The organism is Pseudomonas sp. CFII68, assembly GCF_000416195.1.
Classification (GTDB): domain Bacteria; phylum Pseudomonadota; class Gammaproteobacteria; order Pseudomonadales; family Pseudomonadaceae; genus Aquipseudomonas; species Aquipseudomonas kilonensis.
In genome coordinates this window covers 1-57671 of record NZ_ATLN01000032.1, presented here as the reverse complement: position 1 = coordinate 57671, position 57671 = coordinate 1, and the positions used below count along the sequence as shown (strand labels likewise).

Genomic DNA, 57671 nt, shown 5'->3' with positions numbered 1-57671 from the left:
AGGCTGAGCCACCAGTAATTGAAGATGATGGAGCGTGGGACCACGTTGGTGTGATTGCTGTACCAATACACGACAAGCGCCAGTAACAAGGCCGAAAGGCTGACCGCCTTACAGATGGTAATCAGCGCATCGTTACCGAAATAACGCATGACAGCACGATACATCCCGAAGCGGATGAAGATCGGAATTGCGATCATCGGAGCGGATGAAAAAAGCCAAAGGTGCGTCTCGATCGGGGCAGTCAATGCGTCGACGCCCAGCCGAACAACAAACGCCAGCCACAAAGCGAGCCATACGAGAAGGATGTCCATAGCCACCTGGATCGCGCGCTTGTGGCGTCGTGGCAGTCCCAGCAACGCTGTTCTTAATTTATCCATAAACCCTTCACGCACCTCGGTCAACTCCTAAACCCAATCCATTCCTGATAAACGCGGCTCCATCATCGACCGTTGGACAACCGATTAAACAAAAACGCGACTTTTTACCTTTAAACCAGGCCTTCTCAAGCTCGCCAGCATGAAATCAATCTGACGGCTAGCAGTACAAAGGCACGTAGGCAATGATTAAAGCTAACATTCCATTCACATTCCACAATACGACACATGCCGCCAGCGGCAACAACCAGAACATATTAATCGCCACCACCGCCAACGTCACTGGCAAATGCCGACCATATTGGCGGGAGGCAAACTGATAAGCATGGCTACGATGAGCCTCGTAGATTTTTCCGCCTCGCAGCAGGCGTCGTAATAAAGTAACGATTGCATCGACAATAAAGACACCCAGCGGATCAACCAGACCCAAAGCCACCTGGATGACACCCAAGCCGCCTGTAGCGACAACAAGCCCAGGACAATGCCGAGAAAACACTATTTCGACGCTGGTGTTGGGTCACATCATGATGATGGGCTCCTGATGGTAGGCAAGGCGCAGGATAGGCGGAGGGCGAACCCCTGAGGTTCGCCCAGGATTTTTTAGACCTAAACCACCCGAGCGATGCCCTACGCTACGCCAGGGGCATAATGAAAAGCTCTGAAGAGAAGCGCCGAGTCGTCTCTATGGACGGATTTTTCAGCGCGGAAATCATGGGCTTTCCTTGCAACGTGAAAATCCATGGCGATGAGAAGCTTCCCCGCTCGATAATAGCTCGCGAACTCCCGTTACGAATGTCCTGTATGACCAGGCCACCACCAGGAGGCGAGCTGATTGCGAACGAGCCGCTCCCATCAAGTGCGGCACCGCCTGCGTACGTGTGGACAGCTGCCTCAGTCAGCGTGACGACTGACTTAACTGATCGATTCTCGACGTCGATAAAAGCAATCTTGCCGACTCCGCGCGTGCCGTCTTGGCTCATTTGACTATATGACACTGCGACATTGTTATCTTCTACCCACCTCGTTTCATAAGGGATGGTGTCGTAAATTTGATCATCACCCAAGTTTATGGGAATCTCAATCCTCGAAAGGAAGGCATCTTCCGAAATGACTACCGACAGTCCTTCGTGACGCTTATGTTCCGACCTGTAAATGGCATATGACATCGCGCAGCGCCCATCAGACGATGATGCCAAAGGGGTCGAATATGGGAAGGTTCCTGCACCGTAGCCTGCAATCTGCAAAGGCGTAGACCAAGTCTCCCCGCCATCATCACTGGATCTTGCAACCGTCCTGCGCCACTCACCCGCGCTGCTATTCCCGATGCGCTCTTGTAGTGTATGCATGAGGATTATTCGCCCATCGGGTAGCCCCGCTACAGACGCATAAGTTGATCGTCCGGTATCCAATACACGGATATCTTCCCACTCACCAATGTCTTCAGGACGCTTAGTTCGCATACAATACAATGGAGAAGCGTGATTACTGAAGCAAGCTAGTATATGCCCCTCAAATTGTCCACTCGGAATTCTGATCAAGGCAGGCGATCCATGATCACTCGCGCCTTCGAAACGGGCCATTACATTGACTCTACGAACCAATAGGTCATCCGTTATTTCTGCGACAGAGACCTCCCCACCTGAGGTAATATAGCCGAAACAAAATCCGCCAGTAAGCTCTGCTACTGCAGGTCGGTTGTACCACAAGCTATACGCGTTCTGAATCGTAAGTGGTGCTGGTGGGTTTAATCTACGAATGAAAGGAATCGCCGAAAAAGCGGCGACCACTCCTGCAGAAATAAGAAAGTCTCTACGATTCATCGGTCGCCCATGCCCTGTTCATCAGCCCTTCTATGCCATTGGCACTTGGTATAGATGCACTTGCGAAACTGAAAATTCATTCTATTAGGATCTCGCCTTTAACGAAAATAGCTGCCGCAAGGACCGCAGGTAGCATACCATCGCGACATAGCTTTTCGATGGTTTAACTGGCATGCTCTCTGCGGTAATCACAAGAGCTATTTTCGTACAGAGTCTAGACTCGCTTGATCACGAAGATTCACAGGTTTAGAGGATGCGTAGATAGCCAACGCCGCAGGAAGCATCAAATATGTAAAATATTTCCCTACAATCAAAAGCAGTATTGATGTTGCGAGCAATGAAATAGCAATATTTGATTGGTGCGTTGAGCTTCTAAAACTATAATTCACACACCCTTGAATGAACGGAAGGAAAGCCAACAGAGCGAAGAATACCCCACCAACGATACCTGTTTCTTGCCATACCGACATTACATTATGGATGTATCCGCCCTCTTCGTATTCGCCGTACGCGCCAACTATAGGGCTATTAAATATTTTCTCCATGCCTTCGCGAGCCATTCTATCTCGCTCATTATTCGAATTATCTTCCTGCAAGTTAACCAAGGTTGCGACTCTGCTTTCTGGAATGCTAATACCACCAGTAGTCAGCATAATAGAAGACAAACCTATAACCATTGCGCCAATAATGATCGGCGTGAACTTCTTCCTACAAGAAAGAAACTCCAACAACAAGGCAAAAAAAACGTATCCGGCAAACTCACTTCTGGCGGAGTTGATGTATAGACAGGCTAACGCAACAATATGAACACCCATGCGTAGCTGTCGACTTGTTGCGGACCTAACAATAAATACTGTTGCAATGAAATAGCAAAGCGCAAACGTCTGATAGCTAGGGATCTGACCAACGTCATCGGCCATTCCACGGAGTATGAATCGGCCATCCAGGGTAAATGTAAGTATACATATAGAAGCTGCCAACCAACAAAGAAAAATAACGCGAGAGCCTTCTACCGAATGCGAGAATACTCTTTTACACAATGTAAACACCGCCAAACTTTGCAGAACTGAAACCAAATGCCAAGTCATAACACTAGAACCACCAAACACCCCATTCCAGATGACAATTGCGGTGAAAAAAAATAAAAATAGTGTATATGAAAACTCTACGAGCTCCATTCTACCCCTTCGCAGCACGTCCCAAACGCTTAACGGAAACAGTATGAGCAATGACAAAACGCAAATCACACCGAAGTATCCACCCGCAAGAGGAGGTATAATATGACTTGTAACAGCAACATAATAAAGAATGGTACCTGGAAACAACAAGGCAAACAAATATTGTGAAATCTTTAAAAGGGGCAGCTTAATAATCATTAGTTATACATGCCTGTTCGTATCCAACATATCCTGGCGAATGATACCTGTGCGCGAAGTCTAAGTCATGGCCAAGCGCCCGAACCATCCTCACACAACGCTTGCGTCAAAGTTGTTCTCTATACCCTTAGCTAACGGCCGCTCCAGCATCATAAATTGCGACCTTTGGCAAGGTCACGATTGGTAAACGGTACATGCAGACTGGCTGCAAACCAGTCGCCCAGAAAGTACTGACGCTCTATCAGACGTAGCCCGCCGATCAACATCAGGCTTAACCACCAGTAATTAAATACAATTGAACGAGGAAAAAACGCAGTATGATTGCTATGCCAATAGACGACCAATGCCAATATAAGTGATGACAGTGACACCGCTTTACAGATAGCAATAAGCGCATCATTTCCAAAATAGCGCATGACAGCGCGGTACATGCCGAAACGAATAAAAATGGGTATAGCGATGATGGGGGCTGCCAAGAATAACCAGTAGTGAGTAGACAATGGCCCATAGATTTCATCTACACCAAGACGTACGATGAACGCAAGCCAGAGGGCAAGCCAGACCAGCACCCCGTCCGTCACTACTTGGAGTGGGAGCCGCAGCATTCCCGTACGAAGCCTATCCGGCATCCACTTACTCTCCTGACTCCGCCCCAAACCAGCCCCCTTCCAATTGCATTTCATGCATTCGTCCTGCCTGGCCGGTGTAATCTGACCAAAGAAGTCGAACTTGGGTGGTATCACATGTTTTCATGCGTTAGTTATCACCCAGGATTTCATTTCCCAGCGGCGTCGTGCATGACCCTTGCCAACACTTCGCAAGTCTTGGCCATTTCGGCGTCCGTCAGCGTTGGATGAACCAAGAACATCAGACTTGTTTCTCCGAGTCGCGCTGCCACTGACAAGCTCTCCTCGGGTCGCCACGGGGTATTGTCGAAAGCCTTCTCCAGATAGACCTCTGAGCATGAACCCGAAAAGCAAGGCACGCCGCAGGCGCCGATCTCGCTAAGAATCCGGTCCCGATCCCACCCTTCTGCGAGTTGATCTAATTCTACGAAGACATAACACTTATACGCTGCATGCACGATATCGTTGGGAGTCTCAGGAACACGCAACCCCGGCAAAGCCTTGGCGCAATCCCAGATACGGCGAGCGTTAGCCAACCGCGACTGGTGCCACTGAGGCATCCGTTTCAGCTGAATCCTGCCAATCCCGCCTTGTACCTCTAGCATTCTCCAGTTGGTGCCGAAGCTCTCGTGCAGCCAACGGAATCCTGGGGCATGCTGTCGCTCATACACGGCTTCCCAGCTCTTTCCATGATCCTTGAACGACCACATCTTGAGCCAAAGTTCACGATCATTCGTCGTAACCATGCCACCTTCACCGGCAGTGGTCATTATCTTGTCCTGACAGAACGACCAAGCACCGATATGACCTATCGACCCGATCGCCTTGCCCTTGTATCGGGCCCCATGCGCCTGTGCACAGTCTTCAATTACTCGGATCCCGTGCTCGGTCGCCAGGGCCATGATGGGGTCCATATCACAAGGCCATCCGGCAAGATGAACACAGATGATGGCTTTGGTACGAGGAGACAGAACTGACTTGACGGTTGACGCATCAATATTCTGTGAGTCCGCATTTACATCCGCGAACACAGGGATGGCGCCAGCGTTAATGATGCTGGAAACAGAGGCCAAAAAGGTTCGGGAAGTCACAATCACTTCATCACCAGCGCCAATACCCAGTGCCAGAAGCGCCAAGTCGAGCGCTACCGTACCATTGGCCACTGCGACCGCATAATCAGTCTCAGCCCAATCGGCGAACTCTCGCTCAAATTGGCGGCACTCCTGCCCGGTCCAATAGTTTACCTTGTTGGACAGAATGATGTCGCGAGCGCAGTTTGCCTCCTCTTCGGAGAAAGATGGCCACGGAGAAAAGGGGGTATTCAGCATTGAACTAATCCTGATTCGTCAAACTGGCAAGAATGCAAACGGGCTTAAAACAGGGTCTACCGCCGCATCACCAAATGGATGGAATTCTATAAGACCCGCGCAGGAACGCCTACCACTATGCAGCCTCCTACAACATCAGCCACGACTGCCGCCCCCGCACCAACCAATACATCAGCGCCGAGTACTACCAGCTGCTTTACGCAAGCGCCTATTCCTACCCATGCGCGATCACCCACCTCGACCCCACCGGCAAGCCGAGCACCTGGGCTGATATGAACGGCTTCTGCCAGAACGCAATCGTGATCGACACTGCATCCGGTGTTTAAAATCCCGCCCAACCCCACGCTGGAGCCGGCATTCACTACAGCCCCTGCAAAAATCACTGTACCCGCAGCCACACTGGCGTGGCGGCTAACATGAGCTGCAGGATGAATGAGCGTCACCACAACAGCTCCTCGCTGAATGAGTGCGATAAGCTTCTGTTGGCGAATATTGTTATTGCCAATAGCGACAACAACACCCTCGAACTCACCGATACGCTCAAACAACTCGCTGCCTGTGCCCACCACCTCCCAGGGACCATTGGTGGTTCGTGAAGGCCATGCATCATCAAAGAAAACAATATCTGACCAGCCACAACACTCAGCAGTATCGGCGACTACTTTGCCATGACCACTTGCGCCAAGTATTGCAAGCTTTTTCATTCCTGGTTGCCCGTAAATTTGGACATAGTGGCTTCTCCACTAGCGCTGATACCGTCTTTTTTTACGACTTTCTTGATCGTCAGAGCGATAATTTTCAAATCTAGCCATAGGGAGCGATTCTCGACATACCACACATCTAGTTCGAATTTTTCTGGCCAGCCCAGTGTGTTACGCCCATTGATTTGGGCCCAACCCGTAACGCCTGGCCGGACCTGGTGTCGAAGGTACTGGCGCGTGTTATAGAGCGGCAGATACTCCATTAACAACGGCCTAGGCCCTACTAGACTCATCTCGCCTTTAAGCACATTCCAAAGCTCCGGTAATTCATCCAGGCTGCTGGAGCGTAGGAAGCTGCCAAATGGAGTCATCCGTAGCACATCAGGCAATGGTGCGCCATCGCGACTATATGCATCACGCATGGTACGGAATTTGACCATTTCAAAAGGCTTTCCACCACGCCCGGGACGAACCTGTCGGAATAACACTGGTCCCCCTAACCGGTGCTTGATCAGGATTGCCACGATAACTATTACCGGGGACAGAACGATCAAGCCCACCAGGGCACCGACGAAGTCAATTACTCTCTTCATCTGGTGGGCTCACATGCTTCGTCGAGGCACTGTGCCAGGTTTCTGGCAAGCTTATCGAAACCATGCTCGATTTCGACGTAGTGGCGCCCCGCACGCCCCATCTTTACCCGCTCGGCGCTTGAAAGCCTAGACACTCTGACAATCGCCTCAGCCAGCGCCTTGGGATTACCTGGCTCAACCGTATATCCGGCACCAGAATCTTCTATGGGGTTATTACCTGCATCGCAGCAAAAAAGAACTGGACGCTGGCCCGCCATGAAATCGAACAATTTGTTCGAGCTGATCCCATACTTGAACACTGGTGCATTGATTAGATTGAAAACAAAGGCATCCGCTTCCGCGGCCAGTGCCGGAATTTGCCGTTTAGGAACAGGGTCTTCGAAACTTACACGCCTAAGGCCCAACTCACTGGACAGGTTAAGCAAGTCTACCTTGCACGGCCCGTTGCCAATAATTCGCAGTTTAACATGCGACATTTCAGGATCGGCTTCGATGATTTTTTGCGCGCGCAACACATTATCGAGCCCATTGGCTGAGCCATGAGCCCCAAAGTACATCAGCGTGAACTCATCACCAACGGCCTTTTCCTCAGGGCGAGGAAAATCTTCAAGATCGACCCCGTTTGGAATCCAAACAATCTTCTTTGGATCGATTCCCATAGGGACGATGTATTCATGCGCCTTAGGCAGCAATACGACAATCCGCTTGGCACGTTTGTAGAGCCACTTTTCCAATACGCGAAGCGAACGAGCAATTATACTTTTGCGCTCTAACCGCCCCATATCGATCAGCGTTTCCGGCCATAGGTCCCGCACTTCGAATACGAAAGGCACTTTATATCGCCAAGCAAGCATGGCTCCAGCGGCTGCCGCAAAGGGATGAACGCTAGATCCAATGATGACATCAGGTTTGTTCAGTGCGGAAAGCCTGCCAGGCCTAACAACCTGCCAAGAGTATTCGAGCATGTTGCGCATCCGCGCGGTACCATTGCCCTTGTACTCAGACGTTTTTAGCCATAGAAACGGAATGCCGGCATATTCATCAAGTCTCGAGGCTTGAGAAACTTCAAGACGCTGTCGGCCAGACTGATGCTCTACACTGGCCGCAATAATCGAAGCCCTCCAACCATGAGCAGGTAAGTTCTTCGCCAGTTGATAGTGACGCGTGCCACCTGCACCACCTGGCTCTTGCGCGTAGTGGTTAAGAATCCAGACATTCTTCATGCCGAAAGATCCTCTACAAGGCGTCGTACGATCAGTTCTGCCGCATTGCCGTCACCGTAAGGCTGGACAGCTTGACCCTTAGTGCCCACCGCTGCACGAATAGCTGCTGCAACTTCTTGCGACGACTTCGGTGATACCAGGCGATTCCATCCGGATTCGACCAATTCTATCCACTCAGTTTCATCCCGTAACGTGACGCAGGGGACGCCATAGAAGAACGCCTCTTTCTGAACTCCGCCGGAGTCAGTGGCAATGAGTGCGGCATGCTTCTCGAGCTGAACCATATCCAAATAACCAACTGGGTCGATCAGGTGCAGATTCTGAGGTATATCATCCAATTGCCCACGTTTCTCCAAAACTGCTCTGGTACGTGGATGCACTGGCCACACGATCGGCAAATCGGTAGACAGGTCACGGAATGCTTCGACGATCGAGGTAAGCCGAGCCGGATCATCGGTATTTTCTGCCCGATGAACTGTCGCCAGTACAAAGCCAGCTTCTTTGAGGCCGAGTTTAGACATTACGCGCCCGCTGGCGTCAACACGTCTGCCATGGAACTTCGCGACGTCATACATGACGTCTCCGACTGGAATTATGTTGGCTCTACTTACACCTTCTTTTGTTAGATGCTCTGCCGCCGTCACGGTAGGGGTAAACATCCAACGAGAAACCCTATCGGTCAGGATACGGTTCACTTCCTCAGGCATAGCAATATTGAAAGACCGCAGCCCGGCTTCCACATGCGCGACGGGAATATGCAACTTCACGGCGGCCAACGCTCCCGCTAATGTGGAGTTGGTGTCGCCGTACACAAGTACAATATCAGGGCGCTCGAGAAGCAAAACCTTTTCAACTTCAATCAGCATCCGCCCAGTCATATCACCGTGACTACCACCATGAACATCTAGATGATAGGTCGGCGCACTCATACCCAGTTCATGGAAGAATACATCAGACATATTAAAGTCAAAATGTTGACCCGTATGAACGACAATTTCTTCGATTCCCGGCAGCGTGGAAATAAAATGAGAAACGACACTTGCCTTGATAAACTGGGGGCGCGCTCCAATTATTGTCAAAATCTTCATTTACTGCTTAACCTCTAACAAATCGGAGTAAAATAGGCAAAGCTTTTTTGCCTCGACGCCCCAGTTATATTTTTCAAGAACAGCTCGCTGGCCATTCTGACCCATCTCTTCCGCTTCCGCAGGGTGCGCGACCAGATAGTCGATTGTCCTGGCTATTTCCTGAGCGTTTAATGGGTCAACACAAACGCCACACTTACTGGAGTTAATGATATTTCGCCAGAGAGTGAAGTTAGAGGCAATCACTGGTAATCCAACAGCCATATACTCGAACATCTTTACTGGCAATGCATCCAAATAGTTCGGGGTAGGATGAAGTGTCACGAGGCCCGCCACTGAACCATCGAGTATCTCTTTAACACCTTGACGATCCAGCCATCCGAGATGGATAACCTTGCGCCATCCTGGCTCAGTCTTAACTGCCGACTCAAAGGCAGACTCAGTGAAAACGCCGCCGATTGAAAGGGATACACTGGGCGAGGCTAACCCTATCGCTTGGACGATCTCCCGAATACCGCGAATCTCTCCAAGCCCGCCAATATAAACGACTTGCGCTTTTTTATTTGACCAGTCCACCTTACCACCAGACAGCTCCCCTATAATAGGATAGTTATTGATGTCAAGTGCACGAACACCGATAGCCGAAAATTTATCGCGTATGTAGGGGGTCGCCGCCAAAACTGCATCAAGCTTTCGACATGCCCATGTTTCGTAAGCAGAGAAGACTTTCGATATAAGGACCCTTGAAACCTTATTTAAATAAGGCTTACCCAATATTTGCTTGGGAACATCTTCATGCGCGTCGAAAATCACCTTCTTTCCAAGCGCTTTCAATTTCAGCCCGGCGGGGATGAGCTCAGGATCGTGCAAATGATAGACATCAGCATTAAGTTCCGCTGCTCTTTTGCGAATGATTTTGGTCGTCTTAAATATTCTATTTAGGCGCCCCTGCAACTTCCCAACATCGATAAAAGTAACGCCTTCCTTGACCTCATCACCTTTGCCGTCCGCAACAAGAAAATATACCTCATACCCTTCTTCGACAAGAGTTCTGCATTGCTTTTGAAAGATACGAACATCGTAACGAGAGTGGACGGATGACACATGAGCAATTCTAGCCATGTTATTTATCCTTCAACTCAAGAGTAAACATTTATGCGCCGCCCCAGAATCCGCTGAACTATATTCTGAAGCTTCTTCATGCAGTTCTTGCGCGAATCCCAATTATTAAAATCAGAATAATCATGTATGGGTGCACCCATCAGCGCTTCAAATTCCGAAGTAGAGATTCGCATCTTTTTGCAAAAATACTCAATGTCATACTGCAGCTCATCAAGGTCATACAATGGTTGCGCCAATCTCTCAAGGGCCTCTTTACGAGTCAGCTGACCAGAGAGAATCATGCTGGAGTAATGCAACTTTCGCTTATCATAACCAAATTTTTTGGGGAGATAATAATTTTGGAACAGCTTCGTAAAAATAGACTCTCCATGTTTATGGGCATAGGAGCGATAGCCAATCGTATCCTGCAAATACAGTTCCGCCTTGGACTTGTCATAATTCATGTAGTTAAGCGGACGCACAGTCCGCATACCTTTGACAAACGGATACCAGAAGTAATACTCCAAGAAGCTGATGGTTTTATAATCTTGCAACGGCCGCTCACCATACTTCTTATGAATTGCCTTGAGATTGATCGCATCCATCGCACTGCCATGCCAGGTATCAGGAAACACCGCTTCAGTCGCGAGATTCCCACCACTCAAAATATATTTGATATTATTCTGCACAGCAAAACGGTACATACTGGAAAAATATGCGTGATCTTGCGGCACGTCTTGATTGGCAACGGCGGCCTTCATATAAGACAATTGCAGCTCGCGAACTTCTTCCCAGTTCATCACATGGGTATGCAGGTCATACCCGCAATACTTAATGATTTTTTCGATATTGCTGACAGCCAGCTCACTATTCCAGCCTGCATCCACATGCACCACGAGTGGGCGTAACCCGAAGTCCTTGACCTTCAGGGCTAAGTAGGAGCTGTCCACTCCGCCACTAAGGCCAATGATGCAGTCATACTCTTTGCCGGCGCCCTCTTTCTTGATCTGATCGACGATCTTCTGGAGACGCTGTTCACCACTAGCATCGGTAAACAGTTGCTTGGATTGGACATTGTCGAACTTGTGGCAGTGATTGCACACTCCCGCATCATCGAACACGATTTCAGCGTCAGATGTATCCATGACACAGCGCGAACAGACCTTCACCACTACCCACCTCCAAAACGTTTTCATCGGCCTGCCTGATTGGACAACCCAGCAGCAGACCCGATTTGTATGGCAATCAAGGCAGCGAAGAGCCTGTAAAGCCGAAGGGCTTCCAAGAGACGCTGCCTTTGAGAAAATTCATTTTTGCTTATCCAGCACTCAACTTGTTGATGTCTGGATAACTGATCAGTACGGCGCGATGCTTGCCGTGGAACACAAAAAGGCTGCCTGCCGCCACGGCAGAAATGCCAGTACGGTCAAAAAGCTCAATCAGGTCTGCCGTGGAAGCAGCGCCACCGCAAGCGATGACAGGTACGTGCACCTCAGAAACAACGCTTTCTACCAGCGCAGTATCGAAACCCTTCTGTGTGCCGTCACGGTCGACTGAGTTCAGGAAGATTTCGCCAATCCCTGCCGCCTCAAGCGTTTGGGCCCATTCGACCGGGGAGCGTTTGGTATCTTTTGTGCCGTTTTCCGAGTATACAGAATACCCGCCCCAGAAGCCCTTCCGGCAATCCATGGCCCCCACGACGCTTTGCGACCCGAACTTGTCGGCGATTTGACGGATCAGCGAAAGGTTGGCGAGCGCAGCCGTATTGATGGAAATTTTCTCGATACCGAGGGCAAACACCTTCTCGGCATGCTCCAGGGTTTTGATCCCCCCCCCATAACAAATGGGCATGAAACACTCACCCGCCACCTCGGCGATCAATTCGTAGTTGGGCTCACGGTTGAGTTTTGAAGCCTCAATGTCGAGCAACACCAGCTCATCGACTTCCTTCTCGTTGAAGATCCGGATGGCATTGATGGGATCGCCGACGTACTTAGGCTCTTTGAATTTCACGGTCTTGACCAGGCCGCGATCCTTAAGCAACAAGCAGGGAATTACGCGCCTCCTGACCATCAGACCAACTCCACGAAATTCTTGAATAGTTGCATACCAAATTTGTGACTTTTTTCCGGATGGAATTGGAAGCCCAAAATATTGTCCCTGACCACTGCGGCGGTAAACTGTTGATCGTAGTTAGCGGTCAGCAAGGTGTTCTCCGCATGTCGCGGCAACATGTAATAACTGTGGACAAAATAAAAACGGCTCAGCTGATTGAGCCCCGTCAGAATTGGGTGCTGCAACCGAGGAGTAACTTCATTCCAACCCATGTGTGGCACCTTGCGCCCCTCACGCTTCTCGAAACGGACAATGTCCATGTCGATCCAGCCAAGACCAGGCTCGATGCCCTCCTCAGAGCCATTGCCAAGCATCTGGCTGCCGAGGCATACACCCATTACCGGCTTTTGCTTGCCCAGCACCTGCTCATTCAACACCTCGATCAGGCCGCTTTTTCGCAGTGTCTGCATCCCAGCGTCGAAAGCGCCCACCCCTGGCAGAATGAGTTTGTCCGCCTGCTCGATATCCTCACGACTGTTCGATGCCTTGGCTTTGGCGCCCACTCGCTTCAGCATGTTCAAGACCGAGGCGATGTTCCCTACACCATAATCAACAACAACGATCACTTGGCATCTCCCTTGGTGCAGTAGAAGGACATCCAGAAATAAATGAAATACATGATTGCATAGCCCATGGAGTAGAACCACAACACCGAATCCACGGTATCCGGCAGGGTGAAGCAGGCAAACGTCAAGGCCAGCAGGGTTAGCTGCCACACCAAGTCCAGATTCTGCCGCTGCGCGATATAGATCGTGTAACTCAGGGGGCTGACGACGAACCGCATGTAGAACAGCGGAATCATCAACACGGCATAGCGCCCTGATTCAGCCCAGGCGTCGCCAAATATGAAACTGAACGCCCATTCACCTACGAACCAGAAGGCTACGAAGGGGGGGAGCGCTAGTACTGCGAGTAGCTTGAAGGTCTTGATGAAGATGCCGCGGCAGCTTCCCGTCTCCCGATAGTCACGGGCAGCTTGCTCCTTGAAAACATCAAGTACCGAGGCGGCTAGCAGGGAGATAGGAGCGCCCATGATCTTCAGTGTCAAAGCGAACCAGCCCGCACTCTCTCCGCCGAACTTCGCTGCCAACAGCACGATCGGAATCTGGCTGGCGACCGTGTTGATCAGGTCTGCGGGCAAGGAAAACTTGGGGAAGTTTATGTACTTCACCGCGCTTTGCCTCACCGCGCGCCAAGGCGTCGCGGCACAGGCAACGATCAACGGTTTACCAACCCAGATAGCCGCCAGCGCCGTGGCAACGATGACGCCGAACAATTGGCCATAAATAAGACCCGAGACACCGCCTAATAAATAAGCGGCGGACACTTGGGCGACTGCGATGCAGGCAGCAAGGCTGATGCGCGCGCCTCCCAGCCTGTTGAAGGACTGTTGGAAGGTAAGGAGGGACAAGACCAGTTTGTTTGCACCTAAACCCAACGAAACGATTGCCAAGGCCAACCAATAATCACCCACTACAGCAGGCAGTGCCTCCATAAAAGGCGTCGCCAATACAAGACCGCCAGCTACTAAAATGGTAATTGATAGGATGAGTAGCAATATGAGCTTGATCACGGCATGAAAATCGTTTTCCGCCTTAGTGGCGAAGATTGCCAACTCATAGCGCCCGGTGACCATCACCGCAAAAATGGTAGCGAACGAAAGCCAGGCACTAAAATCACCCATTTCGGCAGGGGAATACAGACGAACCAGCAGCAGGGTGACGCCGATGGTAATCAGCTGAGCGCCAAGTGCTCCCAGCAATACTCGCGCCACGCGCTTGATGAAGATTGCGCTCATCGCTTCACACTCCAAGATATCTTGAACGGGAAGGAGATAAGCACAAAGAATGGTCTAGCCTGCGAATCCCTCCGCCACACAGCCCCGCACTGGCAAACGCCAGAATCAACAGATACAGCCCGACATCGACAGACTTGTTGGCCGCGCCCATATACTCATGGAGAAGAACCATGGAATAAGTGTTCACCCACAGAACAGCGGCAAAGCAGGCGAAAACCAAAACGGTATCCACCGGGACAGACCTGTCGGCCCGAGCAAGTATGTACATCCGTCAGCTCGTCAACGCAGCACAAATGGTATCGATGGAAACTTTGTCCAGATAGGGATGCATAGGCAGACTCATCACGCGAGTGGCAACCTTGTCACCAACTGGCAACGACGATGCTTCGTCCGCCACTGCAGGTTGCTTGTTCAGTGGGATAGGATAATGCACGGCAGTCGGAACGCCGGCGGCCTGCAATCGTTTCTGGACAGCATCCCGATCGTCCACTTGCACGGTATATTGCGCGTAGGCGCTGATATTGCCTGCCTCGATGAAAGGGGTAGTGTCGACGCCCGCCTGCTTGAGGGCCTCGTCGTACCAACCCGCCACTTGCTGACGCAGCGCAATCTCCTCTTCGAAAATTTCAAGCTTGGGCAACAGAATGGCCGCTTGCAGGGTATCCAGTCGACTGTTCACCCCAACCCGGATGTGGTGATAACGGCGATCCTGGCCATGCCGGGCAATTTGGCGAATGACAGTAGCCAGCGCTTCGTCATTGGTAAAGATCGCACCGCCATCGCCATAGCAGCCCAACGGCTTGCTAGGGAAGAAGCTGGTGCAGGAAACGGTCGTGAGGTTGCACGAACGCTTGCCTTTGTACGAAGCACCAAAGCTCTGAGCCGCGTCCTCGATCACTGGGATGCCATGTTTGGCCGCAATGGCGTTGATCGCATCGTAATCAGCACACTGGCCGTACAGCGAGACCGGGATAATCGCCTTTGTGCGCGGAGTAATCGCCGCCTCCAACAATTGTGGATCAAGGTTGTAGGTACGTGGGTCGATGTCTACGTAGACAGGCTTGGCACCCAGCAACGCAACTGTTTCGGCAGTGGCTATATAGGTGAAGCCCGGTGTGATCACCTCGTCGCCAGGGCCAATGCCCAGGGCCATCTGCACGATCTGCAGAGCATCGGTGCCGTTTGCGCAACTGATGCAGAACTTGGCGCCGGCAAAGGCGGCCAGGCGCTCCTCCAGTTCCTGCACTTCTGGGCCGAGAATGTACTGGCCGTGGCTCAAGACACGCTGGATGCCGGCATCGATCTTGTCCTTGATACGTGCTTGCTGACTTTTCAGGTCAATGAATTCAATCATGCTCAGGCATCCGTCTTGTTCAAAAGTTTTCCGTTCAGCACGTAGCGCGCCCCCGTATGCGAGCAGAAGGCCTCGCCCTGCCCGTTCAACTGCAATTGCTCGCCAAATTCGCTCATCCAGCCAATCTGCCGTGCGGGCACACCCACCATCAATGCATAGGCCGGTACATCCTTGTTGATGACCGCACCGGCACCGACGAAGGCATATTCACCAATGGTAACGCCGCAGACGATGGTGCAATTGGCGCCAAGCGTCGCGCCCTTTTTTACCAGCGTATCGAGGTACTGGTCCTTGCGCTCGATCAGCGAACGCGGATTATAGACATTGGTGAAGACCATGCTGGGGCCACAGAACACGCCCTCTTCCAGCGTGACATTGTCGTAGACCGACACATTGTTCTGGACCTTGCAGCGGTCGCCGATCACGACTTTGTTGCCCACAAACACATTCTGACCGAGCGAAACGCCGACACCGATGCGGGCGCCCCCGCAAACATGGACAAAGTGCCAGACACGGGAGTTTTCACCGATCTGCGCGCCCTCATCGATGATCGCGCTTGGGTGCTGATAGTAATTCATGGCGTCAGACTCACATTGGACTGAGGTTGATCGAAAGCTCGCTGCAGTTGCTCGGCAGCATAGTGCCCATAACGACTTGCACCCACCTCGTTGAGGTGGTGGCTGTCACGGTAGATGAGCAAGCCTTGCTGATAAGGCGCAGAGGCAAAGAAGCTGCTATTGGAAAAGTCCAGGAAACGCACACCAGGCGTGCGGTCGACAATGGCCTGAACTTGCTGGTTAGCAACCTGCCACTCGTGATTGAATGTCAATGGCGCCGGCAGGCCAAGCTCGGTAAAACGCCTTAGCCGCTGTACGTCTGTTTCAAACATTGGTATCTGAGCAAGCACCACGATGTGTTTATGGGCTCCTGCAGTATCGACGAGAAATTCAGCAAACGCCTTGGCGAATGCTTGGCTCTGCATCTGGTACTGCCACATGCCTGCGACGATCACCCGCTCCACCTTCGGCAACTCACGAGCCACGGCCTCGATCTGCGCGCGGCAAGGCTTTTGCGCCCACGCTGGCAGGCGTTCAAAGTCGAAGCCGGGGATAGGCACGCAACTGCTGGCAGTGAGCACACGGTAAGCGACGCCCTGCTCTTCGCCCACCTGGTCGAAGAAGTAGTTCAATTGGGCAGCATGGCTATCGCCAATGACCAGGACGGACACTTCGGCATCCGCCTTGCCTCGCTTGCACGCGCCCACTTGGGTGCCATGGCAGATAAGCTCTGGAGCAGCATAACGGGTGAGTTCCACAGGCAACGGAGCGACCAGCGAGGCGTTGACACGTTGCCCCCCCCACGCCACCAGCACGACCACAGCACCGGTTACAGCCCACTTGGGCACCTGGCGCATGCCGGAAGCGTTTCTGGCGGGTGTTTCGACCAAGCGATAGGAAAGCCATGCCAGCAGTACAGAGCTGGCCACGAAAATCGGCAACCATGCAGCCGTCAGCTCGTACTGCCCCGTGTAATAGCGAATAAACGCCAGCACCGGCCAATGCCACAGGTACAACGAATAGGAAATGCCGCCGATCCAGACCATCGGCCGAGTGCCCAGAAACGCGCTGACCGGACCACGCCGGGCGACGATGAGCAGCCCTGCCGCGACACAGGGCAGGATGGACCAGAAGCCTGGGAAGTGTTGCTTATCGATAGCCAGCACCGCCCAAGCCAGCAGGATTGCGCCCAGCCCACCGAACACGCTTGCCAGTAACATGGGTAGCTCGCGCTGGCGCATCAGCAAGGCAACGATGGCACCGACCATAAACTCGGGAATCCGTGCCGACAGGGCAAAGTACATCCCATCTTGCGATTCGCCCAGTCCACGGTAGCCGCTCCAGGCAAACAGACTGGCGGCTAACAAGGCAAACGCCATGAGACGCCACTGCTTTGGCAAGCAAATGACCAGCACTGGGAAGAACAGATAGAACTGCATCTCGATGGCCAAGGACCAGGTATGCAGAAGCGGCAACTCATCGGCCCGCGGCGCGAAATAACTGCCGAAGCCAGAGAAGTACTGGTTGCTGGTAAACAGCGCCGAGGACTTCAGGCTGTTGAGAAAAAATGCAAAGTCATCAGGCAGAAACAGAAGAGCGGACAGCGCGCACACCACCACCAGCATGACGAAATACGCCGGCAGAATACGCTTGATGCGGCTGGCATAGAATGAAACAAGATCGACCTTGTCGCTTCGCTCGGTCAACAATGCCGTTATGATGAAGCCAGAGATGACAAAAAAGATGTCGACGCCAACATAGCCGGCTTTCAGCCAGCCACTATTGGCGTGATAAAGCATGACCGCCAGCACCGCGATTGCACGCAAGCCCTGAATATCGAGACGAATACTGCGCGCGTGGCGCATCGCACCCGCTTCATTTGACTTGTTGAAATTATCGTTCGACACGCTGGTTTGCGATCCTGCTTGGGAAATTTGAAAACGGGTGGCGCAAAGCCACCCGTGTTGTCTCACCGGTCAGCGAGAAAGGGCTTGGACGAACGGATGCGCTTCGTTGTCCGCTGCCACGACGATGGCCGCACTGCGAATGGTATTGACCGTCTCCACGCAGTGGCGAGCATCCTCGATGCCATAACCACGACCAGCCAGGATTTCCTCGTAGCTGGTGGTGTGCAGGTCAGTGAAGCCTTCGGAGAACTCCATTTCCTCACCGTTGACGGTAATCGAACGGTAAGTCGGCTTCTTGCCCTTCACCGATTCAGGCAGGTCGTTGGCGTCGACCGACAGGAACCAGCGTACGCGTGCTTTCTCGTACTCCAGGTAACCGGCCGCCTTGTGTTCGGAAGTGAAGTGCACAACGTTACGCTGCAGCTTGCCGAAGATGAAATGCAGCATGTCGTAGAAGTGCACGCCGATGTTGGTGGCTACGCCGAACGACTTGCGTGGGTCACCTTTCCAGCTTTGCAGGTACCACTTGCCGCGGGAAGTAATGTAGGTCAGGTCGACTTCGTACTTGTGCGGGTTGTTCTCGCGGGCAACCTTGTCCTTCAAAGCAATAATTGCCTGGTGATGGCGCAGTTGCAGGATGTTGAGCAGGCGCTTGCCGGTTTCCTGCTCGATCAGGGCCAACTGGTCCAGCTGCTGCGGGGTCGGCACCAGCGGTTTTTCGCAGATCACGTCACAGCCCAGGCGCAGACCGGCGGCAATGTGCGGTTGGTGCAAGTAGTTAGGCGAGCAGATCGACACGTAATCCAAGGCGGTCGCTGGGTCGCGCTTGAGGCTGTGAGCGTGATCAAGGAAGAACTCGAACTCGGTAAAGAATTCGCTTTGCGGTGAAATGCTGTCGATGATGCCTACCGAGTCATTGATGTCATAAGCGGACACCAATGTATTGCCGGTATCCTTAATGGCGCGCATATGGCGTGGGGCGATATATCCGGCGGCACCAATTAGAGCAAAACGTTTCATCCAGAACTCTCCTGTCATCAAGCTTTGATAATATTCGATTGAGGGGCGCGATACTTACCACGACTATCGATGATCAGTTGAGCCTGTTGACTGATAAGCTCATAGTCGAACTTATCGTGGTCGGTGGCCAGGATGACAGCATCATAAGCCTTTAGGACTTCAGCGGTCAGAGGCTCACTGGAAAGGTCGAAGTGGTGCTCGCGCATCTTCGGGAACTTCAAGACGTGCGGATCGGAATACCCTACGATGCCTCCTTTGGCCTCGATCAGTTCCATGATTTCAACCGAAGGCGACTCACGCATATCGTCTACGTTCTTCTTGTAGGCGATACCAAGCACCAGAATTTTGCTGCCTTTCAAAGGCTTGCCACGCTCATTCAGGCCGTCCATCAACTTGCTCAGAACGTACTCTGGCATGGCTTGGTTGACTTCACCCGAAAGTTCGATAAACCGTGTGTGCAAACCATACTCACGGGCTTTCCAAGTCAGATAGAACGGGTCGATTGGAATGCAGTGACCACCAAGACCGGGGCCCGGATAGTAGGCAGTAAAGCCGAAGGGCTTGGTTGCAGCGGCGTCGACTACTTCGAAAATATCAATGCCCATGCGGTCCGCGACCACTTTCATCTCATTCACCAAGCCGATATTGACCGCGCGGTGGATATTTTCCAGCAATTTGGTCATTTCAGCTGCTTTGGTGGAGCTAACCTGTACAACCTGGTCAATCGCGTGCTCATAGAGAGCGACACCGACCTCGAGGCACGCGGGCGTGTGCCCACCGATTACCTTTGGAATGGTACGGGTTTCAAAGTTTGGATTGCCCGGATCTTCGCGTTCCGGAGAATAAACCAGGAAGATATTCTCGCCAACACGTAATCCTTTCTCCTGGACACGCGGTAGCAGTTCTTCTTCTGTAGTGCCCGGGTAAGTTGTACTTTCAAGAGAGACGACCTGACCAGCCCTTAAATAAGGCTTTATCGCATCAGTCGTATTTATCACGAAACTCATATCGGGTTCGCGATATTTATTTAATGGGGTCGGCACGCAGAGAATCAGCGCATCACATTCCGGCACACGAGTAAAATCGGTAGTGGCCTCAAATCCACTCCGGCAAGCGGCTTCGATTTTTTCGCCAGGAATGTGCTCAATGTAGCTTTTGCCTGAGTTCAGCAGATCAACTTTTGAACTATCAATATCAAGCCCAATGACTTTGAACCCAATCGCATTATAACGCAGCATCAAAGGCAGGCCGACGTACCCAAGACCGACGATACCGATGACGGCCTCTTTTGCTTTAAATTTGGCGACGCTCGCCTGCTTTATGCTCGACATCCAACTCTCCATTTAACTTGTCAAAATCATCTAATTCATCAGAGCTATGGATCAGGCCTGAATCTGCCTGCCCCCTACCATTGCACAACAGGTAAACCTCCGTCTCAGCCCGCCGGACGGATGCTGGACGCTTTCACCTCAGCTCCTGCCGAAAACTCATTATAGGGCAGCACCTCCGGCACCTACCGCCGGCCCTCCAGATGTCTCACCATGGGCTGATTTCAATACACCACAGGCCTGTTGCTACCGGCTTCTGAGCGGCACGTTCATCCCGCACCACCACAAACCGCCATTATGCCTGTTGTGTAGCAAAATGGCTTTCCTGGATTGCACTTTACTGAGTTCTGGTTAGCTTGGCTTGCTTCAGTTAGCCGGCTTGCTTTTGACATCATTATGATATCTAACCACTGAAGACGGCCCCGCTGGCGTACCTCATGACGACAACAGACGAGGTTTCACCGCCTATTCAAACCATGCACCTCTATCTCGCTGTCAACCTCCAGCCCAATTTAAAACCACCACCCATTTCTAATTTATTCAGAACCAATAAAAAACCCGTCTTTACGAAGAGGATCCTCATAAAGACGGGCTTAAACAATCACTCGGCGCTATCTCTAAGGAGCCACAAAAATACTTTAGAATCGAGAAATTGATCATCTCAACTCTTCAGTTTCTGCTCCTTACTCCGAATAACCGAAAATCGAATTAACGCGATGAAGCTACCCAGCATTCCGCCAGCAATAATACCCAGCAGCAAAATAAAAGCCTTTCTTGGCTTGATTGGGCTTTGCGGCACCTCAACGCTACCGTCTTGCCGATAAACCGAAATGCTTTCCGGATCAATATTCAACTTACGGTAAAAACTGTAGCGCATTTGGAGCGAACGTAAATCCGATATAAACGCGTCGTCAGAAGCTCTCGACTCCAGCGCTTTCACTTCCGCAGCCAAGGCTTTGCTACCTCGCTGGTAATCCATTTTATTGCCAGTTTCTACCGTTATATCAACAGCCGCCGTAGAGTTTATGCTCGGGCCGGTGAGACCAATTGCTTCGGCGATCTTCAATGCTTCGCGCAATTGCTGAATTCGATCCTCACGTATTCGCTGTGCAGTTTCGCGCAAACCGACAATACGCTGCTCCAGATTACGCGCTCTTACCGCGGCTTCAGCCGTAACGTTCTTGATCAGCTCTGACTCAGCCGCTTCACTGGCGCGCGCCACATAAGCCTTCGCCCACTCCGTAGCTCGAACGGGATCCCCCCCCTGGACCGTTACCGAATAGCGGTCCGGCGTATCTTTACCAGGCCCTTTTATCACGAGCTCTCGAGAGAAACGCTCATACAAGCGATCAAGTGCACCCTTTCGCTCGGACTCATCAAGTGAAGGAAGATAAACCTCATTGAAAAATGTCTGACGAAGAGACTCCCCCTGTAGATTTCGGGCAAATACGTCATAGACATGCTTGATGGAATAAGGCTCCAGCTCAGTACTTTTCCCTCGACCATAGTTCAACTCAGCAATGCCGTTCTGAGTGGGTGGCATGATAAAAAGCTGGGCTTGATAAACCGGCTTACTGAGATATGCATAAGCTGCCGCACCCACGGCAACCAACAAGGTGACCGCAAGGATCAACAACTTTTGCCCCCATAGCCCACGCGCAAGAGCAATCAAATCGATCTCATCGGTGCCTTGGGTTTCAACACGATTATTTGGCATGGGTGATCCCGCCCCCCTCTTTTGGCATTGCGTCTACAGACACATCGAACTCACTAAAAGGCAAGACAGGCACAGCGATAAACTGAATCAAGTTAAATTTGAACAAAACGCACCCAAAGTCAGAAAAAATTGTTGGCCGTGATCCTTACACCAAGACTACTGGGCTCACACATCCATTATTTCGGCCTTCTACGCATCCCTAGAAACCACGCAAGCGACGGCCCGACTACCATACCAGCGAGAAGCGCCAGGATCACGAACACCGAGACAGGAAGCTGCGGAGCTGACCAGCCCAGAAACAGCAGTGCCACTGGCTGGTTGTTTTCAAGCACGAACAGGACGATAGCTGAAGCCACGAGCAGCGCAAGTACGACAAGGGCCAGGCGTTTAAAGTTCCGCATGAGAATTCCTCTGTTTTGGCGCTCCGTCAGAGCTCATCCCCCTCCTCCTCATTCACCCGATCCCTAAGCTCTTTACCCGGCTTGAAATGAGGAACGAACTTCCCATCAAGACTGACGGACTGACCCGTTTTGGGATTGCGCCCAACCCGCGGAGCGCGGTAATGCAGGGAAAAGCTGCCGAAACCACGGATTTCGATACGATCTCCCGTAGCCAGGCATTGGGACATTTGTTCAAGCATGGTCTTGATGGCCAGCTCCACATCCTTGGATGAGAGTAGCCCTTGATGGGTGACAATTCGTTCGATCAACTCCGACTTCGTCATATTTTTCCCTTCTTTTTCAAGCAGCTAGGAAAATCGCTTGAAAAGGTTTTAGCATGACCGGAGGGATTTGAACAGCCCAAGTATTGACATTCTTCTTGACTCCCCTACCGCCTCTTTCCGCGCAAGCAGGGAGATGCTACCGACAGATGACCAGCATCGTTCGAGTCACATAGCCTGCCGGATTGAAACCAAAGGGATACCAATCTTCATCCTTCGCGTCGTCGGATCGGGTAATCACCTTGTAGCCAGCACCTTTACACTCCCTTGCAGCTCTCTTATGGCACTTCTCCCAGCCGGAACCCAATCCCGAGCAGTCGACCTCGATACCGCTGACACCACGCACTGCGTGGGTCTTGGCGCTTGTAGAGCAACCCGCCAGCATCAGGACGACCAACACCAGAAAGAACTTGTTCATTCAGATCCTTTAGGTAGAGAGCCTGGCCCCATTACGCACACAAGCCGGAACCCCCTTGGATAGATTATTGATCTGCTTCATAAAAGAGACACTCCGGTTGAGGGGTTGGTTTCGTAGCATCTCGAATGGTCGCAGTTTGGCAGCGCTTATGGGAGTCGGAAAAATCTGAAAATATCGCAGGCACAAAAAAGGGCGACCGAAGTCGCCCTTTTTCTATGGTCTGACAGAACTCAGTTCTGTTTTTCCATTTGTGCACGCAGCAGGTCGCCCAGAGTGGTAGGACCAGCAGCAATGTCAGAGGTAGCTGGCTTGTCGCGCAGGCTCTGGATTGCTTCTTTCTCTTCAGCATCGTCTTTCGACTTGATGGAGAGCTGGATTACGCGGCTCTTGCGGTCAACGCTGATGATCTTGGCTTCTACTTCTTCGCCTTCTTTCAGAACGTTGCGCGCGTCTTCAACGCGGTCACGGCTGATTTCGGAGGCTTTCAGAGTCGCTTCGATATCGTCGGCCAGAGTGATGATGGCGCCTTTGGCGTCAACTTCTTTCACGATGCCCTTAACGATTGCGCCTTTGTCGTTCTCTTGAACGTACTCGGAGAACGGATCGCTTTCCAGTTGCTTGATACCCAGGGAGATACGCTCGCGCTCTGGGTCAACCGACAGGATAACGGTGTCCAGCTCGTCGCCCTTCTTGAAACGACGTACGGCTTCTTCGCCCACTTCGTTCCAGGAGATGTCGGACAGGTGAACCAGGCCGTCGATGCCGCCGTCCAGACCAATGAAGATACCGAAATCGGTGATCGACTTGATGGTGCCGGAGATTTTATCGCCCTTGTTGAACTGGCCAGAGAAGTCTTCCCATGGGTTGGACTTGCACTGCTTGATGCCGAGGGAGATACGACGACGCTCTTCGTCGATGTCCAGAACCATGACTTCCACTTCGTCGCCGACTTGTACGACTTTCGAAGGGTGGATGTTCTTGTTGGTCCAGTCCATTTCGGAAACGTGTACCAGGCCTTCAACGCCTTCTTCCAGCTCAGCGAAGCAGCCGTAGTCGGTGAGGTTGGTAACACGAGCGGTGACGCGGGTGCTTTCTGGGTAACGGGCTTTGATAGCGACCCATGGATCTTCACCCAGTTGCTTGAGACCCAGGGAAACACGATTGCGCTCGCGATCGTACTTCAGAACCTTGACATCGATCTCGTCGCCAACGTTGACGATTTCCGAAGGATGCTTGATACGCTTCCAGGCCATGTCGGTGATGTGCAGCAGGCCATCGACGCCACCCAGATCGACGAATGCGCCGTAATCGGTGAGGTTTTTGACAATACCCTTGACCTGCTGGCCTTCCTGCAGCGATTCCAGCAGAGCTTCACGCTCGGCGGAGTTCTCGGCTTCCAGGACACTGCGACGGGAAACGACAACGTTGTTGCGCTTCTGGTCCAGCTTGATGACCTTGAATTCCAGCTCTTTGCCTTCCAGGTGCGTGGTATCGCGCACTGGACGGACGTCAACCAGGGAACCTGGCAGGAACGCACGGATGCCGTTAACGTCGACAGTGAAGCCGCCTTTAACCTTACCGTTGATAACGCCCTTGACCACTTCCTCAGCTGCGAAAGCCGCTTCCAGAACGATCCAGCATTCAGCGCGCTTGGCTTTTTCACGGGACAGCTTGGTTTCACCAAAGCCATCTTCAACCGAGTCCAGCGCAACGTGAACTTCGTCACCGACGTTGATGTTCAGTTCGCCAGCGTCGTTGTAGAACTGCTCAAGCGGGATGAGTGCTTCAGACTTCAGACCAGCGTGAACGGTTACCCAGCGAGCTTGGTAATCGATATCAACGATAACACCGGTGATGATGGAGCCTGCCTGAAGGTTCAGGGTTTTCAGGCTTTCTTCAAAGAGTTCCGCAAAGCTTTCGCTCATTTTAATTCCTGTTGATTAGGGCGAAGAATACGCCCGCCTCCACATCCCAGACGATGTGGGTTAGTTTCATATAAAAGAAGCATCGCAGGACTATGACTGGTCCCCTGCGAAGCTTCCTGGTCACCCGGCGATATCGCGAATGGCGATCTCGCTCATGATGCGTTGCAGCACCTGATCGATGGACAACTCCGTGGAATCCAGCTGTATCGCGTCGGCCGCCGGCTTGAGCGGGGCTACTGCGCGCTGGGTGTCACGCTCATCGCGTGCACGGATCTCATCTAGCAGACTCGACAGACTAACATCCTCGCCCTTGCCCTTCAACTGCAAATATCGGCGACGCGCCCTCTCCTCCGCACTGGCGGTGAGGAAAATCTTCAACGGTGCATCGGGGAAAACCACTGTGCCCATGTCTCGACCGTCAGCCACCAGCCCCGGCGGCTCCTGGAAGGCGCGCTGGCGCTGCAGCAAGGCTTCGCGCACCGCCGGCAGCGCGGCGACCTGGGAGGCCCCGGCACCCACGCTTTCGGTACGAATGACGTCGCTGACCTCATCGCCTTCCAGAATGATGCGCTGGAGCTGACCGTCGGTCGCGGCAATGAATTGCACGTCCAGATGAGCGGCCAGCGCCTTGAGCAACTCTTCGTTGGTCAGGTCGACGCCATGGTTCGCGGCAGCGAACGCCAATAGACGATACAAGGCACCCGAATCAAGCAGGTTCCAGCCCAATTGCCTGGCCAGGATCCCGGCGACGGTGCCCTTGCCCGAACCGCTTGGGCCATCGATGGTGATGACCGGTGCCTTGATATTCACGACTGTGCCTCTTGCGCTACTCGGATACCGACCTGTGCACACAGCGCCAGGAAGTTCGGGAACGACGTCGCGACGTTGGCGCAATCATGGATGCGAATCGGCGCGCTGGCGCGCAAAGACGCCACACTGAAGGCCATGGCGATACGGTGATCACCGTGGCCATGGACTTCGCCGCCGCCGATCTGGCCGCCGTCGATGATGATGCCGTCTGGCGTCGGCTGGCACTTGCCGCCAAGGGCGAGCAAGCCATCTGCCATCACCTGGATGCGATCCGATTCCTTGACCCGCAGTTCTTCGGCGCCCGTCAGTACGGTGCGCCCTTCTGCACAGGCGGCCGCCACGAACAGCACCGGGAACTCGTCGATGGCCAGCGGAACCAGCGCCTCCGGAATCTCGATACCCTTGAGTTTAGCTGCTCGTACGCGCAGGTCCGCCACGGGTTCGCCGCCGACTTCACGCTGGTTTTCCAGGGTGATGTCAGCGCCCATCAAGCGCAGGATGTCGATCACGCCGGTACGGGTCGGGTTGATGCCGACGTGCTCGAGCACCAGGTCGGAACCTTCGGCGATCGAGGCGGCCACCAGGAAGAATGCCGACGAGGAGATGTCGCCCGGCACTTCAATGTGAGTAGCAGTCAGCTTGTTGCCGGACTCGACGGACGCCGTGGCACCATCGACCGTGACCGGGTAGCCGAAGCCGCGCAGCATGCGCTCGGTGTGGTCGCGGGTCGGGGCCGGTTCGGTGACGGTGGTCTTGCCTTCGGCGTAGAGACCCGCCAGCAGCAGGCAGGATTTCACCTGGGCGCTGGCCATCGGCATGGTGTAGGTCAGGCCCTTGAGCTTGTTGCCACCACGGATGATCATCGGTGGACGACCGTCGGCGGCAGTCTCGATGACCGCGCCCATTTCCCGCAACGGGTTGGCGACGCGATTCATCGGGCGCTTGGACAGCGAGGCGTCACCGGTCAGGGTGCTGTCGAAGTCCTGCGCGGCCAGCAGGCCGGACAACAGGCGCATCGAGGTCCCGGAGTTACCCAGGTAGATTGGCCCCGGGGCCGGCTTGAGACCATGCAGGCCGACACCATGGATGGTCACGCGACCGTGGTGCGGACCTTCGATGACCACCCCCATGTCGCGAAACGCTTGCAGCGTCGCCAGGGCGTCTTCGCCCTCGAGGAAACCTTCCACCTCGGTCACGCCGTCGGCCAGGGAGCCGAGCATGATCGAACGGTGGGAAATCGATTTATCGCCCGGTACACGAATACGCCCGCTCAGGGAGCCACCAGGTTGTGCCAGGAAAATCAGATCGTTGGAGTTCATAGCGTCCACATAGGCCCGACGGGCCAGGATTTTACTGAAATGCTCGCGGGCCACCCTGGCGCGCGTGAAAACGCCCAGCAATTGGTGCCCGTCCCCTGCATCGACCGCGTCGCGCAAGGCGTCGAGGTCGCTGCGAAATGTATCGAGTGTGCGCAAGACAGCTTCGCGGTTGGCGAGGAAGATGTCGTGCCACATGACCGGGTCGCTTCCAGCGATTCTCGTGAAATCGCGGAAACCGCCGGCAGCGTAACGGAAGATCTCAAGATTTTCATTGCGTTTGGCCAACGAATCCACCAGGCCGAACGCCAACAGGTGCGGCAAGTGGCTGGTGGCAGCCAACACTTCATCGTGACGCTCGACCTGCATGTGCTCGACATCGGCGCCCAGTTCCCGCCACAAACGGTCCACCACCGCCAGCGCGGCTGGATCCGTCTGGTCCAGCGGCGTGAGGATCACTTTGTGGCGACGAAACAGTTCGGCGTTGGAGGCTTCCACCCCGCTCTGCTCGGAACCGGCAATCGGATGGCCGGGCACGAAGCGCGCCGGCATCCCGCCGAAGGCCTCGGTGGCCGCACGTACGACGTTGCCCTTGGCACTGCCGACGTCGGTCAGGATCGCTTGCCCCAGGTTCATGGTGGCCAGGCGCGCCAGCAGTTTTTCCATGGCCAGGATCGGCACCGCCAGTTGGATCACGTCCGCGCCCTGGCAAGCGATCGCCAAGTCATCCTCGCAGCGATCGACCACCCCCAACTCCACCGCCAGCTTGCGCGACTGCGGATCCAGGTCGACACCGACCACCTCGCGGCACAAGCCGCTTTCACGCAAGCCCTTGGCAAACGAACCGCCAATCAACCCCAGGCCGACCACCACCAGGCGACCGATCATAGGGGCAGCAGGTTGCAGCGAAGTGACATCAACCACGAGCCAGAACCTTGCTCAACGCCTCAAGGAAACGGCTGTTTTCCGCTGGCAGGCCGATGGTGATACGCAGGTGGTTCGGCATGCCGTAATTGGCCACCGGACGTACGATCACACCTTCGCGCAGCAGCCCCTGGTACACCGGCGCGGCGACACGCCCCAGGTCGACGCAGATGAAGTTGCCCTTGGATGGAATCCAGCTCAGACCCAGCTCCCGGAACCCCACTTCCAACTGCTGCATGCCGGCCGCGTTGAGGCGACGGCTTTCAGCCAGGTAGGCCTCATCCTGCAATGCGGCGCAGGCGGCTGCCAGGGCGAAGCTGTTGACGTTGAACGGCTGGCGCACGCGGTTCAGCACATCGGCCACCACGGCGGTGGACAGGCCGTAGCCAACCCGCAGCGAGGCCAGGCCGTAGGCTTTCGAGAACGTGCGCGAAACCAGCAGGTTCGGGTAGGCCGCGAGGAAATCCAGGCCATCGGGCAAATCGCTGCCTTCGGCATACTCGATGTAGGCCTCGTCCAACACCACCAGCACGTGCGCGGGCACGTCTTGCAGGAAGTCGTCCAAGGCCTGGGCGTCGAACCAGGTGCCAGTCGGATTGTTCGGGTTGGCGATGAAAACTACGCGGGTGTTGGCGTCGATGGCAGCCAGCATGGCCGGCAGATCGTGCCCCCAGTTCTTGGCGGGAACCACATGGGCATCGGCGCCGACGGCCTGGGTCGCGATCGGGTAGACCGCAAACGCGTGCTCGCTGAACACGGCGTTGAGACCTGGTGCCAGGTATGCGCGCGCCACCAACTCAAGAATGTCGTTGGAGCCATTGCCCAGCGTCACTTGGTTGAGCTCGACACCACAGCGCTCGGCCAGCAGGCTTTTCAGCGCAAACCCATTGCCATCGGGGTAACGGGTCAGCTCGGCCAGTTCGTCGCGGATCGCCGCCAGCGCCTTGGGGCTCGCGCCCAACGGGTTTTCGTTGCTCGCCAACTTGACGATGCTGGCCGGATCCAGGTCCAGCTCGCGGGCCAGTTCGTCCACGGGCTTGCCCGGAACGTAAGGCGAGAGTTGTTGCACGCCTGGCTGAGCCAGAGCGAGGAAGTTGCCACTCATTTGCTATCCGCCCTTAAAGAACTGCCTTGGGGTAGGAACCCAGCACCTTGAGTGCCACTGCTTCCTGACTGATTTTCTCCAGCACACCTTTTACCAGCGGATCGCGGTGGTGGCCGACAAAATCGATGAAGAACACGTAGGTCCATTTACCGCTGCGCGACGGACGGGTCTCGATCCGCGTCAGGTCGATACCGTTGTCGTGGAACGGCACCAGCAGTTCATGGAGCGCACCGGGCTTGTTGCTCATGGAGACGATGATCGACGTCTTGTCGTCGCCGGTCGGCGGTACTTCCTGGCTGCCGATCATCAGGAACCGCGTGGAGTTGTCCGGGCGATCCTCGATTTTCTCGGCCAGGCGAGTCAGCCCGTAGAGGCCGGCCGCCATATCGCCAGCGATCGCCGCCGAGTTCCACTCACCCTTGACCCGCTTGGCCGCTTCGGCGTTGCTCGATACCGCCACGCGCTCGACATTCGGGTAATGGGCGTCCAGCCACTTGCGGCACTGGGCCAACGACTGGGCGTGGGAATAGATCCGGCTGATGCTGTCGGTCTTGGTGTTCTCGCCGACCAGCAGGTGATGGTGGATGCGCAGCTCGACTTCGCCGCAGATCACCATGTCATGCTCGAGGAAGCTGTCCAGCGTGTGATTGACCGCGCCTTCGGTGGAGTTTTCCACCGGCACCACGCCAAAATTCACCGCGCCGGCGGCGACTTCACGGAAGACTTCGTCGATGGCAGCCATCGGCTTGCTGATCACGGCGTGACCGAAGTGCTTCATGGCCGCTGCCTGGGTGAAGGTGCCTTCCGGGCCCAGGTAGGCGATTTTCAGCGGCTGCTCGAGCGCCAGGCACGACGACATGATTTCGCGGAACAAGCGCGCCATCTCTTCGTTGCCCAGCGGCCCCTTGTTGCGCTCCATGACACGCTTGAGCACCTGAGCTTCACGCTCAGGACGATAGAACACCGGCACCTCGCCTTCGGCCAGGGAGGCCATCTTCACCCGGGCGACTTCCTGGGCGCAGCGCGCGCGCTCGCTGATCAGCTCCAGGACTTTTTCGTCCAGGGCATCGATGCGCAGGCGCAGCGCCTTGAGTTCTTGCTCAGACATCAGCCATGTTCCTTCTCGAACTCTGCCATGTAGGCGATCAACGCATTGACGGCGTTGATGTCGACGGCGTTGTAGATGGAGGCACGCATGCCACCGACCGAACGGTGGCCCTTGAGGTTCAGCAGGCCACGCTCGTCGGCACCGACCAGGAACGGCTTGTCCAGACGGTCGTCGACCAGGCGGAACGGCACGTTCATCCACGAACGGTCAGTCTTGTTGATCGGGTTGCTGTAGAGGCCGCTGGCGTCGATGAAGTCATACAGCGTGCGCTGCTTCACTTCGTTGAGCTTGCCAATGGCTTCGACACCGCCCTGCTCTTTCAGCCATTCGAACACCAGGCCGGACAGGTACCAGGCCAGGGTCGGCGGGGTGTTGTACATCGAGCCGTTGTCAGCCGCGACCTTGTAGTTGAGCATGGTCGGGCACAGGGAACGGGCACGCCCCAGCAGGTCTTCACGGATGATGTTGACCAGAATGCCGCTTGGGCCGATGTTTTTCTGGGCGCCGGCGTAGATCATGCCGAAACGGGAGATATCCACAGGGCGCGAGAGAATGTCCGAAGACATGTCGGCCACCAATGGCACGTCGCCAGTTTCCGGGATCCAGTTGAATTCCAGGCCACCGATGGTTTCGTTCGGCGCGTAGTGAACGTAGGCCGCGTCCTTGGACAGGTTCCATTCGTTCTGGCCGGGGATCGCGAAATAGTCGTAGGGCTTGGCGGTGGCAGCCACGTTGACGTGACCGTAGCGCGAAGCTTCTTCGATGGCTTTCTGCGACCAGATACCGGTATCGATGTAGTCGGCCTTGCCACTTTCCGGCAGCAGGTTCAACGGGATCTGGGCGAACTGCTGGCTGGCGCCGCCCTGCAGGAACAGCACCTTGTAATTGGACGGGATGTTCAGCAGATCACGCAGGTCCTGCTCGGCCTTGGTGGCAATGGATACGAACTCATCGCTGCGATGGCTCATTTCCATGACCGACAGGCCCTTGCCGTGCCAGTCGAGAAGTTCACCCTGGGCACGCTTCAGGACCGCCTCAGGAAGCGCCGCCGGGCCGGCACAGAAGTTATAGGCTCTCTTGCTCACATCCAATCTCGCTCTGATCTGGTGGTTCACGCAATTAATACGGTATCAGGTGGTGCGCATTGTGGACCTAGGGCGAGAGAGCAAAGGTGTGGGAGCAAGGCTTGCCCGCGATAGCAGACTGTCATCCAACATTGATGTTGACTGATCTACCGCCATCGCGGGCAAGCCTTGCTCCCACACAAGCCTTGCTCCCACAAGCCTTGCTCCCACACAAGCCTTGTTCTCACAAAGCTGCAATTTGATACGAAATTTCAAACGAGACAAACAACAAGGGGGCGAATCTTCATCCGCCCCCCGCGCGTCCGCTTAGTCCTGCGGTTCTTCTTCGTCTGCGGCAGCGTCGAGCGGTTGGTCGCCGGTCACGTCGTCGACATCGGCACCCAGGGTGCCGTCGAATGCCGTGCCTTCGCCTTCCTCGCCTTCCAGCTCCTCGCCTTCGACTTCCGATGGCTCCTGCACCCGCTCAAGCCCTACCAGCGTTTCATCGCTGGCCAGCTTGATCAGCGTCACGCCCTGGGTGTTACGGCCCAGGCTCGACACTTCGGCGACTCGCGTACGCACCAGGGTGCCCTGGTCGGAGATCAACATGATCTCCTCGCCATCGAGCACCTGGACAGCGCCGACCAGACGACCGTTACGGTCGTTGCTGACCATGGCGATCACACCTTGGCCGCCACGCTTGTACTCAGGGAACTCGCTGATGGCCGTGCGCTTGCCATAACCACGCGCCGAAGCGGTGAGGATCTGGCTGCCTTCTTCGGGGATCAGCATGGAAATCAGCTTCTGGCCTTCCGGCAAGCGCATGCCGCGCACACCACGGGCGGTACGGCCCATGGCACGCACGTCGGATTCCTTGAAGCGAGTGACCTTGCCACCGTCGGAGAACAGCATGACCTCACGCTCGCCGTCGGTGATGGCGGCGGAAATCAGCACGTCGCCTTCGTCCAGCTCCAGGGCGATCAGGCCGACGCTGCGCTGGCGACTGAAGGATTCCAGCGGGGTCTTCTTCACGGTGCCGTTGGCGGTCGCCATGAAGATGTAGTGACCTTCGGTGTATTCCTCCACCGGCAGCATGGTGGTGATGTATTCACCATCGTCCAGCGGCAACAGGTTGACCAGCGGACGACCACGTGCGGCACGGGAGGCTTCCGGGATCTCGTAGGTCTTGAGCCAGTACACCTTGCCTTTGCTGGAGAACAGCAGCAGCGTGGTGTGGCTGTTGGCGACCAGCAGGTGAGCGATGTAGTCCTCGTCCTTGACGCCGGTCGCCGACTTGCCTTTGCCGCCGCGACGCTGGGCCTGGTAGGCGGCCAGCGGCTGGGTCTTGGCGTAGCCGCCGTGGGAAATGGTCACCACGCGCTCTTCTTCCGGGATCATGTCACCCAGGGTCAGGTCCAGGCGCGCATCGAGGATCTCGGTGCGGCGCACGTCGCCGTATTCGGCGCGGATCACTTCCAGCTCTTCGCGGATCACTTCCATCAGGCGCGTGGCGCTGTTGAGGATGCGGATCAGCTCGCCGATCTGGTTGAGGATCTCCTGGTACTCGGCCAGCAGCTTCTCGTGCTCCAGGCCGGTCAGGCGGTGCAGGCGCAGTTCCAGGATGGCTTGCGCCTGTTCCGGGGACAGGAAGTACTTGCCTTCGCGCAGGCCGTATTGCGGGTCGAGGTTCTCCGGGCGGCACGAGTCGGCGCCAGCGCGCTCGACCATTGCCACCACCGCGGAGGACTCCCAAGGGGTGCTGATCAGCGCTTCCTTGGCTTCCGACGGCGTTGGCGAGGCCTTGATCAAGGCGATCACCGGGTCGATGTTCGACAGGGCAACGGCCTGGCCTTCGAGAATGTGACCACGCTCGCGAGCCTTGCGCAGTTCGAACACGGTGCGGCGGGTGACCACTTCGCGACGGTGACGTACGAAGGCTTCCAGCAGGTCCTTGAGGTTCAGGATCCGCGGACGGCCGTCGATCAGCGCAACGATGTTGATGCCGAACACGCTTTGCAGTTGGGTCTGGGCGTAGAGGTTGTTGAGGATCACCTCAGGCACTTCGCCACGACGCAGCTCGATCACGACGCGCATGCCGTCCTTGTCGGACTCGTCACGCAGCTCGGTGATGCCTTCGAGCTTCTTCTCTTTCACCAGCTCGGCGATCTTCTCGATCAGGCGAGCCTTGTTCAGCTGGTACGGCAGCTCGGTGATGACGATCTGCTGGCGGCCGCCAACCTTGTCGATGTCTTCGACGGTGGAGCGGGCGCGCATATAAATGCGGCCACGGCCGGTGCGGTAGGCTTCGATGATGCCGGCGCGACCGTTGATGATCGCGGCGGTCGGGAAGTCCGGGCCCGGGATGTATTGCATCAGCTCATCGACGGTCAGCTCGGGATTGTCGATGAGGGCCAGGCAACCGTCGATGACTTCACCGAGGTTGTGCGGCGGGATGTTGGTCGCCATGCCCACGGCAATACCGCTGGAGCCGTTGACGAGCAGGTTCGGGATACGGGTCGGCATGACCGCCGGGATCATTTCGGTGCCGTCGTAGTTCGGCACCCAGTCCACGGTTTCCTTGTGCAGGTCGGCCAGCAGTTCGTGGGCCAACTTGGTCATGCGCACTTCGGTGTATCGCATGGCCGCGGCGTTGTCGCCGTCCACGGAACCGAAGTTGCCCTGGCCGTCTACCAGCAGGTAGCGCAAGGAGAATGGCTGCGCCATACGAACGATGGTGTCGTACACGGCAGTGTCGCCGTGGGGGTGATACTTACCGATCACGTCGCCGACGACACGGGCAGATTTCTTGTACGGCTTGTTGAAGTCGTTGCCCAGCTCGCTCATCGCGAACAACACGCGCCGGTGCACGGGCTTCAAGCCATCGCGCGCATCCGGCAGCGCCCGCCCGACGATTACGCTCATTGCGTAGTCGAGGTAGGACTGTTTCAGCTCGTCTTCGATATTGACCGGGAGGATTTCTTTGGCCAGTTCGCCCATGAGAAGCCTGATTCCTTTTTCTGGTGAAACCTCGTCACATCCAGATGGGACGAACGAAGCTCGCCGCTGCAGAACAAGTGCCGTGCAGCGACTTACGACAAATCAACGAGTTATGCCATGGATCTGCGCAGTAAAGGCCACCTCGCGAGGCAGCCTTGGAAACCGCCGGATGTTATCACAAGAGCCGCCACGCACCTATCCCCCAGACGCGCATGGTGCGTAGTTAGTTGACCGGTGACAGGCTGATATGGGATCAGAGGGGCTTAGGAGCGCTGCGGATGGAGAATCAGGGGCCAAATGCAAGGAATTTATTGCCTTTAAGGGCCCATTCGCGAGCAAGCCCGCTCCCACAGGGGATTTTTGTGTGCCTGAGATATCAGCCACAACACATTCCACTGTGGGAGCGGGCTTGCTCGCGAAGGCAATGGATCAGGCAGCCCCAATCTTCAATGCAACCGCTTGCGACACATCAACTGCGCCAGCTTCGCGGTGTCCGGGCGCTCGATGATGCCCTTTTCCGTGACGATGACGTCGATCAGGTCCGCCGGGGTGACATCGAATACCGGGTTGAAGGCGTCCACATCTGCGCCGAGCCACTTGCCGCCGATCTCCAGCAGTTCGCGCCCGTCGTGCTCCTCGACCGGGATGTCATCACCACTGGCCAGGCTCATGTCGATGGTCGAGCTCGGCGCCACCACCATGAAGCGCACGCCATGGTGCATGGCACAGACCGCCAGTTGATAGGTGCCGATCTTACTCCCCACGTCGCCATTGGCGGCGATGCAGTCGGCACCGACGACCACCCAAGTCACACCTTTGGTCTTCATGATGTGGGCAGCGGCGGAATCGGCGTTGAGGGTCACCGGGATGCCCTCGCGGGCCAGCTCCCACGCTGTCAATCGCGAGCCTTGCAGCCATGGACGGGTTTCGTCGGCATAGACGCGCTCCACCATGCCTTCAATATACGCGCCACGGATGACGCCCAAGGCCGTGCCAAAGCCACCGGTCGCCAGGGCACCCGTGTTGCAATGGGTCAGGATGGCCTGGGCATTGCCCTGGTGCTTGCGGATCAGGTCGACGCCCAGCTGAGCCATGGTCAGGTTGGCTTCGCGGTCACTCTCATGGATCGCAATGGCTTCGGCCTCAAGCACCGCCAGCGGCTCGGCGTGTTCCTTCAAGCGCCCCAACCGGTCGCGCATCCGGTCCAGCGCCCAGAAGAGGTTTGCCGCCGTCGGCCGAGCCTCGGCCAGCAAGGTAAAATCCGCCTCCAGCGCCGCTTGCCAGTCACCGCCTTCGACCATCCTGGCCCGCGCTGCCAGCACGACACCATAGGCCGCACTGATGCCGATGATCGGTGCGCCGCGCACTGCCATCGAGCCAATGGCCTCGGCCACATCGGCGGCACGGGTGCAGGCGATCCAGCTTTCCTCGAACGGCAAGACACGCTGATCCAGCAGGTACAGGACGCCATCGCGCCAATCGATGGCCTTCACCTTCTCCGCAGCCAATAGTCGATCGCGCATCCTTCACCCCGTACTCATGAACAAAAGCCGCCGATTATAGCGATCCCTCCGCGAAGACGCTCGGGTATACTTCGCCATCCTTTATACCCCATGGAACCGTTCCACGATGCCCAAGCCTGCCGTTGCGCTCGACTTATTATTGCTGCCGACCTGGTTGGTGCCTGTCGAACCCGCCGGTGTAGTGCTCAAGGATCATGGCCTGGGCATTCGCGACGGTTGCATCGTGTTCATCGGCCCACGGGCAGAAGCCCTGAAGTGTAATGCCGCCCAAGTCCGTGAACTGCCCGGCATGCTGCTCAGCCCCGGCCTGATCAACGCCCACGGCCACGCGGCCATGACCCTGTTCCGCGGCCTGGCCGACGACCTGCCCTTGATGACCTGGCTGGAACAGCACATCTGGCCGGCCGAGGCCAAATGGGTCGATGAAGATTTCGTGCGCGATGGCACCGACCTGGCAATCGCCGAGCAGATCAAGGGCGGCATCACCTGCTTCTCCGACATGTATTTCTACCCCAAGATCGCCAGCGAGTGTGTTCACGACAGCGGTATTCGTGCACAAATCGCGATTCCGATCCTCGACTTCCCGATCCCCGGTGCCGCCAGCGCCGACGAAGCCATTCGTCAGGGCATCGAGTTGTTTGGCGACCTCAAGCACCACCCGCGGATCAAAGTCGCATTCGGCCCGCACGCACCCTACACCGTGGGCGACGAGAACCTGGAGAAAATCCGCGTGATCGCCGAGGAACTGGACGCGGCCATTCATATGCACGTTCACGAAACCGCCTTCGAAGTGCAGCAGGCTGTGGATAACACCGCTGAGCGACCAATGGCTCGCCTGGGACGCCTTGGCCTGCTGGGGCCACGCTTTCAGGCCGTGCACATGACTCAAATCAGCGACGAAGACCAGGCCTTGCTGGTAGAAAGCAATTGCAGCGTGATCCACTGCCCGGAATCGAACCTGAAACTGGCCAGTGGTTTCTGCCCGGTGGAGCGCCTGTGGCAGGCCGGTGTCAATGTCGCCCTCGGCACCGACGGTGCGGCGAGCAACAACGACCTGGATCTGCTCGGCGAAACCCGCACCGCTGCCCTGCTGGCCAAGGCCGTCGCCGGTTCGGCCACGGCTCTGGATGCCCATCGGGCGCTGCGCATGGCCACGCTCAATGGCGCCCGGGCGCTGGGCATCGAAGCGACAGTCGGTTCGCTGGAAGTCGGCAAGGCCGCCGACCTGGTGGCCTTCGATCTGTCGGGCCTGGCCCAGCAGCCGATCTACGACCCGGTGTCGCAACTGATTTATGCCACCGGGCGCGATTGCGTAAAACACCTGTGGGTGGGCGGCAAGCCGCTATTGGAAGATGGCCGACTGACCCGCATGGACGAATCAAGACTGATCGCCACGGCCCAGGCCTGGGGTCGCCGCATCAGCGGCCACAACGAATGACCACGCCCCTTGAGCCGCGGCTCGGGGCACCTGATTTTTCAAGCTTTTCGAGGATCTGCACATGAGCAACGTCGACCACGCCGAAATCGCCAAATTCGAAGCCCTGGCCCATCGCTGGTGGGACCGTGAAAGCGAATTCAAACCGCTGCACGACATCAACCCGCTGCGGGTCAACTGGATTGACGAACGGGTCAACCTGGCCGGCAAGAAGGTGCTCGACGTCGGTTGTGGCGGCGGCATTCTCAGCGAAGCCATGGCCCAACGCGGGGCGACGGTGATGGGCATCGACATGGGCGAAGCGCCACTGGCGGTTGCACAACTGCATCAACTGGAGTCGGGCGTCAGCGTGGAGTACCGGCAGATCACCGCCGAAGGCTTGGCCGAAGAGATGCCTGGCCAATTCGACGTGGTCACCTGCCTGGAAATGCTCGAGCACGTGCCGGACCCGTCCTCGGTCATCCGCGCTTGCTTTCGCATGGTCAAGCCGGGCGGGCAGGTGTTTTTTTCCACCATCAACCGCAATCCGAAGGCCTACCTGTTCGCCATCATCGGCGCCGAATACATCATGAAGCTGTTGCCGCGCGGCACTCACGACTTCAAGAAATTCATCCGCCCTTCCGAACTGGGCGCCTGGAGCCGTGCGGCCGGGCTGACCGTCAAGGACATCATTGGCCTGACCTACAACCCGCTGACCAAGCACTACAAGCTGGCCGCCGACGTTGACGTCAACTACATGATCCAGACCCTGCGCGAGGAGTAAGTCGATGCGTCTCAAAGCGGTTCTTTTCGACATGGACGGCACGCTGCTCGACACCGCGCCGGACTTCATCGCCATCTGCCAGGCCATGCGCGCCGACCGTGGCTTGCCACCGATGAACGCCCAGCACATTCGCGACGAGATTTCCGGCGGCGCCCGGGCGATGGTCGCGGTGACCTTTTCCATGGACCCGGAATCACCGGGGTTCGAGGAACTGCGCCAGGAGTTCCTCGACCGCTACCTCAAGGATTGCGCGGTCCACAGCCACCTGTTCGACGGCATGGCCGAAGTGTTGGCCGATATCGAAGCGGCCAACCTGATCTGGGGCGTGGTCACCAACAAGCCGGTGCGTTTCGCCGAGCCGATCATGCAGCAACTGGGCCTGGCCGAACGCTCGAAAGTGCTGATCTGCCCTGACCACGTGAAAAACAGCAAGCCAGACCCGGAACCGCTGACCCTGGCGTGCAAGATGCTCGACCTGGACCCGGCCAGCGTGCTGTTCGTGGGTGATGACCTGCGGGACATCGAGTCCGGTCGCAGCGCCGGCACCAGGACGTGTGCGGTGACCTACGGCTACATCCACCCGGACGACAACCCCCGGCACTGGGGCGCGGATGTGGTGATCGATCACCCCTCGGCGTTGCGCGAGGTGCTGGATAACGCGTTGTGCAGTTGCTGATGTGACTGTTGTTGCAGTGAAGGGAGTGATGTGGGAGCAAGGCTTGCCCGCGATGAAGGCGATGCGGTCTTTCAGGAATCGAGGCGCCTGTTTCGCGAGCAAGCTTTGCTCCCACATTGCGGAGATAAATCTCCTCGCCACAACAGCTTCTGCCAACCGATTGATTTGTTGAGGTTCTTTTATGTTTGATTATTCCGCCCGCCCCGACCTGCTCAATGGCCGGGTGATCCTGGTCACCGGCGCCGGTCGCGGGATCGGTGCCGCTGCGGCGAAAGCCTACGCCGCCCACGGTGCCACCGTGCTGCTGCTGGGCAAGACCGAAGCCAACCTGACCCAGGTCTACGATGAAATCGAAGCGGCCGGCCATCCGCAGCCGGCGGTGATTCCGTTCAACCTCGAAACCGCGCTGCCTCATCAGTACGATGAACTGGCGGCGATGATCGAAACCGAGTTCGGTCATCTGGACGGCCTGCTGCACAACGCCTCGATCATCGGCCCGCGTACGCCGCTGGAGCAGTTGTCCGGTGAGAATTTCATGCGGGTGATGCACGTCAACGTCAACGCGATGTTCATGCTCACCAGCACCTTGCTGCCCCTGCTCAAGCTGTCCCAGGATGCGTCCGTGGTGTTCACCTCCAGCAGCGTCGGGCGCAAGGGCCGGGCGTACTGGGGCGCCTACGGCGTGTCCAAGTTCGCCACCGAGGGGCTGATGCAGACCTTGGCCGACGAAGTCGACACCGTTGCCGCCGTGCGCGCCAACAGCATCAACCCCGGCGCCACCCGCACCAGCATGCGCGCCCAGGCCTACCCGGGGGAAAACCCGCTCAACAATCCGACGCCCGAGGAGATCATGCCGGTCTACCTGTACCTCATGGGCCCGGACAGCACCGGCGTCAATGGCCAGGCGTTCAACGCGCAATAATGAGCCCGACCGGCGTCGCGACGATTTCCCGTCGCGACACCGGCCCAGGTCGATGCCCAACGAGGCGAACCGCCAACTCCACGTCGCCGAGTCTGCCATAACTTACTGACAAGCTATTGATTTACAATCGGTTTTTATAGAAGTGAACCGAATGGCACGACTTTCGCTCTAAATATCCTCAAACACGCCATGTTCGGCGGGTAACGGACATCGAGACGAGATTTATGCCTGACAGGGAAAGCGGACTAAACTTAGCTCAATGGTCCTACGGGACTGAAGGACCAGTACGACGCGCAGCCCAAAGCCGCCACACCCAACCTGCCAGGACAGATTTAGCTTAGGGGCTAACGCCATATGAAAACGCCCACCCAGATCAACGCGATTGACTTCGACAGCGCCAAATTGCAGCGTCTGGGTCTTGGCCAGCCATCGCCGCTCGCGGCACGCTCCGTCAGTCTTTCGCAATTGCGCCAGCAACTGAGCCAGCAATTGCAGACCAGCCTGGAGCCACAGCGCATCCTTGGCCTGTTTTTCCGGGAAATCCAGCGGCTGGTGCCCCTGGATGCGTTGGCCTATCAGCATAAGGCCAGTGACCTGCGCCTGGAGTTCGGACAACGCGGGCATCACACCCTCAGCTATAACCTCAGCCATGAAGGCGAACACCTGGGTGAACTGGTATTCCGTCGCAACCAACGCTTCACCGAGCCGGAACAGAGCGACCTTGAATCCATCATGTCGACGCTGCTGTACCCTCTGCGCAACGCGCTGCTCTACCGCGCCGCCACCCAAAGCGCCCTGCGCGATCCGCTGACCGGTACCGGCAACCGCATCGCCATGGACCAGACGCTGATGCGTGAAATCGACATGGCCAAGCGTCATTCCCAACCCTTGTCAGTGCTGATGCTCGACATCGACCATTTCAAGCGCATCAACGATAGCCATGGTCATGGCGTTGGCGATGAAGTGCTCAAGGCCGTGGCCGAGTCGATCAAGAGCCAACTGCGCAACGTGGACATGGTGTTCAGGTTCGGCGGTGAAGAATTTCTGATCCTGCTGGCCAATACCAGCCGGGATGCTGCAGCCATGGTCGGTGAACGGCTGCGCTACGCCGCCCAGGCCCAGGATTATTTCGCCGCGAGCACGAGGATCGAGCTGACGGTCAGCCTGGGGTGCGCCACCCTGCTACCGGGGGAATCATCGGAAAGCCTGCTGCGCAGGGCCGACAGCGCGCTATACGTGGCCAAGCGCGAAGGCCGTAACCGACTGGCAATGGCCGGCTGAAGCAACGAAAGAATATAAGAACACCGACATCTTTGTGGGAGCGGGCTTGCTCGCGAAAGCGGTGGGTCAGCCTATGAATATGTTGAATGCACCGAAGCCTTCGCGAGCAAGCCCGCTCCCACAAGGTCTTGCAGCGACCACAAGCCAGCATTCACCCAAAAACAACTGTGGGAGCGAGCCTGCTCGCGATAGCGGCTTTGCAGTCAACCTCCCCGTCGACTGTCAGACCGCTTCGCGAGCAGGCTCGCTCCCACAGGTTGTGGCTATGTGTAGCTGTTATTAGCTCCCGGCCAATGCCAGGCGCTCACGGTGGGATGACGATTTACTCACCGTCTCCGCCTGTTCCAGTTGCATACAACGCTCCAGGAACAGGTACATGTAGTCATAGCTCTTGCACACGGCCTGGCGCAGCTCCGTTTGCAGGGTCTTGCTTGGGTTCATTCCCGCCAGCGTACAGATGATTTCCAGCGCTTCCCAAGGATGGGCATCGTCGTACTGGGCATGCATCTTCAGCCATTTCATCGCCCGTTTGCGGTCTTCCTCGGCGAAAGCGGCCGCGTAGACACCGCTGGAACACACCAGCGCCGACCACTCTCCCGTGGCCCCCTCAATGGCATAGTTGGTCGCGGCAATGGCCACGATCAGCGAATCCGAGGAACTGGTGTGCCAGCACCAGTGGCTCAAGGCATGCAGCTCAGGCGGCACATGCTGGGCTTGCAGGTCTTCCAGGGTCACGCCATGGGCGGCGCTCCAATTGACCCAGTAGTCGGCATGGTTGAGTTCGACACGAATGTTGCGCATCAGCCAGCGACGCGCCATGTCCTCGCCGGGGTGGCGGGCAAAGCGGGTCTTGGTGAGGTTCTGTGCCATGTATAAAGCGAACTGTTCGACGACCGGCCAACCACCAATGAGGTAGTGGCGCATGGTCCTGGCGCTGAGCTTGTTGTCGCGCATGCGCTGATACAGTTCGTGTTCGACAACCCGGCGCTTGCTCTCGCTGCAATCGGTAATGAGCTGCTGTGCCCATTTCGGATAGCTCGTGGCGTCCATGAGCGGGCCTGTTCGGTTGAATATGTCGATCACTGTCGGGCTCCTTTTGATTGTGATTTTCCAGATCAACAAGAGGTTCAGCGGAACGTGCCGGGGGCCTTGAATAACAACGGCTGGGGCCTGGCCGGCCGACATTGCAACGTGTCACAGGTAAACAATTGCGGGCGTTCGATCACATACCCCTGAGCGTAATCCACCCCTATTTCCAGCAATGCCTGCTCGATCTGGGCGGTTTCAACAAACTCGGCAATCGTGCGCTTACCCATGACGTGGCCGATGTGATTGATCACTTCGACCATTGCACGGTTAATCGGGTCGTCCAGCATATCCTTTACGAAACTCCCGTCGATCTTCAGGAAGTCTACAGGTAAATGTTTCAGGTAAGCGAATGAAGACATTCCGGCGCAAAAGTCATCCAGCGAGAAGTAGCATCCCAAGCCCTTGAGTTCATTGATAAAGCGAATTGCACTGCCCAAATTCGAAATAGCGCTGGTTTCTGTAATTTCAAAACAAATCATTTCTGGCGGAATCGAATAAGCCGCGAACTGTTTACGCAAAAAGTCGAGGAACGCTTGATCTCCGATCGTTGTGCCTGACAGATTGATCGCACACATCGCCATGGGCCCCGGTCGCGAATCATTCAGGCACTGGCGGATGATCTTGAAGACATTCTCCACCACCCAACGGTCCAGGGAGGTCATCAGGCCATAGCGTTCCGCTGCGGGAATGAAGCTGTCCGGCAGGATCATCCGCCCGGCTTCGTCATGCAGGCGCAACAGGATTTCAATGTGTCCACCGCCATGATCGCCCGGGCCCAGCGCGGCGATTTCCTGGGCGTAGAGGCAGAAGCGGTTTTCCTCCAGGGCCATGTGCAGGCGCTGGACCCAGGCCATCTCGCCAAAGCGCAGGGACAGCTCCGAGTCGTCGGCATGATAGACCTGGACCCGGTTGCGGCCCTTTTCCTTGGCCATGTAGCAAGCCATGTCGGCAGCCCGCAGGGACGCCTCCAGGGTCGTCGGCGTCTGGGCGATATGCACCAGGCCGATACTGACGGTGGTCACGAACGGCCGGCCCTTCCAGACAAAGTGAAGGTTCTGCACGGTCTGGCGCAGCCCTTCGGCGATTTTTTCCGCCGCGTCCGGCGAGCAGTTCTCCAGCAGGATCCCGAACTCATCCCCGCCCAGCCGGGCCAGGGTGTCGTTTTCCCGCAGCCCTGATTGCAACAAGGCGCAGATATGCCGCAGCAATTCGTCGCCTGCTGCATGGCCGCAGGTATCGTTGACCAGCTTGAACTGGTCCAGGTCGAGAAACATCAAGGCATGGCGCCCGACCTGGCGAGTGAGGTTGTGCAAGGCCTGCTCGAGGCGATACTCGAACTCCCGACGGTTGGCCAGGCCAGTCAGGGCGTCATGGGTGGCCTGCCACGACAGGTTGGCGATGTATTGGCGTTCCTGGGTCATGTCATGCAACACCAGCACCGCGCCGCTGACCTTGCCGGCATGGCGGATCGGCGCGCCCACCAGGGTGACCGACACGGTGCTGCCATCCAGGCGCTGGATCAGTTTCGAATGTTCGCTGGCGGCGCTGAGCCGGCCGCTGAGGATGTGCTCGATCAGGGTCAGCCCCTCGGTCTGGGCATTGTCATCGAGCAAATTGAACAGCGCGGCCAGGGGTAAGCCCGAGGCGTGTTCGGCTTTCCAGTGGGTCATCGCTTCGGCAGCGGGGTTCATGTAGGCGATGGCCCCTTCGACGTCGGTGGTGATGACCCCGTCGCCAATGGATTGCAGGGTGATCTGCGCCCGCTCTTTCTCCATCTGCAGCGCATTGGCAAACACCTGCCGCTGGGCGAGCAGTTTATGGGTACGCAACAACGCCAGGACGATCAACCCCAGGGCGGTGGCGAAATTGGTCACCAGCAAAAGCCGCAGAATGAACCGCGAGCCCTCGCCCAGTGCGTCGCTGAATGCCTTGGCGGCCGGGGTGACGGAATCGTTGATCGCAAAGATCTGGGCCTTCCAGCCGCGGATATCCACCTCCGTCGCCTGGCCTGCGGTAATGCTGCTGTGCATCTGCCGGGCGACGCTATCCAGCTCGATCAGGTAGCCGTCGCCCACCGTCCAGAGATCGATGGCTTCTTCCAGGTAACTGAAGTGACGGAAATTGAGGTACAACCAGATCACGCTGGACACGTCGTCAGGATGGTTGCCGCCTTTGAGAATCCCGAGCCGTGCCGCTTCCAGGTCCGGCGGTTCGCGGTCCAGCGCCACCCGTAGTTCATGGCCGCCTTCAGGTACGGCGATGGCTTGCTGGTACTTGCGGAAAATCGCCTCGTCGCGGCTGTCGGCGTAGAGGTTGAGGTAATAGATGGCGTCTTTCTGGCCCTTGGACCAGAGACTCTCCCCCGCCACGTAGCCGCGAACGGCGGACAGCACGTAAAGGCTGACGCCGCCAAGCAATGCCTGAAAGAGCACGACGGCGATAAAGGGCCAGACGATGCCCAGCAGCCGTGGTGTTGCGAGAGTCTGCTTTTGCTTCATGAGGTCCCTTGCACAGGTATTGCTGGACGAACACCCGCCAGAATTCCGCTCCTGACTCAATAGCCTAGGCTAGTTTTCACCCCTTCGAATGAATGGATGAACAGATCGACAGGCTTTGCGTGGAATTCGGAAAGATCGGCGTGTTTGCCTGCTTTTTTTCCGATACTAAGCGCAGAAAAACTCGGGAAACTCAAGGCTGCTGTATCTGTTGCAAATGACCGTAGAGTCGAGCGTAGAGGCCTCCTTCGGCAATCAACTGCAAATGGTCACCGTCCTCCGCGATTTGCCCTGCGTCGAACACCAATACCCGATCGGCCTGCTTCACCGCCGAGAGCCGGTGGGCGATGATCAGCGTGGTGCGTGCACTCAAAAAGCGCGCCAGTGCCTGGTGAAGGTTGTACTCGGTGGCAGCGTCCAGTGCCGAGGTGGCTTCGTCGAGAATCACCACCCGTGGGTCGGCCAGTACCATGCGGGCGATGGCCAGCCGTTGACGCTGCCCGCCCGACAGCCGCACCCCGGAACGCCCAACGACGCTCTCCAGGCCCTGGGGCAGCGCCCGTACGGTAGCATCGAGCTGGGCGATTTCCAGTGCTCGCCAGCAGTCGTCGTCACTGCACTCACGGCCCATGGCGAGGTTGGCCCGCACCGTGTCGTTGAACAGCGCCGGATGTTGCAACACCACTGCAACATTCTCGCGGATGGTCTCCAGGCCGATCTCCTGCTGCGTGGCGCCGCCGAAACGAATGCTGCCCGATTGTGGCGTGTAGAGCCCCAGTAACAACTGCACCAGGGTGCTCTTGCCGCCGCCGCTGGCACCGACAATGGCGACTTTCTCGCCCGGCGAGATGGACAAGTTCAACTGGTTGAGCACCAGCTCCTCGCCGTAACCGAAACTCAACCCCTGGATATCGATGCCCACGGTGTCACGGCCCTTGAACGGATCGACGCCGCCCGTGTACTGCGGCTCGTCGGCCCGGGCCAGCAGTTCATTGATTCGACTCAAGGCGCCGCCGGCAGCGTAATAGGCGTACTGCAAGTTCAACAGTTGCTCGACCGGCCCGATCATGAACCAGAGGTAGCTGAACACCGCCAGCATCTGGCCGATGGACAGGTCGGAGAACACCACGGTGAGCATGGCCGCTGCGCGAAAAATATCGATGCCGAACTGAAACAGCAAACCACTGGCGCGGTTCGAGGCGTCGGTTTTCCACTGCGAACTCACGGCGTAATCACGGACCTCCTTGGCACGCATCCCCAAACGACCAAGGAAATAACCCTGGCGGTTACCGGCGCGCACTTCCTGGATGGCATCCAGGGTTTCGGTCAAGGCCTGGGTGAAGCGTGAGGTGCTGTCGTTCTCCAGTTTCTTGAGGTGCTTGACCCGCTTGCCCAACTGCACCGTGGCATAGATCACCAGCGGGTTGAACAGCAGGATCAGCAGCGCCAGCTCCCAGTGCATCCACACCAGGATCCCGGCGGTGCCCACCAGGGTCAACATCGCCACCAGGAAACGGCTGAGGGTTTCGCCGATGAATTTGTCGAGGGTGTCCAGGTCAGTGACCAGGTGGGCCGCCACGGTGCCACTGCCCAGGCTTTCGTACTCGCCCAGGGAAATTCGCTTGAGCCGTTCGATCAAGCGGATGCGAATGCGATAGACAATGTCCTTGGCCAAGCGGGCGAACAAGCGCGCCTGCAGCACATTGAACAGCAATGCGCCACAGCGCAGGGCCAGGGTCACCAGCAACATCAGCCCAATGTAGCCAGCCGCGCGCTGCCACTGCGTGGGCAATGCCTGGTTCATGACTTTCAGGGCCGCATCGCCATGCCCCAGCAGCACTTCATCCACCAGCAGCGGTAACAGCAACGGGATCGGCACGCTGCACAGTGTCGCCAGCACGGCCACACCGTTGGCGATCCACAGGGCTTTTTTATGCTTGAGGGCCAGTCGACGGATTTGTGCCCAGCTCAACCGGTCGATGCGCTGCGAAGCCGATGTATCTGGCGGCCAGTCAGGCACAGGCCGCGCGCTCCAGCCAGCGGCCAAGCAAAGGCGACAGTTGGCTCAGGGGCTGGTAACCGTTGGTCAGCAAGGCCAACTGGCCATCACGCTCGGCCAACAGTGTGGGGAACCCGGCAATGCCCAAGTCCTGTACCCAGGTGAAATCCGCAGCGGTGGCCGCGTGTTGATCGGCGCGGTCGAAGGCCGCGGCGAATTCGATGCGTGGCAGCCCGGCCTGTTCGGCCAGCTCCACCAGCACGCTGGCGTGAGTGACGTCACGGCCTTGCACATAAAAAGCCTGCTGGATCAGCTTCACCAGCTTCCAGGCCAGGTCTGGAGCCAGGCTGCGGGCCGTCACCAGTGCCCGGCAGGCAGGCTCGGTGTCATAGACGAAACCGTCCGGCAACGCGCCTTCAAGCTTGAAGGGCTGGCCGGTGGCCTGGGTGACCGCCTGCCAGTGTTCAAGAATGTAGCGCCGGGTGGTCGGCTCCAGCGCCGAACCGCTGCCGGTGCGCAAACCGCCCACCACCAGGTGCAACTCCACCCCTGCGGCCTGCGCCTGCTCTACCAACGCCTCGGCCACCGGCGCAAAGCCCCAGCACCAGGAACACATCGGGTCCATCACATAGAGCAGGCGTGACGCCATGGTTCAAGCCTCGGAAGATGTTTGCTTGTAGTTGTAGCCGATCGGGTGCGGCATGTTGCGCGCCTTGGCCAACTCGATCTGCTTCTGCCGGTCGATGGCGCTGCGACGGGTCTTCTCGCTCAGTTTATCCCAGCAGTGCGGGCAGCTGATGCCAGGCACATAGTGCTCCGAGGCGCGGTCTTCTACGCTTACCGGGGTACGACAAGCGTGACATTGATCGTAGTCCCCTTCGCTGAGGTCGTGGCGAACAGTTACGCGGTTGTCGAACACGAAGCAGTCGCCGCGCCACTTGGTTTCTTCCTGAGGGACCTCTTCGAGGTATTTCAGGATGCCGCCCTTGAGGTGATAGACCTCGTCGAAACCCTGGCCGAGCATGTAGCTGGAAGCTTTTTCACAACGAATGCCGCCGGTGCAGAACATCGCGACTTTCTTGTGCCTGGCCGGGTCGAAGTTGGCCTTGATGTACTCGGGGAACTCACGAAAGCTGGTGGTCTTGGGGTCGATGGCGCCTTCGAAGGTGCCAATGGACACTTCGTAATCGTTACGGGTGTCGATCAACAACACTTCCGGATCGCTGATCAGCGCGTTCCAGTCCTGTGGTTCGACATAGGTGCCGACCTGCTTGTTCGGGTCCACGCCTTCGACGCCGAGGGTGACGATTTCTTTCTTGAGCTTGACCTTGGTGCGGTAGAACGGCTGCTCATCGCAGTACGACTCTTTATGGTCGATGTCGATCATGCGCGGATCGTTCTTGAGCCAGGCCAGCAGGCCGTCGATGCCTTCTCGAGTGCCGGAGACCGTGCCGTTGATGCCTTCGTCGGCGATCAGCAATGTGCCTTTGATGCTGTTGTCGAGCATGGCCTTGAGCAAGGGCTCACGCAGTTCGACGTAATCTTCAAGGGTGACGAACTTATACAGTGCCGCCACGACAATGGGTTGTGCCATGGGTGTTTCTCCAGGTGGCTACCCTCGTAAAGGGTGAACCGGATGCGAAAAAAAACGCGCCGGGTGAGCGGCGCGTTACGGATTCTAACAAAAAACAGGGGGGTTGCAGACAGCGATTGCTGTGGGCAACAGTGCCGTGAGGATCACGCTGTGAGAGCAAGACCCTGTGGGAGCAAAGCTTGCTCGCGATGCAGACACCTCGGTTTTTGAGAGACCGCATCAACTTCATCGCGAGCAAGCTTTGCTCCCACAGGGGCTCACTCCCACAGAGCCTTGCTCCCACAGGGCTTTGCTCCCACAGATTCAAGGCTTTGCCATCCACCGCAGCCCAATCAGTGCTTGCTGCCACCGGCACACGTCGGCGAAGCCGGGGCCGCGTCGATCTGCGCCCATTCTTCGGGGGTGTAGGTGTGCAGCGCCAACGCATGGAACTCACCCATCAGCTCGCCCAGCGTGCCGTAGACCTTCTGGTGACGCTTGACGCGATTGAGCCCTTCGAACTGCTGGCTGACCACCACGGCCTTGAAGTGGGTCTGCAGGCCACGGCTGTGCATGTGGCTTTCATCCAGCACTTGCAAGTGCTCGGGCTGCAGGAGCCCGAGTGTCGATTCGATGCGTTGTTGCATGCTCATACCAGGCTCCGCTTACGGCTTTTTCTTGGCTGGGGCGGCTTTTGGCTCGAGCTCGGCCGTCATGTCCGCGAGCAGTTTGTTGACCACCGGGACCGCGCTTTCAAGCTTGGCCTGGGTCAGTTGGGCCGATTGCTGGGTCAACTGCGGCATTTTCTCGAGGACTTTCTTGCCCAATGGCGATTGGTAGAAAGCGACCAGGTCCTTGAGCTCCGATTCGCTGAAGTTGCTGGTGTAGAGCTTGACCATGTCCGGCTTGAGCTTGTTCCAGCCGATGGCTTGGTCCAGCGCGGCATTGGCCTTGGCCTGGTAGGTTTCCAGGGTGGCTTTTTTCGACTCAGGGGCCTTGGTCTGTTCAAAGCGCTGGGCAAACATCTGCTGCACTTGCATGTACACCGGAGTGCCCAGTTTGTCAGCGTGCGCCAGGGTCAGGAACGCTTCGGCGCTGGCGTTGTGGCTGGCGGTATCGGCGAAAACAGGGCCGCTGGCACACACCAGAGCAACTGCGGTACAGATGGCACGAAGACGGGTCATCGAGTTTCCTTTCATTACAGGCGAGGTAAAACCCCAAGGGCGACCATTCTGCGCCTAAAAAACGCCGGGCCTCAACCCCGGAGCTTGTCGGGTCCGATTGACGGGCCGAACCCACCGCTCCTGGATTGAGGAATGATTGAGGGAACCGGAACCGCCCATCTGGGCCTAAACTGCGCATTCAGCCCTTAAGGAGTTTGACCCGATGAGCCGTATCGAAACCGACAGCCTTGGCCAGGTTGAAGTCCCGGACGATGCCTACTGGGGCGCCCAGACGCAGCGTTCCATGATCAACTTCGCCATTGGCAACGAACGCATGCCGCTGTCGGTGTTGCACGCCTTGGCACTGATCAAGAAAGCCGCCGCGCGGGTCAATGATCGCAATGGCGACCTCCCCGTCGACATCGCCCGCCTGATCGAACAGGCCGCCGACGAAGTGCTGGCCGGCCAGCATGACGACCAGTTCCCGCTGGTGGTCTGGCAGACCGGCAGCGGAACCCAGAGCAACATGAACGTCAACGAGGTGATCGCCGGGCGCGCCAACGAACTGGCCGGCAACCCGCGCGGTGGCAAGAGCCCCGTGCACCCCAACGACCACGTCAACCGCTCGCAGAGCTCCAACGACTGCTTCCCCACCGCGATGCACATTGCCGCCGCCCAGGCCGTCCACCAGCAATTGCTCCCGGCCATCAGCGAGCTGTCCGGCGGCCTGGCGGAACTGGCGGCGCGCCACATGAAACTGGTCAAGACCGGCCGCACCCACATGATGGATGCCACGCCGATCACCTTTGGCCAGGAATTGTCGGCGTTCATTGCTCAACTCGATTACGCCGAACGAGCGATCCGCGCCGCGCTGCCCGCAGTCTGCGAACTGGCCCAGGGTGGCACGGCGGTCGGCACCGGGCTCAATTCACCGCATGGTTTCGGCGAAGCGATTGCCGCTGAACTGGCGGCGCTGTCGGGCCTGCCGTTCGTCACCGCACCGAACAAGTTTGCCGCCTTGGCCGGCCATGAACCCCTGACCTCGTTGTCCGGCGCGCTGAAAACCCTCGCCGTGACCTTGATGAAGATCGCCAACGACCTGCGCCTGCTGGGCTCCGGACCCCGGGCCGGGTTCGCCGAGGTGAAACTGCCAGCCAACGAACCGGGCAGTTCCATCATGCCCGGCAAGGTCAACCCGACCCAGTGCGAAGCCTTGTCGATGCTGGCCTGCCAGGTCATGGGCAACGACGTGACCATCGGTTTTGCCGCCAGCCAGGGGCATTTGCAGTTGAACGTGTTCAAACCAGTGATCATCCACAACCTGCTGCAATCGATTCGCCTGCTGGCCGACGGCTGCAGCAACTTCCAACAGCACTGCATCGCCGGGCTCGAGCCGGATGCCGAGCAGATGGCCGCGCACCTGGAGCGTGGGTTGATGCTGGTGACGGCGCTGAACCCGCACATCGGCTACGACAAGTCTGCAGAAATCGCCAAGAAAGCCTACGGCGAAGGGCTAACCCTGCGTGAGGCGGCGCTGCAACTGGGGTACCTGACCGATGAAGAGTTCGATGCCTGGGTGCGGCCGGAGAATATGCTGGAGGCGGGTAGCCAGGGCTAAACGCCATCCCCCCTGTGGGAGCGAGCCTGCTCGCGATGAGGCCGGCAGGCTCGACATCTCTATTGCCTGTCAGGCCGCCATCGCGAGCAGGCTCGCTCCCACAGCGGGCTAACGCCCGACAGCCAAACGCTCGTGCCGGGCCCTGAGCCCGGCGATCAGCGACGGGCCCAGGGCAACCAGCGCCGACCCCAGCACCACCAGCACCGCCCCGCCATACCCCAGCAGATTGATCTGCTCGGCATGGACATAATCAGGCCACCACCAAGCCGCCATCGCCACTGCGGCGAACGTCACCAGCGGCGTGATCGCCAGCGTCGCGCTGACCCGCGAAGCTTCCCAATGGGCCAAGGCTTCGGCAAACGCACCATAGGCAATCAGCGTGTTGAGGCAGCATGCGAGCAACAGCCAGCCTTGCAACGGGCTCAATTGCAGCGCCGCCAACGGATGCACCCAGGGCGTGAGCAGCAACGCGCAGAACAGGTAGATCACCATCATCACCTGCAACGAATTCCACACCGTCAACAATTGCTTCTGACCCAGGGCATAAAACGTCCAGACCGTCGACGCCAACAACACCATCAAGACCCCGGCGGTGTAGTCGCTCAGGGACGTCAGCAACTCGCCCAGGCGCTGGTTGAAGAACAGCGCGAAACCGATCAGCAGCACCAGCAGGCCGATGCCCTGCCCCACACTGAACCGCTCCTTGAACACGAACAGGCTGGCGACCAGCAACATGATCGGCCCCATCTGCACCACCAATTGCGCGGTGCCGGGGCTCAGGCGGTTCAGGCCCATCAGGTAAAACACGTAGTTGCCCACCAGCCCGAGCACCGCCATCGCCACCAGCCAGCCGCCGCGTGGGCCAAGGACCTTGCGACTGGGCAGGCGCCGGGTGGCCGCCAAATAGATGAACAACAAACCGCCGGACACCATCAAGCGAAACCAGGTCACGGTGACCGGGTCCATCACTTGCAGCACTTGCTTGAGCTTGATCGGCAGGATTCCCCAGAGCAGGGCAGTCAGCAGGGCGAGGAACAGACCGTAGACCCAGCGACCGGACGATATGTGCATACAACCCTCGAAGCCCAAGACAAAGGACGTTCATTCTAGGCGTCTATTGCGTCACGACACAGGGACAGTTGGGCAGAGGCCGCCCATGGGATTGTAGGGGTCGTAGCCGTCGATCGGCTGGACAGGCGGGAATCAGGGACAACACATATGCTCATTTTAAACAGACCTCGCTGTACTCTGGAGACCCGACATGCTTGGAAAACGCGCCTTGGATCCTGCCCCTACGACTATTTTTCGCAGTGATCGGATCTGCCGGGTTAACGGCGAGTTTTATTTCAATACACGTGAGGGCACCCAGGAGGGTCCGTTCGCCACCCGCGAGGCGGCAGAAATGGAGATCGAAGCGTATATCCAGCGGATGCAGCAGCTGACTCAGGTTGCCAGCTAAACACTCTCACGGCTGGCGCAGCTCCTTGTGGCGAGGGGATTTACCTGTGGGAGAAACGCCCTGTGGGAGCAAAGCTTGCTCGCGATGCAGACACCTCGGTTTGAGAGACCGCATCAACTTCATCGCGGGCAAGCCTTGCTCCCACAGAGATAAATCCCCTCGCCATAAATAATCCCCTCGTCAGCGCCCGGTTATCTCACCGCCTCAAACAACCCCGTAGCCCCCATCCCGCCGCCCACGCACATGGTCACGATGCCGTAGCGCAGGTTGCGCCGCTGCAGCTCGCGCACCAGATGCCCCACTTGCCGCGAGCCGGTCATGCCGAATGGATGGCCGATGGAGATCGAGCCGCCGTTGACGTTGTACTTTTCGGGATCGATTTCCAGCCGGTTGCGGCTGTACAGACACTGGGAAGCAAACGCCTCGTTGAGTTCCCACAGGTCGATATCGGCGATCTGCAAGCCCTTGGCCTTGAGCAGCTTGGGCACTGAAAACACCGGGCCGATGCCCATCTCGTCCGGCTCGCAACCGGCCACGGTGAAGCCGCGAAAAAACGCCTTGGGCTTGAGCCCCAGCGCCAAGGCTTTTTCCAGGCTCATCACCAAGGTCATCGAGGCCCCGTCGGACAACTGCGACGAGTTACCCGCCGTCACCGAACCGTCTTCGGCGAACACCGGTTTCAGGCCTGCCAGGCTTTCGTAGGTGGTGTCCGGGCGATTGCAATCGTCGCGATCGACCACACCGTCGAGGATCTGCACAGCGCCAGTGTTCTTGTCCTCGACCCGGTACTTGACCGCCATCGGGATGATTTCGTCATCGAACAACCCGGCCGCCTGGGCCTTCGCGGTGCGTTGCTGGCTCTGCAAGGCGTAGCGGTCCTGCTCCTCGCGGCTGACCTGGTAACGACGGGCAACGATCTCGGCCGTCTGGCCCATGGGGAAATAGATCCCGGGCACCTGCTCCTTGAGCAGCGGGTTGATCAGGTTGTCGGTGTTGACGCTTTTCATCGTCAGGCTGATGGATTCCACGCCGCCCGCCACGATGATGTCGCTGCAACCGGAAGCGATCTGGTTGGCGGCGATGGCAATGGCTTGCAGGCCCGAGGAGCAGAAACGGTTGAGGGTCATGCCGGCCGTGCCGATGCCCAATTGCGAGAGCACCGCCACGTTGCGCCCGAGGTTGTAGCCCTGGGCACCTTCATTGGACCCGGCTCCGACGATGCAGTCCTCGACACTGGCCGGGTTGATGTCGTTGCGCGCCAGCAAGGCATCGACACAATGGGCCGCCATGTCGTCTGGACGGGTCATGTTGAACTTGCCGCGAAAGGACTTGGCCAGGCCGGTCCGTACGCTGTCGACGATCACCACTTCACGCATGGCTGTACCTCATTGTTGTAGTCGGTTGAGAGTGAATCGAGCATAAATCCACTGCATAACCGACTGCGACAATCATTCACCCCGCGTATGCGTGCCCATCGCCCTAGCCCTTCTTGTTCTTGCGAGCCTGTTTTGCAGTCCGCTCGAAAGCTGCCTCCAGCGCCTGGTTGAGGGTGCGCAACACCTTGACCCGCGCCCAGCGCTTGTCGTTGGCTTCCACCAATGTCCAAGGGGAAATCTCGGTGCTAGTGCGGTCGACCATGTCGCACACCGCCGCGCGGTAGGCGTCCCACTTGTCGCGGTTGCGCCAGTCATCCTCGGTGATCTTGAAGCGCTTGAACGGAATCTCCTCACGCTCCTGGAAACGCTCCAGCTGGGTTTCCTTGTCGATGGCCAGCCAGAACTTGACCACCACCACGCCGGCATCGGCGATCTGTTCCTCGAAGTCGTTGATTTCACCGTAGGCCCGCAGCCAGTCGGCCTGGCTGCAAAACCCTTCGACCCGCTCCACCAGCACCCGGCCGTACCAGGAGCGGTCGAACATGGTGAACTTGCCCCGCGCGGGAATATGCCGCCAGAACCGCCACATGTAGGGGTGGGCGCGCTCTTCTTCAGTGGGCGCAGCAATCGGCACGATGCTGTATTGGCGCGGGTCCAGGGCCGCCGCAACCCGTCGGATCGCCCCGCCCTTGCCTGCCGCGTCATTGCCTTCGAACACCGCCACCAAGGCATGCTGGCGCATGCGTTTATCCCGCAGCAGGCCGGCGAACCGCGCCTGCTCGGTGATCAGTTGCTCTTCGTAGTCGGCCTTGTCCAGGCAGCGAGTCATGTCCAGGCTGTCGAGCAGCGTGACCTGGCCGTCCAGCGCAGGCAACGGCGCCACGTTGACCTTTTGCGGCTTGATCTTCGACCGGTCCAGGGCCTGTCGCAAGCCGTCGAGCAGGATCCGCCCGACGGTGAGGCTGCGATAACAGCTGTCCATGCCTTCGATGACATGCCACGGCGCGTAATCGCGACTGGTGCGGCGCAGCACACGCTCGCCGTATTTGACGAACTTGTCGTAGGTCTGGGACTGCTGCCAGTCCAGCGGGCTGATGCGCCAGCTGTGCAGCGGGTCATCCTTGAGCCCCTTGAGCCGGGCCTTCATCTGTTTCTTGGAGAGGTGGAACCAGAATTTGAAGATCAGCGCGCCTTCATCGCAAAGCATTTTCTCCAGGCGCTCGGCACCGGCAATCGCCTGGTCGAGCCGCGGGTCCTTGAACTCGCCATGGACCCGGCCCTGCAGCATCTGGCTGTACCAGTTGCCGAAGAAAATCCCCATGCGCCCCTTGGCCGGCAGCATCCGCCAGTAGCGCCATGCCGGAGGCCGCGCCAGTTCCTCGTCGGTCTGTTGGTCGAAGGTGCGCACTTCGATCAGCCGCGGGTCCATCCACTCGTTGAGCAACTTCACCGTCTCGCCCTTGCCCGCGCCTTCGACGCCGTTGATCAACACGATGACCGGAAACCGGCCCTGCTGCTGCAACTCGAATTGCGCCTCCAGCAGCGCTTCACGCAGGGCCGGCACCTCGGCCTCAAAGGTGTCTTTATCGATGACATGACCGATTTCAGCGGATTCAAACATGGGCAGCTCCTTCCAAGGATGGCTCAAGACTAGCGGATTGGACGCGGCCCGGCGTAGTGATCGTTCCAACGCTCCGCGTGGGAATGAAGCCAGGGACGCTCCGCGTCCCAAAAAAGCCGAACGCGGAGCGTCCGTAGAGGCATTCCCACGCGGAGCGTTGGAACGATCGACAAGCAGACGAGGTAATCCAATCGGCTAGAATGGCCGCTCAGTTTTGACCGAGCCAGCCATGACGCCCATCCAGCAACACGCCCAACTCGACTGGGATGATCAGGGTCGCCCGCGTTCGCGGGTGTTCGACGATGTGTATTTTTCCGACCAGTCGGGGCTGGAAGAAACCCGTTATGTATTCCTTGAGCAGAACAACCTGGCCGAGCGTTTCGCGGCCCTGGCCGATGACGGGCGGCTGGTGATCGGCGAAACCGGATTTGGCACCGGCTTGAATTTCCTCTGCGCCTGGCAACTGTTCGAACAGTCTGCACCGGCAGGCGCCCGTCTGCATTTTGTCAGTGTCGAGAAGTACCCCTTGAGCCCCGAGGACCTGCGCCGGGCGCTGGCCTTGTGGCCGCAACTGAGCCTTCAGGCGGAGCAATTGCTTGAGCAGTACGTGGCGATCCATCAGGGTTTCCAGCGCCTGGTCTTGGCGGACGGACGGGTGACGCTGACCCTGCTGATCGGCGATGCCCTGGAGCAGTTGCCGCAACTGGACGGGCAGATCGACGCCTGGTTCCTCGACGGTTTTGCGCCGGCCAGGAACCCCGAGATGTGGACCGCCGAGCTGTTCGCCGAACTGGCCCGGCTGGCCGCGCCCGACGCCACCCTCAGCACCTTCACCAGCACCGGTTGGGTCCGGCGCTTGCTGAACGCGGCAGGCTTCAAGATGAAGCGCACGCCGGGCATCGGCCATAAGTGGGAAATCCTGCGCGGTGTGTTTCTTGGCTGGCCGGAGCAGACGCCGGCACCGTCTGCAGCAAAACCCTGGTACGCCCGCCCCGTGCTGCCAACCGGCGAACGCCGGGCCCTGGTGATCGGTGGCGGCCTGGCCGGTTGTGCCAGCGCCGCGAGTCTCGCCGCGCGTGGCTGGCAGGTGACGCTGCTGGAGCGTCATGCCGGGTTGGCCGAGGAAGCTTCCGGCAACCCCCAGGGCGTGCTGTACCTCAAGCTGTCAGCCCACGGCACCGCGTTATCGCAGATGATCCTCAGCGGCTTCGGCTACACCCGGCGTGTGCTGGAGCAACTGCAACGCGGCATTGACTGGGACGCCTGCGGCGTCTTGCAATTGGCCTTCAACAGCAAGGAAGCCGAGCGTCAGGCGCAACTGGCCGAGGCGTTCCCGAGGGATTTACTGCATACCCTCGATCAGTCCGAGGCCCAGCTTCGGTCCGGCATCGGCCTGGCCTGTGGCGGCCTGTTTTACCCCGAGGGCGGCTGGGTGCATCCGCCGGCGTTGTGTCGCTGGCAAGCCTCGGGCACGACGATTGACGTGCAGCACCATCATGAAGTGTTGTCACTGCGCCGCGTTGACGGCCAATGGCAGGCATGGGACGGCGAACGCTGCCTGGCCAGCGCGCCGGTGGCGATCCTCGCCAGCGCCGCCGAAATCAAACGTTTCGAACCGGCCGCCGACTTGCCACTCAAGCGCATTCGCGGGCAAATCACCCGACTGCCGCAAACCAGCCGCAGCCAGAGCCTGGCGACCGTGGTGTGCGCCGAAGGCTATGTGGCTCCGCCGCGGCTGGGCGAGCACACCCTGGGCGCCAGTTTCGATTTCAACAGCGACGACCTGACGCCCACGGTCGCCGAGCACGCCGGCAACCTGCAGATGCTCGAAGAAATCTCCCAAGACCTGGTGGACCGCCTGAACGCTGGCAGCCTGGACCCGGAACACCTCGAAGGTCGCGCGGCGTTCCGTTGCACCAGCCCGGACTACCTGCCGATTGTCGGACCGTTGGCGGACCGCCAGGCCTTTACCGAGGCCTATGCGGCCCTCGGCAAGGACGCCCGCCAGGTGCCGGACACTGCCTGCCCGTGGCTCGACGGCCTGTACATCAACAGCGGCCACGGCTCCCGCGGCCTGATCACCGCCCCGCTGTCGGGCGAACTGATCGCCGCCTGGCTGGACAACGAACCCCTGCCCCTGCCCCGCAGCGTGGCCGAAGCCTGCCATCCGAACCGGTTTGCGTTGCGGGCATTGATTCGGGGTAAGGCCTAGCGCAGATGGATGGCTCACCACAAATCCTGTGGGAGCTGAGCTTGCTCGCGATGGC

General features: G+C 57.6%; 48 protein-coding genes and 2 pseudogenes (1 of these 50 running past the window's edge). 8 read left to right on the top strand and 42 right to left on the bottom strand.

Features of this window, described 5'->3' with window-relative positions; genetic code table 11:
- The 32 genes and pseudogenes from CFII68_RS21065 to mtnA form a co-directional block, all read right to left on the bottom strand.
- Positions 1-377 carry the 5' portion of a nucleoside-diphosphate sugar epimerase/dehydratase gene (locus CFII68_RS21065; RefSeq protein WP_033062464.1) on the bottom strand. 1618 nt of this gene lie to the left of the window's left edge, so the window shows 377 of its 1995 coding nt (coding positions 1-377); the start codon lies at positions 375-377; its stop codon lies off the left edge, out of view.
- 157 nt (positions 378-534) lie between these two features.
- A pseudogene (locus CFII68_RS26490) lies at positions 535-866 on the bottom strand (glycosyl transferase); the annotation flags it as partial.
- A gap of 140 nt (positions 867-1006) precedes the next feature.
- On the bottom strand, positions 1007-2194 hold the full coding sequence (locus CFII68_RS27380) for a BNR-4 repeat-containing protein (protein ID WP_156886081.1): 1188 nt from the start codon (positions 2192-2194) through the stop codon (positions 1007-1009).
- Between the two features lie 197 nt (positions 2195-2391).
- Entirely contained in the window at positions 2392-3570 is a 1179-nt protein-coding gene (locus CFII68_RS27375) for a hypothetical protein (protein WP_033062462.1), read from the bottom strand.
- A gap of 136 nt (positions 3571-3706) precedes the next feature.
- Positions 3707-4199 (bottom strand): annotated as a pseudogene (locus CFII68_RS21075) (polysaccharide biosynthesis protein); the annotation flags it as partial.
- A 146-nt stretch (positions 4200-4345) separates the two neighbouring features.
- On the bottom strand, positions 4346-5524 hold the full coding sequence (locus CFII68_RS21080) for a DegT/DnrJ/EryC1/StrS aminotransferase family protein (RefSeq protein ID WP_018602998.1): 1179 nt from the start codon (positions 5522-5524) through the stop codon (positions 4346-4348).
- 86 nt (positions 5525-5610) lie between these two features.
- Positions 5611-6228: an acetyltransferase gene (locus CFII68_RS26485; protein WP_018602996.1), complete on the bottom strand. Its 618-nt coding sequence runs from the start codon at positions 6226-6228 to the stop codon at positions 5611-5613.
- Positions 6225-6818 (bottom strand): sugar transferase, encoded by a 594-nt coding sequence (locus CFII68_RS21085; RefSeq protein ID WP_018602994.1) that lies wholly within the window; start codon positions 6816-6818, stop codon positions 6225-6227. Before CFII68_RS21085 ends, CFII68_RS26485 begins: the two co-directional genes overlap by 4 nt.
- Complete coding sequence (locus CFII68_RS21090) at positions 6815-8041, bottom strand: glycosyltransferase family 4 protein (protein WP_018602992.1); 1227 nt, start codon at positions 8039-8041, stop codon at positions 6815-6817. Before CFII68_RS21090 ends, CFII68_RS21085 begins: the two co-directional genes overlap by 4 nt.
- On the bottom strand, positions 8038-9129 hold the full coding sequence (wecB, locus tag CFII68_RS21095) for a non-hydrolyzing UDP-N-acetylglucosamine 2-epimerase (protein ID WP_018602990.1): 1092 nt from the start codon (positions 9127-9129) through the stop codon (positions 8038-8040). The genes CFII68_RS21090 and wecB overlap by 4 nt, the downstream gene beginning before the upstream one ends.
- Positions 9130-10248, bottom strand: a complete 1119-nt coding sequence (locus CFII68_RS21100; RefSeq protein WP_018602988.1) for a glycosyltransferase family 4 protein — start codon at positions 10246-10248, stop codon at positions 9130-9132. It lies immediately after the preceding gene.
- Positions 10249-10265: 17 nt separating this feature from the next.
- Positions 10266-11399, bottom strand: a complete 1134-nt coding sequence (locus CFII68_RS21105) for an N-acetyl sugar amidotransferase (protein WP_156886083.1) — start codon at positions 11397-11399, stop codon at positions 10266-10268.
- A gap of 145 nt (positions 11400-11544) precedes the next feature.
- Positions 11545-12300 carry an AglZ/HisF2 family acetamidino modification protein gene (locus CFII68_RS21110; RefSeq protein WP_033062459.1) on the bottom strand — a complete coding sequence of 252 codons (756 nt, stop codon included), beginning with the start codon at positions 12298-12300 and terminating at the stop codon, positions 11545-11547.
- Complete coding sequence (gene hisH, locus CFII68_RS21115; protein ID WP_018602982.1) at positions 12300-12908, bottom strand: imidazole glycerol phosphate synthase subunit HisH; 609 nt, start codon at positions 12906-12908, stop codon at positions 12300-12302. Before hisH ends, CFII68_RS21110 begins: the two co-directional genes overlap by 1 nt.
- Entirely contained in the window at positions 12905-14140 is a 1236-nt protein-coding gene (locus tag CFII68_RS21120; protein WP_018602980.1) for an oligosaccharide flippase family protein, read from the bottom strand. The genes hisH and CFII68_RS21120 overlap by 4 nt, the downstream gene beginning before the upstream one ends.
- Positions 14141-14411: 271 nt before the next feature.
- Positions 14412-15494, bottom strand: a complete 1083-nt coding sequence (locus CFII68_RS21130) for a DegT/DnrJ/EryC1/StrS aminotransferase family protein (protein WP_018602976.1) — start codon at positions 15492-15494, stop codon at positions 14412-14414.
- Positions 15495-15496: 2 nt separating this feature from the next.
- On the bottom strand, positions 15497-16072 hold the full coding sequence (gene wbpD, locus CFII68_RS21135) for a UDP-2-acetamido-3-amino-2,3-dideoxy-D-glucuronate N-acetyltransferase (protein WP_018602974.1): 576 nt from the start codon (positions 16070-16072) through the stop codon (positions 15497-15499).
- Complete coding sequence (locus tag CFII68_RS21140; RefSeq protein ID WP_018602973.1) at positions 16069-17916, bottom strand: acyltransferase family protein; 1848 nt, start codon at positions 17914-17916, stop codon at positions 16069-16071. The genes wbpD and CFII68_RS21140 overlap by 4 nt, the downstream gene beginning before the upstream one ends.
- 111 nt (positions 17917-18027) lie before the next feature.
- Positions 18028-18978, bottom strand: coding sequence for a UDP-N-acetyl-2-amino-2-deoxy-D-glucuronate oxidase (gene wbpB / locus CFII68_RS21145; RefSeq protein WP_018602971.1), 951 nt, complete (start codon positions 18976-18978; stop codon positions 18028-18030).
- Positions 18979-18995: 17 nt separating this feature from the next.
- Positions 18996-20309: a UDP-N-acetyl-D-glucosamine 6-dehydrogenase gene (gene wbpA / locus CFII68_RS21150; RefSeq protein WP_018602969.1), complete on the bottom strand. Its 1314-nt coding sequence runs from the start codon at positions 20307-20309 to the stop codon at positions 18996-18998.
- A gap of 658 nt (positions 20310-20967) precedes the next feature.
- On the bottom strand, positions 20968-22023 hold the full coding sequence (locus CFII68_RS21155) for an LPS O-antigen chain length determinant protein WzzB (protein ID WP_018602968.1): 1056 nt from the start codon (positions 22021-22023) through the stop codon (positions 20968-20970).
- Positions 22024-22199: 176 nt separating this feature from the next.
- Positions 22200-22424 carry a lipopolysaccharide assembly protein LapA domain-containing protein gene (locus CFII68_RS21160; protein WP_018602966.1) on the bottom strand — a complete coding sequence of 75 codons (225 nt, stop codon included), beginning with the start codon at positions 22422-22424 and terminating at the stop codon, positions 22200-22202.
- Between the two features lie 26 nt (positions 22425-22450).
- Positions 22451-22747 (bottom strand): integration host factor subunit beta, encoded by a 297-nt coding sequence (gene ihfB / locus CFII68_RS21165; RefSeq protein ID WP_003199243.1) that lies wholly within the window; start codon positions 22745-22747, stop codon positions 22451-22453.
- A 136-nt stretch (positions 22748-22883) separates the two neighbouring features.
- Positions 22884-23162 (bottom strand): hypothetical protein, encoded by a 279-nt coding sequence (locus tag CFII68_RS21170; protein WP_018602958.1) that lies wholly within the window; start codon positions 23160-23162, stop codon positions 22884-22886.
- A gap of 230 nt (positions 23163-23392) precedes the next feature.
- On the bottom strand, positions 23393-25087 hold the full coding sequence (rpsA, locus tag CFII68_RS21175) for a 30S ribosomal protein S1 (RefSeq protein ID WP_014337228.1): 1695 nt from the start codon (positions 25085-25087) through the stop codon (positions 23393-23395).
- Between the two features lie 120 nt (positions 25088-25207).
- Positions 25208-25897, bottom strand: a complete 690-nt coding sequence (gene cmk, locus CFII68_RS21180; protein WP_014337227.1) for a (d)CMP kinase — start codon at positions 25895-25897, stop codon at positions 25208-25210.
- The gene (locus CFII68_RS21185) at positions 25894-28101 is read right to left on the bottom strand and encodes a bifunctional prephenate dehydrogenase/3-phosphoshikimate 1-carboxyvinyltransferase (RefSeq protein WP_018602953.1); all 2208 of its coding nucleotides are present in this window, start codon (positions 28099-28101) and stop codon (positions 25894-25896) included. The genes cmk and CFII68_RS21185 overlap by 4 nt, the downstream gene beginning before the upstream one ends.
- Positions 28102-28129: 28 nt before the next feature.
- Positions 28130-29242 carry a histidinol-phosphate transaminase gene (gene hisC / locus CFII68_RS21190; RefSeq protein ID WP_018602951.1) on the bottom strand — a complete coding sequence of 371 codons (1113 nt, stop codon included), beginning with the start codon at positions 29240-29242 and terminating at the stop codon, positions 28130-28132.
- Positions 29243-29255: 13 nt separating this feature from the next.
- The gene (pheA, locus tag CFII68_RS21195; RefSeq protein ID WP_014337224.1) at positions 29256-30350 is read right to left on the bottom strand and encodes a prephenate dehydratase; all 1095 of its coding nucleotides are present in this window, start codon (positions 30348-30350) and stop codon (positions 29256-29258) included.
- On the bottom strand, positions 30350-31435 hold the full coding sequence (gene serC / locus CFII68_RS21200) for a 3-phosphoserine/phosphohydroxythreonine transaminase (protein WP_018602948.1): 1086 nt from the start codon (positions 31433-31435) through the stop codon (positions 30350-30352). The genes pheA and serC overlap by 1 nt, the downstream gene beginning before the upstream one ends.
- 306 nt (positions 31436-31741) lie before the next feature.
- On the bottom strand, positions 31742-34411 hold the full coding sequence (gene gyrA, locus CFII68_RS21205; RefSeq protein ID WP_018602945.1) for a DNA gyrase subunit A: 2670 nt from the start codon (positions 34409-34411) through the stop codon (positions 31742-31744).
- A 446-nt stretch (positions 34412-34857) separates the two neighbouring features.
- A complete protein-coding gene (gene mtnA, locus CFII68_RS21210; protein ID WP_018602944.1) occupies positions 34858-35934 on the bottom strand; it encodes an S-methyl-5-thioribose-1-phosphate isomerase in 1077 nt (358 codons plus the stop codon).
- Positions 35935-36040: 106 nt separating this feature from the next.
- Between mtnA and CFII68_RS21215 the strand changes: the two genes are divergently transcribed.
- The 5 genes from CFII68_RS21215 to CFII68_RS21235 all read left to right on the top strand — a co-directional run bounded on the left by CFII68_RS21215 (position 36041) and on the right by CFII68_RS21235 (position 41011).
- On the top strand, positions 36041-37372 hold the full coding sequence (locus CFII68_RS21215; RefSeq protein WP_018602942.1) for a TRZ/ATZ family hydrolase: 1332 nt from the start codon (positions 36041-36043) through the stop codon (positions 37370-37372).
- Positions 37373-37433: 61 nt separating this feature from the next.
- Positions 37434-38132, top strand: coding sequence for a bifunctional 2-polyprenyl-6-hydroxyphenol methylase/3-demethylubiquinol 3-O-methyltransferase UbiG (gene ubiG / locus CFII68_RS21220; RefSeq protein ID WP_018602940.1), 699 nt, complete (start codon positions 37434-37436; stop codon positions 38130-38132).
- 4 nt (positions 38133-38136) lie between these two features.
- Complete coding sequence (gene mupP, locus CFII68_RS21225) at positions 38137-38808, top strand: N-acetylmuramic acid 6-phosphate phosphatase MupP (RefSeq protein ID WP_018602938.1); 672 nt, start codon at positions 38137-38139, stop codon at positions 38806-38808.
- A gap of 181 nt (positions 38809-38989) precedes the next feature.
- A complete protein-coding gene (locus tag CFII68_RS21230) occupies positions 38990-39730 on the top strand; it encodes a YciK family oxidoreductase (RefSeq protein ID WP_018602937.1) in 741 nt (246 codons plus the stop codon).
- 354 nt (positions 39731-40084) lie between these two features.
- Positions 40085-41011, top strand: coding sequence for a GGDEF domain-containing protein (locus CFII68_RS21235; protein WP_018602935.1), 927 nt, complete (start codon positions 40085-40087; stop codon positions 41009-41011).
- Between the two features lie 279 nt (positions 41012-41290).
- Here the strand turns inward: CFII68_RS21235 and CFII68_RS21240 are convergent, their stop codons facing one another.
- From CFII68_RS21240 to CFII68_RS21270, 7 genes are all read right to left on the bottom strand, one after another.
- Positions 41291-42061 carry a TenA family transcriptional regulator gene (locus CFII68_RS21240; protein ID WP_371103540.1) on the bottom strand — a complete coding sequence of 257 codons (771 nt, stop codon included), beginning with the start codon at positions 42059-42061 and terminating at the stop codon, positions 41291-41293.
- A gap of 77 nt (positions 42062-42138) precedes the next feature.
- On the bottom strand, positions 42139-44598 hold the full coding sequence (locus tag CFII68_RS21245) for an EAL domain-containing protein (protein ID WP_018602931.1): 2460 nt from the start codon (positions 44596-44598) through the stop codon (positions 42139-42141).
- 190 nt (positions 44599-44788) lie between these two features.
- Positions 44789-46615, bottom strand: a complete 1827-nt coding sequence (locus CFII68_RS21250) for an ABC transporter ATP-binding protein (protein WP_018602929.1) — start codon at positions 46613-46615, stop codon at positions 44789-44791.
- Positions 46608-47210, bottom strand: a complete 603-nt coding sequence (locus CFII68_RS21255; RefSeq protein ID WP_174553541.1) for a DsbA family protein — start codon at positions 47208-47210, stop codon at positions 46608-46610. The genes CFII68_RS21250 and CFII68_RS21255 overlap by 8 nt, the downstream gene beginning before the upstream one ends.
- A 36-nt stretch (positions 47211-47246) precedes the next feature.
- Positions 47247-48188: a rhodanese-related sulfurtransferase gene (locus CFII68_RS21260; protein WP_018602926.1), complete on the bottom strand. Its 942-nt coding sequence runs from the start codon at positions 48186-48188 to the stop codon at positions 47247-47249.
- 332 nt (positions 48189-48520) lie between these two features.
- The gene (locus CFII68_RS21265; protein WP_014337210.1) at positions 48521-48820 is read right to left on the bottom strand and encodes a BolA family transcriptional regulator; all 300 of its coding nucleotides are present in this window, start codon (positions 48818-48820) and stop codon (positions 48521-48523) included.
- 12 nt (positions 48821-48832) lie between these two features.
- Complete coding sequence (locus CFII68_RS21270) at positions 48833-49351, bottom strand: DUF2059 domain-containing protein (protein ID WP_018602923.1); 519 nt, start codon at positions 49349-49351, stop codon at positions 48833-48835.
- Between the two features lie 202 nt (positions 49352-49553).
- Here CFII68_RS21270 and CFII68_RS21275 point away from each other — a divergent pair, with 202 nt between their 5' ends.
- Positions 49554-50948 (top strand): class II fumarate hydratase, encoded by a 1395-nt coding sequence (locus CFII68_RS21275; RefSeq protein WP_014337208.1) that lies wholly within the window; start codon positions 49554-49556, stop codon positions 50946-50948.
- Between the two features lie 108 nt (positions 50949-51056).
- Here CFII68_RS21275 and CFII68_RS21280 read toward each other — a convergent pair whose 3' ends face one another.
- Positions 51057-52019, bottom strand: coding sequence for a DMT family transporter (locus tag CFII68_RS21280; RefSeq protein WP_018602917.1), 963 nt, complete (start codon positions 52017-52019; stop codon positions 51057-51059).
- 190 nt (positions 52020-52209) lie between these two features.
- Here CFII68_RS21280 and CFII68_RS21285 point away from each other — a divergent pair, with 190 nt between their 5' ends.
- Positions 52210-52407, top strand: coding sequence for a DUF6316 family protein (locus CFII68_RS21285; protein WP_018602915.1), 198 nt, complete (start codon positions 52210-52212; stop codon positions 52405-52407).
- 191 nt (positions 52408-52598) lie between these two features.
- Here CFII68_RS21285 and CFII68_RS21290 read toward each other — a convergent pair whose 3' ends face one another.
- Both CFII68_RS21290 and pap read right to left on the bottom strand, forming a co-directional pair.
- Complete coding sequence (locus CFII68_RS21290; RefSeq protein ID WP_018602913.1) at positions 52599-53783, bottom strand: thiolase family protein; 1185 nt, start codon at positions 53781-53783, stop codon at positions 52599-52601.
- A gap of 103 nt (positions 53784-53886) precedes the next feature.
- A complete protein-coding gene (gene pap, locus CFII68_RS21295; RefSeq protein WP_018602911.1) occupies positions 53887-55404 on the bottom strand; it encodes a polyphosphate:AMP phosphotransferase in 1518 nt (505 codons plus the stop codon).
- Between the two features lie 229 nt (positions 55405-55633).
- Here pap and mnmC point away from each other — a divergent pair, with 229 nt between their 5' ends.
- On the top strand, positions 55634-57616 hold the full coding sequence (gene mnmC / locus CFII68_RS21300; RefSeq protein WP_018602909.1) for a bifunctional tRNA (5-methylaminomethyl-2-thiouridine)(34)-methyltransferase MnmD/FAD-dependent 5-carboxymethylaminomethyl-2-thiouridine(34) oxidoreductase MnmC: 1983 nt from the start codon (positions 55634-55636) through the stop codon (positions 57614-57616).
- Positions 57617-57671 lie beyond the last annotated feature (55 nt).

Coding starts and splice junctions, on each gene's coding strand:
- CFII68_RS27380 (WP_156886081.1), bottom strand. CDS start 2,194: ATGAATCGTAGAGACTTTCTTATTTCTGCAGGAGTGGTCGCCGCTTTT.
- CFII68_RS27375 (WP_033062462.1), bottom strand. CDS start 3,570: ATGATTATTAAGCTGCCCCTTTTAAAGATTTCACAATATTTGTTTGCC.
- CFII68_RS21080 (WP_018602998.1), bottom strand. CDS start 5,524: ATGCTGAATACCCCCTTTTCTCCGTGGCCATCTTTCTCCGAAGAGGAG.
- CFII68_RS26485 (WP_018602996.1), bottom strand. CDS start 6,228: ATGAAAAAGCTTGCAATACTTGGCGCAAGTGGTCATGGCAAAGTAGTC.
- CFII68_RS21085 (WP_018602994.1), bottom strand. CDS start 6,818: ATGAAGAGAGTAATTGACTTCGTCGGTGCCCTGGTGGGCTTGATCGTT.
- CFII68_RS21090 (WP_018602992.1), bottom strand. CDS start 8,041: ATGAAGAATGTCTGGATTCTTAACCACTACGCGCAAGAGCCAGGTGGT.
- wecB (WP_018602990.1), bottom strand. CDS start 9,129: ATGAAGATTTTGACAATAATTGGAGCGCGCCCCCAGTTTATCAAGGCA.
- CFII68_RS21100 (WP_018602988.1), bottom strand. CDS start 10,248: ATGGCTAGAATTGCTCATGTGTCATCCGTCCACTCTCGTTACGATGTT.
- CFII68_RS21110 (WP_033062459.1), bottom strand. CDS start 12,300: ATGGTCAGGAGGCGCGTAATTCCCTGCTTGTTGCTTAAGGATCGCGGC.
- CFII68_RS21120 (WP_018602980.1), bottom strand. CDS start 14,140: ATGAGCGCAATCTTCATCAAGCGCGTGGCGCGAGTATTGCTGGGAGCA.
- CFII68_RS21130 (WP_018602976.1), bottom strand. CDS start 15,494: ATGATTGAATTCATTGACCTGAAAAGTCAGCAAGCACGTATCAAGGAC.
- wbpD (WP_018602974.1), bottom strand. CDS start 16,072: ATGAATTACTATCAGCACCCAAGCGCGATCATCGATGAGGGCGCGCAG.
- CFII68_RS21140 (WP_018602973.1), bottom strand. CDS start 17,916: ATGCGCCACGCGCGCAGTATTCGTCTCGATATTCAGGGCTTGCGTGCA.
- wbpB (WP_018602971.1), bottom strand. CDS start 18,978: ATGAAACGTTTTGCTCTAATTGGTGCCGCCGGATATATCGCCCCACGC.
- wbpA (WP_018602969.1), bottom strand. CDS start 20,309: ATGTCGAGCATAAAGCAGGCGAGCGTCGCCAAATTTAAAGCAAAAGAG.
- CFII68_RS21155 (WP_018602968.1), bottom strand. CDS start 22,023: ATGCCAAATAATCGTGTTGAAACCCAAGGCACCGATGAGATCGATTTG.
- CFII68_RS21160 (WP_018602966.1), bottom strand. CDS start 22,424: ATGCGGAACTTTAAACGCCTGGCCCTTGTCGTACTTGCGCTGCTCGTG.
- ihfB (WP_003199243.1), bottom strand. CDS start 22,747: ATGACGAAGTCGGAGTTGATCGAACGAATTGTCACCCATCAAGGGCTA.
- CFII68_RS21170 (WP_018602958.1), bottom strand. CDS start 23,162: ATGAACAAGTTCTTTCTGGTGTTGGTCGTCCTGATGCTGGCGGGTTGC.
- rpsA (WP_014337228.1), bottom strand. CDS start 25,087: ATGAGCGAAAGCTTTGCGGAACTCTTTGAAGAAAGCCTGAAAACCCTG.
- CFII68_RS21185 (WP_018602953.1), bottom strand. CDS start 28,101: ATGATCGGTCGCCTGGTGGTGGTCGGCCTGGGGTTGATTGGCGGTTCG.
- hisC (WP_018602951.1), bottom strand. CDS start 29,242: ATGAGTGGCAACTTCCTCGCTCTGGCTCAGCCAGGCGTGCAACAACTC.
- pheA (WP_014337224.1), bottom strand. CDS start 30,350: ATGTCTGAGCAAGAACTCAAGGCGCTGCGCCTGCGCATCGATGCCCTG.
- gyrA (WP_018602945.1), bottom strand. CDS start 34,411: ATGGGCGAACTGGCCAAAGAAATCCTCCCGGTCAATATCGAAGACGAG.
- mtnA (WP_018602944.1), bottom strand. CDS start 35,934: ATGCGCGATCGACTATTGGCTGCGGAGAAGGTGAAGGCCATCGATTGG.
- CFII68_RS21215 (WP_018602942.1), top strand. CDS start 36,041: ATGCCCAAGCCTGCCGTTGCGCTCGACTTATTATTGCTGCCGACCTGG.
- ubiG (WP_018602940.1), top strand. CDS start 37,434: ATGAGCAACGTCGACCACGCCGAAATCGCCAAATTCGAAGCCCTGGCC.
- mupP (WP_018602938.1), top strand. CDS start 38,137: ATGCGTCTCAAAGCGGTTCTTTTCGACATGGACGGCACGCTGCTCGAC.
- CFII68_RS21230 (WP_018602937.1), top strand. CDS start 38,990: ATGTTTGATTATTCCGCCCGCCCCGACCTGCTCAATGGCCGGGTGATC.
- CFII68_RS21235 (WP_018602935.1), top strand. CDS start 40,085: ATGAAAACGCCCACCCAGATCAACGCGATTGACTTCGACAGCGCCAAA.
- CFII68_RS21240 (WP_371103540.1), bottom strand. CDS start 42,061: ATGGACGCCACGAGCTATCCGAAATGGGCACAGCAGCTCATTACCGAT.
- CFII68_RS21245 (WP_018602931.1), bottom strand. CDS start 44,598: ATGAAGCAAAAGCAGACTCTCGCAACACCACGGCTGCTGGGCATCGTC.
- CFII68_RS21255 (WP_174553541.1), bottom strand. CDS start 47,210: ATGTGTTCCTGGTGCTGGGGCTTTGCGCCGGTGGCCGAGGCGTTGGTA.
- CFII68_RS21260 (WP_018602926.1), bottom strand. CDS start 48,188: ATGGCACAACCCATTGTCGTGGCGGCACTGTATAAGTTCGTCACCCTT.
- CFII68_RS21265 (WP_014337210.1), bottom strand. CDS start 48,820: ATGAGCATGCAACAACGCATCGAATCGACACTCGGGCTCCTGCAGCCC.
- CFII68_RS21270 (WP_018602923.1), bottom strand. CDS start 49,351: ATGACCCGTCTTCGTGCCATCTGTACCGCAGTTGCTCTGGTGTGTGCC.
- CFII68_RS21275 (WP_014337208.1), top strand. CDS start 49,554: ATGAGCCGTATCGAAACCGACAGCCTTGGCCAGGTTGAAGTCCCGGAC.
- CFII68_RS21280 (WP_018602917.1), bottom strand. CDS start 52,019: ATGCACATATCGTCCGGTCGCTGGGTCTACGGTCTGTTCCTCGCCCTG.
- CFII68_RS21285 (WP_018602915.1), top strand. CDS start 52,210: ATGCTTGGAAAACGCGCCTTGGATCCTGCCCCTACGACTATTTTTCGC.
- CFII68_RS21290 (WP_018602913.1), bottom strand. CDS start 53,783: ATGCGTGAAGTGGTGATCGTCGACAGCGTACGGACCGGCCTGGCCAAG.
- pap (WP_018602911.1), bottom strand. CDS start 55,404: ATGTTTGAATCCGCTGAAATCGGTCATGTCATCGATAAAGACACCTTT.
- mnmC (WP_018602909.1), top strand. CDS start 55,634: ATGACGCCCATCCAGCAACACGCCCAACTCGACTGGGATGATCAGGGT.